At 74.1% G+C, this 57671-nt stretch carries 48 protein-coding genes (1 of these 48 running past the window's edge); 30 read left to right on the top strand and 18 right to left on the bottom strand.

The features are described from left to right. Positions 1-376, bottom strand: partial view of a pyridoxamine 5'-phosphate oxidase family protein gene (locus ABZ858_RS22345; RefSeq protein ID WP_361381216.1) — the 5' portion only. It extends 101 nt beyond the left edge of the window; 376 of the gene's 477 nt are visible here — the first part of the coding sequence; it begins with the start codon at positions 374-376; its stop codon lies off the left edge, out of view. Between the two features lie 201 nt (positions 377-577). Here ABZ858_RS22345 and ABZ858_RS22340 point away from each other — a divergent pair, with 201 nt between their 5' ends. From ABZ858_RS22340 to ABZ858_RS22330, 3 genes are all read left to right on the top strand, one after another. Continuing rightward, positions 578-1378, top strand: a complete 801-nt coding sequence (locus ABZ858_RS22340; protein ID WP_361381213.1) for a class II aldolase/adducin family protein — start codon at positions 578-580, stop codon at positions 1376-1378. Positions 1379-1553: 175 nt separating this feature from the next. Beyond that, positions 1554-2831: a hypothetical protein gene (locus tag ABZ858_RS22335; protein ID WP_361381210.1), complete on the top strand. Its 1278-nt coding sequence runs from the start codon at positions 1554-1556 to the stop codon at positions 2829-2831. A gap of 131 nt (positions 2832-2962) precedes the next feature. Further along, complete coding sequence (locus tag ABZ858_RS22330; protein ID WP_361381207.1) at positions 2963-3490, top strand: DoxX family protein; 528 nt, start codon at positions 2963-2965, stop codon at positions 3488-3490. Positions 3491-3615: 125 nt separating this feature from the next. Here the strand turns inward: ABZ858_RS22330 and ABZ858_RS22325 are convergent, their stop codons facing one another. Continuing rightward, on the bottom strand, positions 3616-3858 hold the full coding sequence (locus ABZ858_RS22325; protein WP_361381205.1) for a hypothetical protein: 243 nt from the start codon (positions 3856-3858) through the stop codon (positions 3616-3618). Further along, on the bottom strand, positions 3845-5458 hold the full coding sequence (locus ABZ858_RS22320) for a PspC domain-containing protein (protein WP_361381202.1): 1614 nt from the start codon (positions 5456-5458) through the stop codon (positions 3845-3847). The genes ABZ858_RS22325 and ABZ858_RS22320 overlap by 14 nt, the downstream gene beginning before the upstream one ends. A 302-nt stretch (positions 5459-5760) precedes the next feature. Between ABZ858_RS22320 and ABZ858_RS22315 the strand changes: the two genes are divergently transcribed. Then, the gene (locus ABZ858_RS22315) at positions 5761-7050 is read left to right on the top strand and encodes a PspC domain-containing protein (protein WP_361381199.1); all 1290 of its coding nucleotides are present in this window, start codon (positions 5761-5763) and stop codon (positions 7048-7050) included. Next, positions 7050-7775, top strand: a complete 726-nt coding sequence (locus ABZ858_RS22310; protein ID WP_361381196.1) for a response regulator transcription factor — start codon at positions 7050-7052, stop codon at positions 7773-7775. The genes ABZ858_RS22315 and ABZ858_RS22310 overlap by 1 nt, the downstream gene beginning before the upstream one ends. Before the next feature lie 40 nt (positions 7776-7815). On the opposite strand, the gene ABZ858_RS22305 is transcribed toward ABZ858_RS22310, so the two are convergent. After that, positions 7816-8877 (bottom strand): NlpC/P60 family protein, encoded by a 1062-nt coding sequence (locus ABZ858_RS22305; protein WP_361381535.1) that lies wholly within the window; start codon positions 8875-8877, stop codon positions 7816-7818. Between the two features lie 394 nt (positions 8878-9271). On the opposite strand from ABZ858_RS22305, the gene ABZ858_RS22300 reads away from it, so the two are divergent. Then, a complete protein-coding gene (locus ABZ858_RS22300) occupies positions 9272-9625 on the top strand; it encodes a hypothetical protein (RefSeq protein WP_361381193.1) in 354 nt (117 codons plus the stop codon). 77 nt (positions 9626-9702) lie between these two features. On the opposite strand, the gene ABZ858_RS22295 is transcribed toward ABZ858_RS22300, so the two are convergent. Next, a complete protein-coding gene (locus ABZ858_RS22295) occupies positions 9703-10677 on the bottom strand; it encodes a tellurite resistance/C4-dicarboxylate transporter family protein (protein WP_361381190.1) in 975 nt (324 codons plus the stop codon). 132 nt (positions 10678-10809) lie between these two features. Further along, complete coding sequence (locus tag ABZ858_RS22290; RefSeq protein WP_361381186.1) at positions 10810-11964, bottom strand: C40 family peptidase; 1155 nt, start codon at positions 11962-11964, stop codon at positions 10810-10812. 326 nt (positions 11965-12290) lie between these two features. Here ABZ858_RS22290 and pcrA point away from each other — a divergent pair, with 326 nt between their 5' ends. Further along, on the top strand, positions 12291-14786 hold the full coding sequence (gene pcrA / locus ABZ858_RS22285) for a DNA helicase PcrA (protein ID WP_361381183.1): 2496 nt from the start codon (positions 12291-12293) through the stop codon (positions 14784-14786). A gap of 79 nt (positions 14787-14865) precedes the next feature. Here pcrA and ABZ858_RS22280 read toward each other — a convergent pair whose 3' ends face one another. Next, complete coding sequence (locus tag ABZ858_RS22280) at positions 14866-16389, bottom strand: M23 family metallopeptidase (RefSeq protein WP_361381180.1); 1524 nt, start codon at positions 16387-16389, stop codon at positions 14866-14868. Between the two features lie 191 nt (positions 16390-16580). Continuing rightward, positions 16581-17447 carry an alpha/beta fold hydrolase gene (locus tag ABZ858_RS22275; protein ID WP_361381177.1) on the bottom strand — a complete coding sequence of 289 codons (867 nt, stop codon included), beginning with the start codon at positions 17445-17447 and terminating at the stop codon, positions 16581-16583. A gap of 557 nt (positions 17448-18004) precedes the next feature. Between ABZ858_RS22275 and ABZ858_RS22270 the strand changes: the two genes are divergently transcribed. After that, entirely contained in the window at positions 18005-18421 is a 417-nt protein-coding gene (locus ABZ858_RS22270) for a cobalamin B12-binding domain-containing protein (protein ID WP_361381532.1), read from the top strand. Positions 18422-19152: 731 nt separating this feature from the next. Here the strand turns inward: ABZ858_RS22270 and ABZ858_RS22265 are convergent. Together ABZ858_RS22265 and ABZ858_RS22260 are read right to left on the bottom strand one after the other, a co-directional pair. After that, positions 19153-20790, bottom strand: coding sequence for a DUF5691 domain-containing protein (locus tag ABZ858_RS22265; protein WP_361381174.1), 1638 nt, complete (start codon positions 20788-20790; stop codon positions 19153-19155). A 258-nt stretch (positions 20791-21048) separates the two neighbouring features. After that, positions 21049-22407 carry an SWIM zinc finger family protein gene (locus tag ABZ858_RS22260; protein WP_361381172.1) on the bottom strand — a complete coding sequence of 453 codons (1359 nt, stop codon included), beginning with the start codon at positions 22405-22407 and terminating at the stop codon, positions 21049-21051. 132 nt (positions 22408-22539) lie between these two features. On the opposite strand from ABZ858_RS22260, the gene ABZ858_RS22255 reads away from it, so the two are divergent. The 5 genes from ABZ858_RS22255 (at position 22540) to sucD (ending at position 31196) form a co-directional block, all read left to right on the top strand. Beyond that, on the top strand, positions 22540-23730 hold the full coding sequence (locus tag ABZ858_RS22255; protein WP_361381169.1) for an AAA family ATPase: 1191 nt from the start codon (positions 22540-22542) through the stop codon (positions 23728-23730). Positions 23731-23859: 129 nt separating this feature from the next. After that, positions 23860-26946, top strand: a complete 3087-nt coding sequence (locus tag ABZ858_RS22250; RefSeq protein ID WP_361381166.1) for a DUF5682 family protein — start codon at positions 23860-23862, stop codon at positions 26944-26946. After that, complete coding sequence (locus ABZ858_RS22245) at positions 26943-28133, top strand: VWA domain-containing protein (RefSeq protein ID WP_361381163.1); 1191 nt, start codon at positions 26943-26945, stop codon at positions 28131-28133. The genes ABZ858_RS22250 and ABZ858_RS22245 overlap by 4 nt, the downstream gene beginning before the upstream one ends. A gap of 935 nt (positions 28134-29068) precedes the next feature. Further along, complete coding sequence (gene sucC, locus ABZ858_RS22240; RefSeq protein WP_361381160.1) at positions 29069-30250, top strand: ADP-forming succinate--CoA ligase subunit beta; 1182 nt, start codon at positions 29069-29071, stop codon at positions 30248-30250. A gap of 28 nt (positions 30251-30278) precedes the next feature. Beyond that, on the top strand, positions 30279-31196 hold the full coding sequence (sucD, locus tag ABZ858_RS22235) for a succinate--CoA ligase subunit alpha (RefSeq protein ID WP_361381157.1): 918 nt from the start codon (positions 30279-30281) through the stop codon (positions 31194-31196). A gap of 123 nt (positions 31197-31319) precedes the next feature. Here the strand turns inward: sucD and ABZ858_RS22230 are convergent, their stop codons facing one another. Continuing rightward, positions 31320-32588 carry a sigma factor-like helix-turn-helix DNA-binding protein gene (locus tag ABZ858_RS22230; RefSeq protein ID WP_361381154.1) on the bottom strand — a complete coding sequence of 423 codons (1269 nt, stop codon included), beginning with the start codon at positions 32586-32588 and terminating at the stop codon, positions 31320-31322. A gap of 93 nt (positions 32589-32681) precedes the next feature. Between ABZ858_RS22230 and ABZ858_RS22225 the strand changes: the two genes are divergently transcribed. Beyond that, on the top strand, positions 32682-34412 hold the full coding sequence (locus ABZ858_RS22225; RefSeq protein WP_361381151.1) for a DUF6350 family protein: 1731 nt from the start codon (positions 32682-32684) through the stop codon (positions 34410-34412). Positions 34413-34455: 43 nt separating this feature from the next. On the opposite strand, the gene ABZ858_RS22220 is transcribed toward ABZ858_RS22225, so the two are convergent. Further along, complete coding sequence (locus ABZ858_RS22220; RefSeq protein ID WP_361381148.1) at positions 34456-35325, bottom strand: hypothetical protein; 870 nt, start codon at positions 35323-35325, stop codon at positions 34456-34458. A gap of 319 nt (positions 35326-35644) precedes the next feature. On the opposite strand from ABZ858_RS22220, the gene purN reads away from it, so the two are divergent. Together purN and purH are read left to right on the top strand one after the other, a co-directional pair. Continuing rightward, entirely contained in the window at positions 35645-36274 is a 630-nt protein-coding gene (gene purN / locus ABZ858_RS22215; protein ID WP_361381145.1) for a phosphoribosylglycinamide formyltransferase, read from the top strand. Next, the gene (purH, locus tag ABZ858_RS22210; protein WP_361381142.1) at positions 36271-37836 is read left to right on the top strand and encodes a bifunctional phosphoribosylaminoimidazolecarboxamide formyltransferase/IMP cyclohydrolase; all 1566 of its coding nucleotides are present in this window, start codon (positions 36271-36273) and stop codon (positions 37834-37836) included. Before purN ends, purH begins: the two co-directional genes overlap by 4 nt. A 3-nt stretch (positions 37837-37839) precedes the next feature. Here purH and ABZ858_RS22205 read toward each other — a convergent pair whose 3' ends face one another. After that, complete coding sequence (locus ABZ858_RS22205) at positions 37840-38223, bottom strand: ATP-binding protein (protein ID WP_361381139.1); 384 nt, start codon at positions 38221-38223, stop codon at positions 37840-37842. Then, the gene (locus tag ABZ858_RS22200; RefSeq protein WP_361381135.1) at positions 38220-38429 is read right to left on the bottom strand and encodes a hypothetical protein; all 210 of its coding nucleotides are present in this window, start codon (positions 38427-38429) and stop codon (positions 38220-38222) included. Before ABZ858_RS22200 ends, ABZ858_RS22205 begins: the two co-directional genes overlap by 4 nt. Before the next feature lie 120 nt (positions 38430-38549). Between ABZ858_RS22200 and ABZ858_RS22195 the strand changes: the two genes are divergently transcribed. After that, positions 38550-39404 (top strand): helix-turn-helix transcriptional regulator, encoded by an 855-nt coding sequence (locus ABZ858_RS22195; RefSeq protein WP_361381133.1) that lies wholly within the window; start codon positions 38550-38552, stop codon positions 39402-39404. Beyond that, complete coding sequence (locus ABZ858_RS22190) at positions 39382-39588, top strand: DUF397 domain-containing protein (RefSeq protein WP_361381130.1); 207 nt, start codon at positions 39382-39384, stop codon at positions 39586-39588. The genes ABZ858_RS22195 and ABZ858_RS22190 overlap by 23 nt, the downstream gene beginning before the upstream one ends. A gap of 69 nt (positions 39589-39657) precedes the next feature. On the opposite strand, the gene ABZ858_RS22185 is transcribed toward ABZ858_RS22190, so the two are convergent. Beyond that, on the bottom strand, positions 39658-40140 hold the full coding sequence (locus ABZ858_RS22185; RefSeq protein ID WP_361381128.1) for a hypothetical protein: 483 nt from the start codon (positions 40138-40140) through the stop codon (positions 39658-39660). Between the two features lie 161 nt (positions 40141-40301). On the opposite strand from ABZ858_RS22185, the gene ABZ858_RS22180 reads away from it, so the two are divergent. After that, positions 40302-40607, top strand: coding sequence for a DUF6087 family protein (locus ABZ858_RS22180; protein WP_361381126.1), 306 nt, complete (start codon positions 40302-40304; stop codon positions 40605-40607). 39 nt (positions 40608-40646) lie between these two features. On the opposite strand, the gene ABZ858_RS22175 is transcribed toward ABZ858_RS22180, so the two are convergent. The 3 genes from ABZ858_RS22175 to ABZ858_RS22165 form a co-directional block, all read right to left on the bottom strand. Then, a complete protein-coding gene (locus ABZ858_RS22175; protein WP_361381123.1) occupies positions 40647-42239 on the bottom strand; it encodes a protein kinase in 1593 nt (530 codons plus the stop codon). After that, positions 42236-43072 carry an FHA domain-containing protein gene (locus ABZ858_RS22170; protein WP_361381120.1) on the bottom strand — a complete coding sequence of 279 codons (837 nt, stop codon included), beginning with the start codon at positions 43070-43072 and terminating at the stop codon, positions 42236-42238. The genes ABZ858_RS22175 and ABZ858_RS22170 overlap by 4 nt, the downstream gene beginning before the upstream one ends. Before the next feature lie 177 nt (positions 43073-43249). After that, positions 43250-43810: a hypothetical protein gene (locus tag ABZ858_RS22165; RefSeq protein ID WP_361381117.1), complete on the bottom strand. Its 561-nt coding sequence runs from the start codon at positions 43808-43810 to the stop codon at positions 43250-43252. 274 nt (positions 43811-44084) lie between these two features. On the opposite strand from ABZ858_RS22165, the gene ABZ858_RS22160 reads away from it, so the two are divergent. The 11 genes from ABZ858_RS22160 to ABZ858_RS22110 all read left to right on the top strand — a co-directional run. Further along, a complete protein-coding gene (locus tag ABZ858_RS22160) occupies positions 44085-44939 on the top strand; it encodes a bifunctional methylenetetrahydrofolate dehydrogenase/methenyltetrahydrofolate cyclohydrolase (protein WP_361381114.1) in 855 nt (284 codons plus the stop codon). 106 nt (positions 44940-45045) lie between these two features. Then, positions 45046-45606 carry a DUF3017 domain-containing protein gene (locus tag ABZ858_RS22155; RefSeq protein ID WP_361381111.1) on the top strand — a complete coding sequence of 187 codons (561 nt, stop codon included), beginning with the start codon at positions 45046-45048 and terminating at the stop codon, positions 45604-45606. Positions 45607-45888: 282 nt separating this feature from the next. After that, on the top strand, positions 45889-46476 hold the full coding sequence (locus ABZ858_RS22150; RefSeq protein ID WP_361381108.1) for a helix-turn-helix transcriptional regulator: 588 nt from the start codon (positions 45889-45891) through the stop codon (positions 46474-46476). Between the two features lie 121 nt (positions 46477-46597). Then, a complete protein-coding gene (locus ABZ858_RS22145) occupies positions 46598-47929 on the top strand; it encodes a DUF2690 domain-containing protein (RefSeq protein ID WP_361381105.1) in 1332 nt (443 codons plus the stop codon). Between the two features lie 393 nt (positions 47930-48322). After that, a complete protein-coding gene (locus ABZ858_RS22140; protein ID WP_361381102.1) occupies positions 48323-49312 on the top strand; it encodes a malate dehydrogenase in 990 nt (329 codons plus the stop codon). Positions 49313-49542: 230 nt separating this feature from the next. Beyond that, a complete protein-coding gene (locus ABZ858_RS22135) occupies positions 49543-51486 on the top strand; it encodes a hypothetical protein (protein WP_361381099.1) in 1944 nt (647 codons plus the stop codon). Continuing rightward, on the top strand, positions 51470-51826 hold the full coding sequence (locus ABZ858_RS22130; protein WP_361381097.1) for a hypothetical protein: 357 nt from the start codon (positions 51470-51472) through the stop codon (positions 51824-51826). Before ABZ858_RS22135 ends, ABZ858_RS22130 begins: the two co-directional genes overlap by 17 nt. Before the next feature lie 93 nt (positions 51827-51919). Further along, positions 51920-52876, top strand: coding sequence for a hypothetical protein (locus ABZ858_RS22125; RefSeq protein ID WP_361381095.1), 957 nt, complete (start codon positions 51920-51922; stop codon positions 52874-52876). 197 nt (positions 52877-53073) lie between these two features. Beyond that, a complete protein-coding gene (locus tag ABZ858_RS22120) occupies positions 53074-54621 on the top strand; it encodes an aldehyde dehydrogenase family protein (protein WP_361381093.1) in 1548 nt (515 codons plus the stop codon). 97 nt (positions 54622-54718) lie between these two features. Beyond that, on the top strand, positions 54719-56260 hold the full coding sequence (locus ABZ858_RS22115; protein WP_361381090.1) for a GMC oxidoreductase: 1542 nt from the start codon (positions 54719-54721) through the stop codon (positions 56258-56260). Then, positions 56260-57671 (top strand): betaine/proline/choline family ABC transporter ATP-binding protein (locus ABZ858_RS22110; protein ID WP_361381087.1); only part of this gene is annotated, 1412 nt, incomplete at its 3' end. The genes ABZ858_RS22115 and ABZ858_RS22110, both read left to right, overlap by 1 nt.

Below are 57671 nucleotides of genomic sequence, written 5' to 3'. Positions count from 1 at the left end.
CGGTGCGGAAGAGGTGGAACGGCTGCGGCGGTTCCACCTCTTTCACGTACGCGCCCTTCGCCCGCGGGTCCGTCACCTCGACGGCCCGGCCGCCGACCCGTACGTCCCCGCCGCTCATCGAGGTGTCCGGGCCCGGGTTCGACTGGAGCACGAACCGCCCGTCGCGCCGCAGGTCCCGCGCCTTGAGCGAGTCCGGCATCATGCCGAACCACAGCTCCCCGTGCAGGAACCGCACCTCCATGCCGCTGGTGCGGGGCGAACCGTCCTTGCGCAGGGTGACCAGGACGTGGTGCGGGAAGGCACCGAAGCGTTCCTCCGCGAGGCCGGCCAGTTCGGGTTCGGTCGCGGCGAAAGCCGCCCAGTTCGTTGTCGCCATGCCGGTGAGTCTGACGCGGATACCGGACATCTTTTGTCGGGTATGAGGAAGGTCCGGCCTTGTCCGGCGCGGCCGGGCGCGGCCGGGTCGGCTGCTGGCTGCTGGGTGCCGGGTGCGCGGCATCTTCACGCACCCGTGCTGCCCTTCCCGGCCGTGGGCCGGTACGTTCCGCCCGTACACCGATCGACCGCCGGAGGACCCATGCACGGCCGCGGCCCCGTTCCGCCCCCGCCCCTGCCCACCGACAAGCTGCGGTTCGCCCTGCCGCCCATGCACGATTCGGTCGAGGACGAACGCCGGCACCGCAAGGAACGGCTCGCGGGCGCGCTGCGGATCTTCGGCCGCCACGGCTTCGAGGACGGCGTCTCGGGGCACATCACCGCCCGCGACCCCGAGTTCTCCGACTGCTTCTGGGTCAACCCCTTCGGGCTGCCGTTCCGGCACGTCACCGTGAACGACCTCGTCCTCGCCAACCAGGACGGGCAGGTCGTCGAGGGCCGCTACCACGTCAACCAGGCGGCGTTCACCGTGCACGCCCAGGTCCACGCCGCCCGCCCGGACGTGGTCGCCGTCGCGCACTGCCACTCCGTGCACGGCCGGGCCCTGGCCGCCCTCGGCGACCTGCTGGACCCCCTCACCCAGGAGAGCTGCGCCTTCTACGAGGACCACACCCTCTACGACGCCTACACCGGTGTCGTCGTCGACGCGGCGGAGGGCCGCCGGATCGCGGCCGCGCTGGACTCGCACAAGGCGCTGGTGCTGCGCAACCACGGGCTGCTGACGGTCGGCGACTCGGTGGACGCCGCCGCCTGGTGGTTCCTGTCCATGGAACGCTCCGCCCAGGTGCAGCTGACCGCCCGCGCCGCCGGCCGTCCCGTCCTGATCGACCACAAGGCGGCCGTGTCCACCCGCGAACAGCTCGGCACCGATCTGGTGGCGTGGATCAACTACCAGCCCCTGTGGCAGGACATCAGCCGCACCGAACCCGATCTCCTCGGCTAGCCGTCCCTTCCCGCCCTCGCCCCGCCTGCCCCGCGTCAACACGGTGTCCGCGCCTTCACCCGCCCTGACCAGAACGAGCGGACGCGGACGGGGCCGGGTAGGGCACAATGCGCAGTCGGCGTAGGGGTGTTGTCCGCGGGACTGCCGCGGGTTCCGGGGAAGGCGGGCGTCGGGCGTGGCGGTGCAGGAAGCGAGAGACGGCACGGGAACGGGCGGCCACACGGGCGGCTGCGCCTGCGGGGACTGTCCGCAGGGGGCGCGTACGGGGCACCGGCGGGCCGTGGCCGAATTCCTCCTCAAACGGGACGAGTTCGCCGCCGGGCAGGGGCTGCCGCCGGCCGTGGCCCACTCGGTGTCCGCCTCCCGGCAGTGGGTCTCGGAGGAACTGACCCAGTCCGCGGAACTCGTCGCCGAACGCCGCCGCGCCGAGGGCGGGGCCTGGCTGACCCGGCTGTGGCGCCGGACGGCGTACGGGGCCTGCGCCGCGGTGGTCGTACTCCTCCTGGTGCAGGCGCTGACGGCGATCGGCGCGGGCTGGAGCGCCGCGCGGACGGCGGGCCTGCTGGCCGCGGTGGCCGTGGCCGGTGTGCTGACGGCCGCCTCCTGGTTCCACCGGGCGCGCGGCGGCGCGCTGGCCCCGGTCATCGGCGAGGACAACAGGCTGTCCACCTCCCGTGCGGTGGCCGCGGCGTGGGTGCTGTTCGTGGTGTACGCGGTGCTGGTGCTGGTGGCCCGGCTCGCGGCGGCCTCGGACCACGCGGAGCGCGATGCCCTGATCTCCGGGCTGGGCCTGGCCCGCGGCGCCGGTGTGGTCACCGTGCTCGCGGTGGTGTGCGCGATCGCCGTGCTGGTGCGGCGGGTGGTCGGGCTGCGGGTCCTGGGCCAGCGGCTGCAGAAGGTACGCGCGGACCGGCCGCGCGCGGCCGACCTGCTGACCGACGACGCGGGCCGGGGCGCCTTCGCGGACATCCAGTACGTCGTGCTCGGCGCCGTCGCGCTGGTCTTCGCGGCGGTCCGGCTGGCCCGGCGCCCCGACCAGCTGCCCGATCTGCCGTGGGGGCTGGCGGTACTGATGCTCGTGTCCGCCGCGACCTACCTGGCCGGCAAGTACGCGGAGGGCGGGCGACCGGTGATCCTCTCGGTGGTCCGGGCCCGGGAGGCCGGCGACCTAGACGCGCCGATCCGCACCGGCGACGACATCGAGATCCGCGGGGCCGGGTTCGTCCCCGCGGGCGCGCAGGGCGCCGACCGGCTGGCCCGGATGGTGGTCCGCATCGGCGCGGTCCACGTCCACGTCCCGCTGGTGCCCGTCACCGGCGGTTTCAGCAACCCCACGGACGCGGCGCTGACCGTGCCGGTCCCGGCCGACGTGGAACCGGGCCGGGTCGAGGTGCAGCTGGTGACCGCGGCGGGCGTCGAGACCAACCGGTACGCGATCGAGGTGATGGAGTGAGGGCCAACCGGGCTCCAATCCGTACGAAAGTCAGAAAAACGGCCCGGTGTGGTTGAGTGGCTCCTTCCTTCTCTGCGTATCGTCTGGTGAGGGCGCAGCGCGGTGAGAGGTGAGAGAGGCGGCTGACAGCGATGACTCATGGCCTTCGTACGGGCACACAGACCTCGTACCTGGACCGGCGCGGCACCTGGCGGGACACCGCCGCCCGCTACTCCCTCCTCCCGCTGCGGGTCTTCCTCGGCGTCACCTTCGTCTACGCCGGCCTGGACAAGCTCACCGACAGCGCCTTCATGAAGGCCGCCGGTCCCGGATCGCTCGGTGACACCATGCGCGCGGTCCGTGGCTCCTCCGCCATCCCCGCCCTCGTCGACCTGGCCCTGAAGAACCCGGTCGGCTTCGGCTATGCCATCGCCCTCGGTGAACTCGCCGTCGGCATCGGCGTCCTGCTCGGTCTCTTCGGCCGCCTGGCCGCGCTGGGCGGCGCGCTGATCTCCCTCAGTCTGTGGCTGACGGTCAGCTGGGCCACCACCCCCTACTACTACGGCAACGACCTCGCCTACCTGATGGCCTGGCTCCCCCTCGTCCTCGCCGGCACCCCCTTGCTCTCCCTGGACTCCCTCCTGCGCACCCGGCGCCGGCGGCTGGGCAGCTACCGCTAGCGGACGCACACCCCAGGGCCCCGGCCGCACGGGCTCGTAGGACTCGGGCCCCGACCGCACGGGCTCGTTGGGCTCGGTCCCGCCCGGGCATCGGCCCCCGGCTCACGGGATTCGGGGCCCGGGTGTCAGGCCGTGCCGTTCGTGCGGGGCTCGGCGGGGCCGCCACGGCGGGCCGCCCGGCGGCGGCGTACGGCCCGGTCGGCCGCCGCCACCGCGCCCGCCAGGCACAGGCCGCCCAGCACCAGCGGGACGGCCGCGAACCACGGTGCCTGCCAGAGGCCGCCCGCGTCTCCGCCGTAGACGACGGCCGCTCCGACGAGGCAGGCACCGGCCACCAGCTTCCCGGGCCGGAACTCATGACGCAGCACGGCTCACCTCCACCTGTCCCGCACCGACGTGCAGATCGAGATCGACGGTCCCGGTGCCCTTGGTGTCCGCGGCCGGCGGCAGCGTCACCCGCTGGTGCCGGTCCGGGGCCACGTCCACGTCCTGCGAGCCGTCGCCCGGCAACTGGATGTCGCCGACGCCCACGTCGATCGTGGCCCGCACGGTCACCCCCGGCGGCACGATCACCCGCAGCCGTCCCACCCCGACCTGCGCCCGCGCGGACACCGTCTGGTCCGTGCCGAGGCGTATTCGGGTCAGGTCGAGGACGCCCTCACCGGTCCCGAGGTCGTACGTCCCGCGGACGTCCGCCGTCGCGGCCGGCTGCCACGTCGTGTGCGTCCAGCGGGTGCCGATGTCCTGGGGGAGCGCCGACGACGCGGCGAGCAGACCCGCCGTGATGATCGCCAGGAGCACCGAGCCCGCACCCGTCCGCCCCAGGAACGCGCTCACCGCTATGCCGAGCCCGAAGACGCCCAGCGCGCAGGCGAGGCCGGTCTGCAGGCTGATGCCGAGCGCGTGGCCGTCCCAGGTCAGCCCCGAGCCCAGGCCGCCGGCCAGCAGGGCGAGCAGGAACACCCAGCCGCCGATCCAGCGCGGGCCGCGCGGCCGGGGCGGCTCCGTGCGCGGGGCTCGCGCCTCCTCGTTGCCGTGGCGGCCCAGGCTGATGTTGACGGCCGCCGCGATGTCCCGGTCACGGGAGTCCTGCGGGCCCCACAGATAGCCCGTGCCGCCGACGTGGGTGCCGTCCTTGACGATCGGGTCGCGCCACCAGGACGGATAGGAGGCCGCGACCGGGGGCGCCTTGGCCTCCGGCGGGGCGTCGGCGGCGGCCTGGGCCGCCAGGGGGTCGGGGTCGGGCGCGCCCCGGTGCCGCGACCAGTACCCGGCGCCCGCGAGGAGCAGGGACAGGACGACGGCGAAGGTCAGCACGCTGCCGTTGGTCAGCATCGACAGGAACACACCGCAGCCGACCAGCGCGAACAGCACCGCGGCCAGCGCCTGGCCGTCCACCCGGCCGGTGAGGAGCTTGCGCACCTCGTTCTCGTCCTCGTCGTCGCAGGCCACGAAGAGCCAGGCGAAGCCGTAGAAGATGAGGCCTATGCCGCCGGTCGCGGCCAGCACGGCCAGGGTGACCCGGAAGATCACCGGGTCCATGTCGCACTGCCGGCCCAGCCCCGAGCAGACCCCGGCGATCAGCTTGTGCCGCCGGTCCCGCCGGAATCCCGCCGTGCCGCTCCCGGCGGCTTCCGGGCCTCCGGCAGCCGCGGCCCCTGCCGCACCGGTGCCTGCACCGGCCGCACCCGCCGCACCGGTCGCGGAACCCGCGTCGGTCTCCGCTCTCGTCCCCGGCCCCGTCCCCGGCCCCGGCCCCGTCTCCGCCTCCGTCCGGCCGGTCGCCTCCGCTGTCCCCGCCACCTTCGCCTCTCCGGTCCCGTCGCCGCCCGCGCTCGTCCGCTCGTGCGCCCGCGGTTCCTCACCCGCACCCGGGCCGGGCGCGGGGTCCGGCGGCTCCGCGCCCGGCACCGGGCGGGAGCCGTGACCGGGCTCCGGGCCCGTCGCGGCGTGCTGGTGATGTGTCATGCGTCCATGGTGACGGGCGCACCGCCGCGATGGCAGCCGGGGCGACCCTGGCAGAACCCTGATTCGCCCCTGACCCCGGTCCGGGGATGCGTTCGACGGACCCCGGAGCGTCCCCGCCGCCGAGCCCGGGGCGGCGGGGACGCGGACCCGCCCGGGGCCCTCAGCCCGACCCGTCCGGAGCCCGGGGGCGGCGCTCTTCGGTCCCGTGCGCCGCCTCTTTCCAGGGCTTCCCCCGAAGATCAGGGGAGTCTCCGGGGCGGACCCTGATGCCCCGCTCCGGAGGGCATGTGACCATCATTGGCATGCCGGAAGCCGCAGCACTGCCCCTCGACGACCCGCGGCCGCCGCGCAAGCTCTACCGCAGCAGCGACGGACGCTGGCTCGGCGGGGTGGCGCGGGGCCTCGCCGGGCATCTCGGGCTGCCCGTGATCTGGGTGCGGCTCGTCTTCGCCGGTCTGTTCCTGGCCGACGGCCTCGGCGCGCTGCTGTACGCGGCCTTCTGGTTCTTCGTGCCCCTCGGGGTCGGCGGGGTCGGCGGGCAGAAACCGCCGTCGCTCGTCGCCACCGAGACCTCGCCGGACGGCCGCCGCCGGATCGTCGCCCGCAGACCGGACAAGGGCCAGCTCGTCGCCCTGCTCCTGATGGTGGTCGTCGCGTCGGTCTTCGTCGGCAGTGTGAACCTGGGCGGCGGCGCCAAGGCGTACCTGCTGCCGGCCGTCCTCGTCGCCGCGGGCGTCGCCCTGGTCTGGCGGCAGGCGGACAACGCCCGCCGGGCCCGCTGGGTCGAGGTCGGCCGCCGTCGCCGTACGCTCACGCTGCTGCGCGCAGGCGCCGGCGTCCTGCTGGTCACGGCCGGTGTGTCGGCCATCTTCGTCCTCCAGGGGTCCGCCGCCCACCTCGGTTCGGTCCTCCAGGCGGGCCTCGCCGTCCTCGTCGGGATCACGCTGCTGGCGGGCCCGTATCTGGTGCGGATGACCCAGGACCTGTCCGAGGAACGCCTGATGCGCATCCGCGCCCAGGAGCGCGCCGAGGTCGCGGCCCACGTCCACGACTCGGTGCTGCACACCCTGACCCTGATCCAGCGCAACGCGGAGAACGCGGGCGAGGTGCGCCGCCTGGCCCGCGCCCAGGAGCGCGACCTGCGCGCCTGGCTCTACAAGCCGGAGGGCAACGGCAAGGACGAGGAGGACGAGCCGGCCACCCTCGCCGAGGCGGTCAAGCGCCACGCCGCCGAGGTCGAGGACAAGCACGGCGTCCCCATAGAGGTGGTCGTGGTCGGGGACTGCCCGCTCGACGAGCGGATCGGCGCACAGCTGCAGGCCGCGAGGGAAGCCATGGTGAACGCCGCCAAGTACGGTGGCGACGGCGGCCCCGTGCAGGTGTACGCCGAGGTCGAGGGCAAGGCGGTCTTCGTGTCCGTCCGGGACCGCGGGCCGGGCTTCGACCTCGACGCGATACCCGACGACCGGATGGGCGTCAGAGAATCGATCATCGGCCGCATGGAGCGCTACGGCGGCACGGCCCGGCTGCGCGCCGTGCCGGACGGCGGCACGGAGGTCGAGCTGGAGATGGAGAGGGCGGAGAACACGTGATGAGCGACCCGACCGAGGCGAACGGCACGGCGGAAGCGGCACAGGCGGCGGGGGCCGCGAACGGGCGGCACGTGCGCGTGGTCCTCGTCGACGACCACCGCATGTTCCGTACGGGGGTCCAGGCGGAGATAGGGCGGACCGAGCAGACCGGTGTGGAGGTCGTCGGCGAGGCCCCGGACGTCGACCAGGCGGTCACGGTCATCACCGCGACCCGCCCGGAGGTGGTCCTCCTCGACGTCCACCTCCCCGGGGGCGGCGGAGTCGAGGTGCTCCGGCGGTGCGCGGCCCTGATGACCGACGCCGAGCGGCCGGTGCGCTTCCTCGCGCTGTCCGTCTCGGACGCGGCGGAGGACGTGATCGGGGTGATCCGCGGCGGGGCGCGCGGGTACGTGACCAAGACGATCACCGGCGCCGACCTCATCGACTCGATCTTCCGCGTCCAGGAGGGCGACGCGGTGTTCTCGCCGCGCCTGGCCGGGTTCGTCCTGGACGCCTTCGCCTCCACCGACGCCCCGCCGGTCGACGAGGACCTCGACCGTCTCACCCAGCGCGAGCGCGAGGTGCTCAGGCTCATCGCCCGCGGCTACGCCTACAAGGAGATCGCCAAGCAGCTCTTCATCTCGGTGAAGACGGTCGAGTCCCATGTCTCGGCGGTCCTGCGCAAGCTCCAGCTGTCCAACCGCCACGAGCTGACCCGCTGGGCGACGGCGCGCCGGCTGGTGTGACCGGGCGCGGCCGGCGCCGGCGCGGCCGGCCCCGCTCACCTCACACGATCCGCGTCGCCCCCGCGAACGGCATCTGGTCGACGGGGGCGAGGCGGACCGGGGCCGACGGGTTCGGGGCGTGGATCATCTGGCCGCCGCCGACGTAGATGCCGACATGGCTGACCCCGGAGTAGAAGAACACCAGGTCACCGGGGCGCAGCTCGGACCGGGAGACGCGGTGGCCGGAGTTGATCTGCGCGTAGGTGGTGCGCGGGATGGAGATCCCGGCGGCGCGGTAGGCGGCCTGGGCCAGGCCCGAGCAGTCGAAGGCGTCGGGGCCGGTCGCGCCCCACACGTAGGGGCTGCCGAGCTTCCCGTAGGCGTAGGCGACGGCCGCCGCCGCGCGGGAGTCGGTGGCCGCGGCCGGTCCCGGGGCGCCGAGCGTGTCCCGGCCGCCGGTGGCGGCGCGGGAGGCGCGCGCGGAGTCCGCGCCCTGGCCGATCGCGGCGCGCTGCCGCGGGGAGAGCCGGGAGAGCAGCCGCCGAGCCTCGTCCAGTTTGGCGTTGACCGCCTTCTTCTGGCGCCGCAGCTCCGCCTGCTGTGCGGCGAGTGACGTCAGTTCGGTGCGTGCGGCCGTGCGTACCTGCTCGATCTTCCGCAGCTGCTGCCGGACGTCGGACACGGCGGCGGCCTGCTGGGCGCCCGCGCGTTCCGCCAGCTCGGCTCCTTCGAGGTAGCGCGCGGGATCGGAGGAGAGCATCAGCTGCACCGCGGGATCGATGGCGCCGGAGCGGTACTGCGCCGCGGCGACGGCGCCCAGCGCGTCCCGCGCGGTGTTGAGCCGGTCCTGTCTGCGGGCCGCCTCGTCGCTCAGCGTCCGCAGCCGCTCCCCGGCCGCGTCCGCCTTCTCCTTGGCTCCGTCGTACTTCTCGGTGGCGGTCTCCGCCTCCCGGTACAGCTGGTCCACCCGCGCGCCGACCTGCTCCGGCGTCAGCTGCGGCGCGGCCTGCCCGATGCCGTCGAAGCCGGTCGCCGACGCCACACCGGCCAGGGTGAGCGTGACGGCCGTGCGTGCCGTGGTGCCGCCGAGCGGGCGATGTCGGGGCTTGCGGTGCGAGGCCACGTGGACCGTCACGTCCCTTCGTCCGGCCGCCGGCGGACCCTCCGGCGGGGGTGCGCGGCTGCCGCTCCTGGCCGGAGCGGCGGTGGGGAGCCGGTCACCTGGGGATGGACGCTAGGTCCCGCCGTGTCGGACGGGTGACGCGATGTGCGGAACTGACAGGAGGGGAGCTGTCGGTGACCTCATGTGACCGAGGGGGCGGCGCGGCGGCGTCGGATTCACGCAGCGTGCTGACCGAAGCGGCGGTTCCCGGACGGACGGGACGGCAGGGTGCTATGGGGCGTATGGGCGAGCGTATGAGGGCATCGTCCGCGCCGGCGGGGACCGGGGGCGGGAGGCGCTCGTCGGGCGGCCCGGTGTCCGAGGGGGCGGAGGCCGGTGGCTAGGCTCCGGCCTCATGGACGTACTCATCCATCTCTTCGTCGGCCTGCACATCATCGGCATCGCCGCGCTGCTCGGCGGTTTCCTCACCCAGATGAAGGCGATGGGCCGGGGCACGGCCCGGTTCGTGCCCGGCATGCTGCACGGCGCGCTGACCATGCTGGTCACCGGCATCGTCCTGGTCGGTCTCAACCAAGCGCAGGACTACCCCGTCAACACCGTCAAGATCGGTGTGAAGCTGGCGCTGCTGATCGTGATCCTGGGCCTGGTCTACGTCAAGCGCGACGACGAGAAGGTGGACAAGGGCATGTTCGGCGTCGTCGGCCTGCTGACCATGGCGAACATCTTCATCGCGGTGCTGTGGACCTGAGCGGCCCCGGCAGCCGCCCCGGCAGCTGACCCCGCCGCCGGGACGCCGGATCAGCGCCGTCCTCGCTGTCCTCGCCGTCAGCGCGCGGCCCGCAGTTCGGCGCGCGCGTCCAGGACCGCGCCCACCGCGACCGCCAGCCATGCCGCCACCGCGATCCACAGCAGCACCTCGCCGACCCCGCTGAACGCCGGGAGGCCCAGCGCGGAGGCGCCGGACAGCGCCGCCGCGGCCGTCATGCCCATGGGGAACACGGTCGACCAGCGGCGCACGTCGTAGCCGGGCCGGGGGCGTACCAGCTCGGCGACGAGCAGGACGGCGTACCAGCACAGCGCGAGCACGAGCAGCCCGAGGGTCACGGTGTGCAGTACGCCGCTGTCGTCCTCGTTCCACAGATACCGCCCTGGAGCCGCGGCGGCGATCAGCCTCGCGCCGGCCACCGCGGAGATCGCCAGCGCCCCGCCCGCCACCCAGTGGTCCCCGCGCCCCTCGTGGACGTGCCGCAGGTCGAAACGGGACAGCGCGAAGAGGTAGAGCGCGAGGCCGAGCCAGAAGAACACCAGCGCCGTGTGCGCGAGCCAGGCCGTGCCCGGTGCCGCCGCCAGCGAGGCGCCGAGCAGGGCCAGGCCCTCGGTGGCCACGCAGCACAGGAAGACCGCGCCCGGCATCGGCCGCCGGGAGTTGCGCACCACCCGCACGAGCAGCCACGGCCACAGCACCACGGCCAGCGCGAGCAGCGCCTCGGCGAGGGTCCGCGCGCCCAGCGCCGAGAAGCGTGTGCCCAGCACGGTGGTGGCGGCGACCCCGGTGAGCGCGCCCGGCGTGCCCGCCTCGGACATCCAGCGCGCCCGCTCCCGCAGCAGCCGTACGACGAAGTCGGCGGCCAGCGCCAGCCAGGCGAGGCAGGCCACCGCGAGGACCGCGAGGGACAGCGGCTCGAAGCCCGTAAGGTGCAGCCCCACCGACACGATGCCGCTCGCCATCACGGCGCCCCCGGCTGCGGGCGGACGCTGCGCCAGCCAGGCGCGCAGGGGCAGGGGCGAGGTCACCGGCATGATCCGATGCTAGAGAGCGGCGCACGCCGAACGAGCGGGGCACGCACGCGGGCGCACGCGAAAAGTCGGCGCGCGCCACCCCGCCCCGCCCATCGCCCCGCCCGCCCCGCCCGCCGCGCCGCCTGGTGCCGTTCAGGCCGGGCGCACCACGCTGTGGATCGCCGCTCCGCCCGCGTGCAGGACCGGTTCCTCGCGGACGCGGGCGCCGGGCTCCGGGGCGTGGATCATGATGCCGTCACCGGCGTAGACACCGACGTGGCGCAGGTCGTCGTGGAAGAAGACGAGGTCACCGGGGAGGGCCTCGGCGAGCGGGAGCACGGTGCCCGCGCCCGCCTGGCCGCGCACGGAGCGCGGGAGCGTGACCCCGGCGGCCCGCCACGCGGCCCGGGTCAGCCCGGAGCAGTCGTACGAACCGGGGCCGGCCGCGCCCCAGACGTACGGTTTGCCGAGCTGCGCGCGGGCGAACGCGAGGGCCTGCTGCGCCTTGCTGAGGCGGGCCTCCTCCCCGCTCGCCCCGGGGGCCGGGCAGAGCAGCCCGCGGGCGTCGGCGAGCTTGCGCTGGACGGCCGCCTTGGCGGCCCTGATGTCGTGCGCGGGCTCGACGGGCGGGGCGGCGGGCGGGAGCGCGGGCGCCGCGGCTGCCGCGGGCGCCGTGGGAACGGCGGGCACCACCCGTGCCCGCTGTCCCGCGAGCGCCTCTGGTCCCGCGAGCGTCTCCGATCCCTCCGGCCGCGCTCGCTCGTCCGGCTGTGCCCGTCCCTCCGGCCGCGCCCGTTCGTCCGGCCGCGCCGGTCCCTGCGGCCGGGCCAGCTCCCGTGGCGCGGGCCGTAGGGCCGGGGCCCGCCGCGCGTACTCGTCGAACAGCTGCTTCTGCCGTGCGGTCAGCCGGCTCATCAGCTGGGCCTGGTCGAAGTACCCCGGCGGGGCGTCCGCGAGCAGGGGGGCGGCGGGGTCGGCGGAGGCGGCGGGCCCGGTACGGGACGGGATCGCGGCGAATGCCCTGACGTCGTCGAGGAGTGCGGCGACCCGCCCGCGCGGCCTCGCCGGGGCGGCCCGGCCCCCGGCGCCCCCGCCCTCCTCGGCGCCCGTAGTGCCTTTGCTGCCTTTGGTGTCCTTGGTGTCCTTGGTGTCCTTGGTGTCCTTGGTGGTGTCGGCGTTCCCGGGGCGGTCGGCGGCCCGGGTGTTCCCGGTCGCCGGATCGGTTCGCCGGTACAGTTCCTCGATCTTCCGTTCGACCTCTTCGGGGCTCGGCCCGACCATGCCGTCCAGGGGGTTGTGCGGCGCCAAGGGAGGCGACTCCTTCCGTCGTCCGCCTGCCGGGCCGGCGCCCGGGCACGGCGCGGGCCGCGCACACCGGCGGCCCCTGTCCGCACGGACGTACGGCGTGCGACGTACGGCACGCGGCGTACGGCACGCGGCGTGCGGCCCGGCGGCGTTGACCGGCACGGTAACCAACTCGTGTGGCTGGTGTGAAGACCGGGACGTGATATGTCCGATACGCATCCGTGACCTGGCACTCCTCGGCCGCCGCGGTCACACTCCGGCCGGCGGATGCGGCGATGTTCCCGGGGCGGACACGGGTTGTCAGTGCGGAGCCCTAGACTCGGAGAGCGATGAGCAGCCTCTTTGACGACAGCTTCCTGGCGGACCTCCATGCCCCGCGCGGCCACGAGGAGGAACCACCGCCACCGCCCGAGGACGAGCACGCTCCGGAGCCCGTTCCGGACGACCTGTTCGGCGGGAAGTTCGACGTGCCACCGGACCCGCACGCCCACGGCAGGGACGCCTACTACCGCGACGGCGCCCCCCGCCCGGTCATCGACGCGGCCGCCCTCCTGGACGGGCTCAACGAGAACCAGCGCGCGGCCGTCGTCCACTCCGGCTCCCCGCTGCTCATCGTGGCCGGCGCCGGCTCCGGCAAGACCCGCGTCCTCACGCACCGCATCGCCCACCTGCTGGCCGCGCGCGGCGCCCACCCCGGCCAGATCCTGGCGATCACCTTCACCAACAAGGCCGCCGGTGAGATGAAGGAGCGCGTCGAGCAGCTCGTCGGCCCGCGCGCGGGCGCGATGTGGGTGATGACGTTCCACAGCGCGTGCGTGCGCATCCTGCGCCGCGAGAGCAAGCGGCTCGGTTTCACGTCCTCGTTCTCGATCTACGACGCCGCCGACTCCAAGCGGCTGATGGCCCTGGTCTGCCGCGACCTGGACCTCGACCCCAAGCGCTACCCGCCGAAGTCCTTCAGCGCCAAGATCAGCAACCTGAAGAACGAGCTGATCGACGAGGAGGACTTCGCCGCCCAGGCCACCGACGGCTTCGAGAAGACCCTCGCCCAGGCGTACGCGCTCTACCAGTCGCGGCTGCGCGAGGCCAACGCCCTCGACTTCGACGACCTGATCATGACGACGGTCAACCTGCTGCGCGCCTTCCCGGACGTCGCCGAGCACTACCGCCGCCGCTTCCGGCACGTCATGGTCGACGAGTACCAGGACACCAACCACGCCCAGTACGCCCTCGTACGGGAACTCGTCGGCACCGCCGCGCGCCCCGAGGACGTCCCGCCGGGCGAGGCCGACGTGCCGCCCGCCGAGCTGTGCGTGGTGGGTGACGCCGACCAGTCGATCTACGCCTTCCGCGGCGCGACCATCCGCAACATCCTCCAGTTCGAGGAGGACTACCCGGACGCGACGACGATCCTGCTGGAGCAGAACTACCGCTCCACGCAGACCATCCTGACCGCCGCCAACGCCGTCATCGAGCGCAACGAGTCCCGCCGCCCGAAGAACCTGTGGACCAACGCCGGCGCCGGCGCCCGCATCACCGGGTACGTCGCGGACACCGAGCACGACGAGGCGCAGTTCGTCGCCGAGGAGATAGACCGCCTCACGGACGCGGGCGAGGCCAAGGCCGGCGACGTCGCCGTCTTCTACCGCACCAACGCCCAGTCCCGTGTCTTCGAAGAGATCTTCATCCGCGTCGGCCTGCCCTACAAGGTCGTCGGCGGAGTGCGCTTCTACGAGCGCAAGGAGGTCCGGGACGTCCTGGCCTATCTGCGGGTGCTCGCCAACCCCGAGGACGCCGTCCCGCTGCGCCGCATCCTCAACGTGCCCAAGCGCGGCATCGGCGAGCGCGCCGAGGCGATGATCGACGCCCTCGCCCAGCGCGAGAAGATCAGCTTCCCGCAGGCGCTGCGCCGCGTCGAGGAGGCGTACGGCATGGCCGCGCGCTCCACGAACGCCGTCAAGCGCTTCAACACGCTGATGGAGGAGCTGCGCACCATCGTCGAGTCGGGCGCCGGCCCGGCCACGGTCCTGGAGGCCGTCCTCGAACGCACCGGCTATCTGGCCGAGTTGCAGTCCTCCACCGACCCGCAGGACGAGACCCGCATCGAGAACCTCCAGGAACTCGCCGCCGTCGCCCTGGAGTTCGAGCAGGAGCGCGGGGAGGGCGAGTCGGTCGCCCTGTCCGACTTCCTGGAGCAGGTCGCCCTGGTCGCGGACTCCGACCAGATCCCCGACGAGGAGGACGGCGACGGCGTCATCACGCTGATGACCCTGCACACCGCCAAGGGCCTGGAGTTCCCGGTGGTCTTCCTCACCGGCATGGAGGACGGCGTCTTCCCGCACATGCGCGCCCTCGGCCAGGTCAAGGAGCTGGAGGAGGAGCGCCGCCTGGCCTACGTCGGCATCACGCGCGCGCGGGAGCGGCTGTACCTGACCCGCTCGACGATGCGCAGCGCGTGGGGGCAGCCGTCGTACAACCCGCCCTCCCGTTTCCTGGAGGAGATCCCGGCGGTGCACGTGGACTGGAAGCGGACGGGCGGCTCGGCGCCGGTGTCCTCCGGTCCGGCCTCCGGGGTGGCGGCCTCGCTGTCGTCGTCCCGGTCGCGTTCGTCGGCCGCGGGCGCCTCGGGGTTCGCCACGCGCCGCGCCGCGGACAAGCCGGTGGTGTCCCTCGCCGTGGGCGACCGGGTCACCCACGACCAGTTCGGTCTCGGCACGGTGGTCGCGGTCAAGGGCACCGGCGGCAACGCGGAGGCGACGATCGACTTCGGCGACACCAAGCCCAAGCGGCTGCTGCTGCGGTACGCGCCGGTCGAGAAGCTGTAGGCCCGCGGCGCGTCCGGGCCCTCGTCCAGGAGGCGGGGGCCCCTGGTGCGGTGGGAGACGAGCCGCGGCGGGACGTGGTCTACGTCGGGTCCAGGCCGTGGCTGCGCAGCCACGGCAGCGGGTCGATCGGCGCGCCGCCGGCGGGCCGGACCTCGAAGTGCAGGTGCGGGCCGGTGGAGTTGCCGGAGCTGCCGGAGTACGCGATCGGATCCCCGGCTTTGACGGTCGCGCCGTAGGGCACCCGGTACCTGGAGAGGTGGCAGTACCAGGTCTGCGTGCCGTCCTTCGCGGTGAGGATCAGCATGTTGCCGTAGGCGTTGTTCCACTGGGTGCGCACGGTGCCGTCGGTGGCGGCCATGACCGTCGTCCCGTACGAGACGGGGAAGTCGATGCCGGTGTGCACGGACATCCAGTTGACGCCGGCCTGGCCGAAGTAGGCGCTGAGCCCCTTCTGCGTGACCGGGAGCACGAACTTGGGGCGCAGCCGCTCCTTGCGCGCCGCCTCCTGCGCGGCCTTCTTCTTCTCCGCGTCCTGCTGCGCCTTGAGGTCGATGCGCTCCTGGGTGCGGCTGGCCCGGCCGGCGAAGTCGTTCGCCCCGGCGGACAGGCTCTGCAACTGGGAGTCGAGCTTGTTGTTGGCGGTGGAGGGGTGCACGGGGTGCGCGTCGGCGGCGGAGGCCGAGGTGTCCGTGCCGCCGTCGGTGAAGCCGCCCACCGTCGCGGCGGCGATCCCGGCGACCCCCATCACACAGGCCGAGGGCACCGCCACGGTCAGCAGCGCCGAGCGCTTGGCCGGGGAGCGGCGCCGGGAACGGCCCCCGGCTCGCGAGGCGGCACGCGGGGCCGGGACCGGGGTGGCCGCCTCCTCCTGCTCTTCCAGGAGACCGACCTCGTCGAGCGGACCGGTCTCGTCGAGCGGACCGGTCTCTTCCAGCGGGCCGATCCCGTCGAGGGGGCCGGTCTCGTCGAGCAGGCCGACGGCGGGCAGTTCACCGGTGGAGGCCGTGCCGTCCTGGAACGGCTGCGGCTGCGGCTGCGGCTGGGGCTGCGGCTGGGTCTGCTCGCCGCCGTCGGTGTTCCACTGCGTCGCGTCGTAGGCGCCGGTGTCGAAGGTCTGCGTGCCCCACTCCCACTGCTGGGTGTGCCCGTCCGCGGCGGCGGGGGCGCCGGTCGGGAGCCAGGCGGTCGTGTCCCACTGGCCGGTGGTCTCGACGGGCCCCGACTGCTGCGGCACGGCGGACAGTTGCTGGTACCCGTCGGCCCAGACGGTGGTGTCGTAGGCGCCGGTGTCGTAGGCGGCGTGGTGCTGGGCCGCGTACGCGTCGTAGTTCAGGGTCTGGTGGCTGCCCGTGGACCACTGGGTGGTGTCGTAGGCGCCGGTGTCCTGGACGGTCGCGGCCGGGAGGTCCCCGAAGAGCGGGTCGGCGGGGAAGACCGCCGTGCCGTGCGTGCCGGTGTGAAAACTGGTGGCGTCGTGGTCGCCGTACGTGGTGAGGTCGCCGTACGCGGCTTCCTGCCCGCCGTACGACGCGTAGGGCGCCGCGGCGGCATCGGAGGCCGGAGCCGGGGTACTCGCGGTCCCCGACGGATGACGGTCGTTCACCGACTTCTCTTTCGCCTCGACAACAGTGGCTGCCAGAGCAGTGCGGTGACTGTACCCGGCGGTACGCGGGCGCGACAATCTTCGGCAGGTTTCCGGCTCGCGGTCAGCGGGCATTCGGCCGGGTTTCGGGGCAGTGCGGACCCGGCTTTGGCACTGTGTTCGAGGCGAGTTCGGACCCTGATGGGTCAATGTCAGGCCACGGTGAGCCCGCCGCCGCGCGCCGCCACCGGGTCGGACGGCCGTACGGTGTCCAGCGCCTGGCGTATGCCGCTCGCGACGGCGGGGTGCACCGGCATGGCGAGATGGCCGATGCCGCTCACCCGGACGTTCTCCGCCTGGAGGTCGGGGTGGTCGACGCAGGCCGACTCCAGCGGGTCCATCAGGTGGTCGAGGTCGCTCCAGAAGCTGACGAAGTACGTACGGCAGCCCGGCGCCGGGCGGGACAGCTCCTCGATCAGCTCCGAACCGGGCCGCATCTGGCGCACGATCGGGTGCGCGTTGGCCAGCGGCGCGACGCGGGTGCCGGCGTGCGGGGTGCCCAGGGTGACCAGGGTGCGGATCCGGCGGTCACCGCCGAGCCGCTGCACGTAGTACCGGGCTATCAGCCCGCCGAGGCTGTGCCCGACGACGTCGACCCGCTCGCTGGCGGTGCGCTCGCAGATCTCCTCTATGTGCCGGCCGAGCAGCTCGGCCGCGGTGCGGATGTCGCAGGTCAGCGGCGAGTAGTTGAGGGACTCCACGCGCTGGCGGCCGTGCTGGGCGAGGTTGCGGCGCAGCAGGACGAAGACCGAGCGGTTGTCGATGAAGCCGTGCAGCAGCACCACCGGCGGCTTGGCCTCGGTGGGCAGTTGGGCGGCGGCGCCCGGCTCGGGGAGCGGGTCGGCGGCGGCCCGGCGCTCCTGGACGATTCCCGAGGGATACAGCAGGACGTGCCCGGCGAGGATCGCCAGTTCCAGGGCCGTCGCCTTCAGCAGGCCCAGGGACAGCCCCGCGACTCGGCCGGGGAGCAGGCGCTGACAGAGCGGAAGGATGGGGTCTGCGACGCTGGTGACCTTCATGGCCGACCTCCTGTCGGCACGCGGGAGGACGACTCTGTCCCCCGTGTGCGCTCGTGGGCGGTCGCGGCGGGGGCAGCCGGCCGGGCATGAGCGGGGTACGCGGGGCGGGTCGTCCGGTACGCGGCGCTCACCGCGCCGCGGCTGCGGCGGGCCTGCTCGCCGGTGGGGCGCCGCGTCCGGCGGCGGCCGTGCCGTACCTGCCCTGTGTGTCCTTCGTGCCCGCGCCGGTGCGCCGAACCACCGCGGCGCGTGGTCCGCGGTGTGGTGGTGCGACGGCCCTGCCGCGGCTCCCGTGACGCTTCTTCCCGCAGTCCTTCGCGCGCCTCGGCGGTGTGCGGCTCTGGAGCCGCGCCGGTGTCCCACGGTGCGCGGGCTGCGGATCCCCCGTGCCGCAAGGGCCTGGAGGAGTGTCCCACTGTGTGATTTCCCCCTCCCCGCGCACCGTGAAACCGCGGGTTGCGGGATGCTGGGGATAACGTTCGTTCACTTCCCCGGACGATGTGGTGCGGGGGGTCGGTCCCGTCGGGGACCCATGGAGTCGCTTCATGGAGGCAGTGATGGGTGTGGCAGCCGGTCCGATCCGCGTGGTGGTGGCCAAGCCGGGGCTCGACGGCCACGACCGCGGCGCCAAGGTGATCGCGCGGGCGCTGCGCGACGCCGGTATGGAGGTCATCTACACCGGGCTCCACCAGACTCCGGAGCAGATCGTCGACACCGCGATCCAGGAGGACGCCGACGCGATCGGGCTCTCCATCCTCTCCGGCGCGCACAACACGCTGTTCGCCGCCGTGATCGACCTGCTCAAGGAGCACGACGCCGCGGACATCGTCCTCTTCGGCGGCGGCATCATCCCCGAGGAGGACATCACGCCGCTCAAGGAGAAGGGCGTCGCCGAGATCTTCACGCCGGGCGCGACCACCCAGTCGATCGTGGACTGGGTCCGCGCGAACGTCCGCCAGCCGGCCCAGGCTTAACAGGTCCAGGTCCAGGTCCAGGTCCAGGTCCAGGCCCTGGCTCGGGCCCGTGCCTCGGCCCAGGTTCAGGTCCAGGCCCAACCCCCGGCCCAGGCCCAAGTGGCGGCCCAGTCGACCGGGCGACCGGCCGGCCCGCCGGACGGGCAGGCGGGCCGCCGAGCGGACAGCGGGCTGGGCAGGCGAGAGAACAGCGGGCCGGACAGCGGGCCAGGTGGGCGAGCCGACCGCCGGGCGGGCGGACAGGCGGGCAGGCAAGGCGACCGCCGGGCGGCCAGGCAAGACGGCAGTCGGCCGGGTGGGCAGCCGGGCAGGCGAGACGAACGCCGAGTGGGCAGGCGAGGCGGTAGCCAGGCGGCTCGACGGCCGGCCAGGCAAGACGGCAGTCGGCCGGGTGGGCAGCCGGGCAGGCGAGACGAACGCCGAGTGGGCAGGCGAGGCGGTAGCCAGGCGGCTCGGCGGCCGGGCAGGCAAGGGGTCCGCCGGCCGGGTGGGCAGCCGGGCAGGCGAGACGAACGCCGGGCGGGCAGGCGAGTTGACAGCCAGGCGGCTGGACAGGCGGGCAGGCGAGACGAACGTCGGCCAGGTGGGCAGCCAAGCAGGCAAGGCGACCGCCGGGCGAGCATCATGCTGGACGGCGGTCCGGTGCGTGGGCAGGCGGCGGGCAGGCGGGCGTACGGGCAGGGAACCGGACGGGGGTCCGGTGAGGCCGTCCGCCCGGCGGGGGGCGTGATTCAGCCGGTGCGGGCGACCGGTTCCGTCAGTTCCTCGGCCATCGCGGCGCGCAGCCGCAGCGTCGTCACCAGGCGCTGGAACGCCTCCGCCCAGTACCCGCCGGCCCCCGGCGACGCGTCCGCCGTCTCGTCCGGGACCGCCAGCAGCCCGTCGAACCGGCTCGCCTCCGCGGGGTCCAGACACCGCTCGGACAGTCCCATCACTCCACTGAAACTCCATGGGTAACTCCCTGCGTCCCGCGCGATGTTGAGCGCGTCGACCACCGCCCGGCCGAGCGGCGGCGCCCACGGCACCGCACACACCCCGAGCAGCTGAAACGCCTCGGACAGTCCATGGGCCGCGATGAACGCGGCGACCCAGTCGGCCCGCTCGGCGGCGCCCAGCGTGCCGAGCAGCTTGGCCCGCTCGGCCAGTGACACCGCGCCCGGCCCGCCGGCCTCGGGCGCCGCGGGGGCCCCGAGGAGCGCCCGCGCCCACTGTGCGTCCCGCTGCCGCACCGCCGCCCGGCACCAGGCGGCGTGCAGCTCGCCCTGCCAGTCGTCGGCCACCGGCAGGGCCACGATCTCCCGCGGTGCGCGCCCGCCCAGCCGCGCGGACCAGGTGCCCAGCGGGGCCGCCTCCAGCAGCTGCCCCAGCCACCAGGACCGCTCACCCCGCCCGGCCGGCGCCTTGGCGACGACGCCGTCACGCTCCATGGCCGCGTCGCACTCGTGCGGGGCCTCGACGGCGATCGACGGGGTGTCGCGGGTGTGGTCGACGGCCACGCAGGCCGCGGCCCGGTCCGCCATTCGCGCGGCCAGCGCCGAACCGGGCAGCGCCGACAGCAGCTCGGCGGCCGTGGCCCGTACGTTGCGGCTGCGGTCGGCGAGGGCCTGCTCCAGGAACGGTTCGTCGTCCGGGCCCAGGCCGGCCCGCAGTGAGTCGAGGAACATCAGCCGGTCCTCGGCCCGCTCGGCTGCCCAGGTGGTGGCGAGCAGGTCGCGCGCGGCCGAGGGCTCGCGCTCCCGTATCGCCGCCAGGAGCGCGACCCGCTCGGCGAACAGGCCCTCCTCCCACAGCTGCCGGGTCCGTTCGGTGTCCTCGGGGCCGGGCAGCGCGGTGTCTCCGCCGGGGGCCGTCCGCAGGACGAACCGCCAGTCCGGGTTGAGCCGGGCCAGCCACAGCGCGCGCGGGCCCGCGAAGGCCAGCGCGGCCGGGCGCAGGTCCGTGCGGCCCCGGGCCGCGTCCAGCAGGGCGGGCAGCGCCTCGGGCGGGGCGGCGTATCCGCGCGCGTTCGCCGTCTGGAGCCACTGGGGGAGCAGCTCCATGAGGTCGGGGGCGGTGCCCCGGCGTCCGCCGCCGGACGCGCCGGGCCGGTCGGTCAGCAGCAGGGTGAGCCGGCGGGCCGCCGCCGTCGGCAGCGCGGGGCGCGGGTCGGCGGCGGCCCGCTGCGGGCGCTCGGCCGCCGGGGCGGCGCACAGCCCGGCCCGCCGCCGTACGGTTTGCTCGGCCGCCGCGTCCAGCAGGGCCGCCGGAGCACGGTGGCCCGGGACGGTGCCCGGAGGCGTACGGCGGTCCGTGCCGAGCAGGGCGGTGGTGACCAACTCCTCCCAGACGCCCGCTGCGGGCGCCTCCACCGGGACGGAGGTCCTGATCATGAGCTTCCTTTCCGTTGCCGGCTGCCTGACGGGCGGGGTCGGAGGGTCACCCGGGCCGGGTTTCCCCTGGGACGGAAGAAAATCGTGAATCCGGTGACAAAGCCCGGACGGAGGAGCGGTGGCCGGGGCCGGTGTGCGCCTTTCGGGTGAGGCTTCCCGCTCCGCCGCCGACGCCCCGCCATTCGCCGCCACGTCACTCCAATGCCGGACGGACGGGGGCCGCCGCGGCGGCCGATGTGGCGCTGTGCATCTCTCTGTTCAACACAGCGTCACCGGCGCTCCGTCGCCCTGCGGCCAGGCCGTCAGGGGCGTGAAACCGCGGTGGCCGCACTCGCCGAAGACCGTGACGGGCGCGCCGCCCGACAGGGCGACCAGCCGCCACAGCCCCGGACGGCTGCGGGCCGCGGCGGTGAGGGGCAGCGCGGTGCCGGCCCGGGCGTCGGCCAGCTGCCAGGAGTCGCCGGCCGGGACCGGTATCACCTCCGCGAGCGTCACCGGGACGGACTCCAGCCACGGGTCCTCCCGCAGCGCCTCGCCGTAGCGCGCCGCTGCCCGCGCCGTCGTCACACCGGGCGGGCGGGCCCGGACGGGCGCCGGGGGCGCGAACTGTTCACCGAGGGCCGCGCGCGGCTGCCCGGCGCCCGGATACGGGGTGACCTCCGCGTCCAGGGCCAGACCCACCGGCAGCGCCGGCTCCGGGGCGCGGCCGGCCGCGCCGTAGGACAGCAGCAGGGCCGTACGGCCGGAGCCGATGCCGTGCAGCCAGATCCGGCGGGTGGTCAGCTTCGCGTCCGCCGTGTCGTACTGGGCGAGGACGAGCCAGCGGTCGCGCACCGGCGGCCCGTCCGGGGAACCGGGCAGGCCGACGCGGGAACGCACCGTCGCCGCCAGTGGCTCCGGCAGCCGCTCGCGCCGCAGCCAGCCCTGGTCCAGCAGGTGCAGCAGCGCGCACTCCTCCAGCAGCCGCACCGGCCAGCCCGGCCCGGAGGCGGGTATCGCACCCAGTTCCCGCACCCGCGCCGCCAGCCCCGGGGCCTGCGCGTCGACCATGCGGGCGGCGGTCTCCTCCCACAGCCCGTACCCCTCCTGCTCCGCGCCGGCCAGGCCGCCGCGCAGCAGGTCGGTCAGGCGCTGCTCCAGCTCCGTCGCCCCCGCGGTGATCCGCTCGGCCCGGCGCTCGGCGCGGCGCCGCGCCGCCTCCGGATCAGCGGCACCGGTCTCGCCGGCCGCCCGCGCCGCCGTCTTCTCCACCGCCCGCCTGCGCCGGCCGGCCAGCCACTGCCCGGCCCAGTCCGGCACCTGCCCGGCCCACACCGTGCCGACCGCGGCGTCCTCGGCCGCCCACAGCAGGAGCAGCCCGAGGGCGTGCTTGCACGGGAACTTCCGGCTGGGACAACTGCACTTGTACGCCGGTCCCGCCGCGTCGGCGATGTCCACCACCGTCTGGTACGGCTTGCTGCCGCTGCCCTTGCACAGTCCCCACACCCCCTCGTCCGAACTCCCCGCCTGCGACCACGGCCCGGCCGTGCCGAGTTTGCTTCCCGCTTTGCGTGACGCGACGTCAGGTGCCAGTGCCAGCACCTGGTCCGCACTCCAGCGCACCCCCTGCTGAGTCATGCCATCGAAGGTAGATCCCCCCACTGACAATCGGCCCGGAGAGAGCGTTTGCGCAGGTCACAACGCATTGTCAGTGGCGTGGTGCACGGTGGAACCAGATCCGAACCGGCCGAGCTGGAGGGGGCCTCAGCCATGTCTGTGTCCGTCGAACCGACATCCGTCGAACCGACATCTGTCGAACCGACACCCGTCGAACCGAGCCAGCACCACTCCGCGCCCGTGAACGCGGTGGGCGACGGGGGCGGTGAGGCGCTGCGACCGCACGCCGAGAACGCCTTCGCCGCCGAACTGGCCGCGCTGGCCGCGCAGGACGACCGCCCGCGACCGGAGCGCTGGAAGCTGTCGCCGTGGGCGGTGGCGACCTACCTCCTCGGCGGCACGCTCCCGGACGGCACGGTGATCACACCGAAGTACGTCGGCCCGCGCCGCATCGTCGAGGTCGCCGTGACCACCCTCGCCACCGACCGGGCCCTGCTGCTGCTCGGGGTGCCGGGCACGGCGAAGACCTGGGTGTCCGAGCATCTCGCCGCCGCGGTCAGCGGTGATTCCACGCTGCTGGTGCAGGGCACCGCGGGCACTCCGGAGGAGGCGATCCGCTACGGCTGGAACTACGCGCGGCTGCTGGCGCACGGCCCGAGCCGCGACGCCCTCGTGCCCAGCCCCGTCATGCGGGCCATGGCACAGGGGATGACCGCCCGCGTCGAGGAGCTGACCCGTATCCCCGCCGACGTCCAGGACTCGCTGATCACGATCCTGTCGGAGAAGACCCTGCCGATACCGGAGCTGGGCGAGGAGGTGCAGGCGGTCCGCGGGTTCAACCTGATCGCCACCGCCAACGACCGCGACCGCGGTGTCAACGACCTCTCCAGCGCCCTGCGGCGCCGGTTCAACACGGTGGTGCTGCCGCTGCCGGAGAGTCCCGACGCCGAGGTGGACATCGTCACCCGCCGCGTCGAGCAGATCGGCCGCTCCCTCGACCTGCCGGCCGTGCCGGACGGCATCGACGAGATCCGCCGGGTCGTGACCGTCTTCCGGGAGCTGCGCGACGGCGTGACCACGGACGGCCGGACGAAGCTGAAGTCGCCCAGCGGCACGCTGTCGACGGCCGAGGCGATCTCGGTGGTCACCAACGGGCTCGCCCTGGCCGCCCACTTCGGCGACGGCGTGCTGCGGGCCGGTGACGTCGCCGCGGGCATCCTCGGCGCGGTCGTCCGCGATCCGGCCGCCGACCGTGTCGTCTGGCAGGAGTACCTGGAGGCGGTGGTCCGCGAGCGCGACGGCTGGAAGGACTTCTACCGGGCCTGCCGGGAGGTGAGCGCGTGAGCCGGGACATGAGGGCGAGCCGGGCGGGGGCGCCGGCCGGCGGTGCGGCGCGGGTGCGGGCCCGCACGGAGGACGAGCCCAGCTGGACGGGCGGGCGGGGCGGCCGGCGACGTGCACGAGGGGGACGGTGTGAGCGGAGTTGAGGGGACGGGGGGCCGCGGGCCCGGTGCCGGGCCGCTGCTGCTGGGGGTGCGGCACCACGGGCCCGGTTCCGCGCGGGCGGTCCGGGCGGCGCTGGAGGCCGCCCGGCCGCGGGTGGTGCTGATCGAGGGCCCGCCGGAGGCCGACGCGCTGATCCCGCTCGCCGCGGACGAGGACATGCGGCCCCCGGTCGCCCTCCTCGCCCACGCCGTGGACGAGCCCGGCCGCTCGGCGTTCTGGCCCCTGGCCGGGTTCTCCCCGGAGTGGGTCGCGATCCGCTGGGCCCTGGAGCACCGTGTCCCGGCCCGCTTCATCGACCTGCCGGCCACGCATACCCTGGCGTGGGACCGGGACGGCACGGGCACCCCCATGGACGACGGCGACTCCCCGGCGCGAACGGGGGACGCCGGGGGCCCGGCCGGCACGGACGGCCGGGCGCGCGACGGGCGTTCCGCGGAGGAGGGGACCGCGGAACGCCCGGGCGGCGTATCTCCGTCCGGCGGAGGTCTGTCCGACGGCGGTCCGGCCGATGACCGTCCGGCCGATGACCGTCCGTCCGGCGGCCGTTCGTCCGGCGGGCTGCCGGAGGCGGCAGGCAGGTCCGGCAGGTCCGGTACGTCCGGCGCGGCCGGTCCGGCTGCTTCGGACGGTCCGGCCGCCCCCGGCGACCCGGAGGGGGCTGCCTCCGGTGGCTCGCAGGCTGCGGCTCCAGGCGGCCTGGGGGACGCAGTGCCTGCCGACCCGGAGGACGCGGCCTCGGGCGGCCTGGGGGACGCAGTGCCTGGCGGCTCGGAGGACGCGGCCTCGGGCGGCCTGGGGGACGCAGTGCCTGGTGGCTCGGAGGACGTGGCCCCGGGCGGCCTGGGGGACGCAGTGCCTGGTGGCTCGGAGGACGCGGCCTCGGGCGGCCTGGGGGACGCAGTGCCTGGTGGCTCGGAGGACGCGGCCTCGGGCGGCCTGGGGGACGCAGTGCCTGCCGGCCCGGAGGACGCGGCCTTGGGCGGCCCGGAGGACGTGGCTCCAGGCGGCTCGGAGGTGGCCGCCTCCGGTGGCTCTCGGGATGTGGCCTCCGACGACCCGCAGGACGCCACCCTCGGGGGCCAGGAGGACGCGGCCCCTGGTGGGGACGTCCGCGTCGATCCGCTCGCCGCGCTCGCCGGTGCCGCCGGGTATGACGATCCCGAGCGGTGGTGGGAGGACGTGGTCGAGCACCGGGGGGTGGGGGAGAAGGACGTGTTCGCTCCCTTCCTGGTGCTGGAGGAGGCCATGGGGGCGCTGCGCGAGGCGTACCCCGGCGACGAGCGGGACCTCGTGCGCGAGGCCCATATGCGGCTCCAGGTGCGGGCGGCGCAGCGTGAGTTCGGGGACGGCGTGGCCGTGGTGTGCGGCGCCTGGCACGTGCCCGCGCTGCGCCGGAAGGCCACCGTCGCGGCCGACCGGGCGCTGTTGAAGGGCCTGCCCAAGGTCAAGGCGGACATGACCTGGGTGCCGTGGACGCACCGCCGGCTGTCCCGGGGCAGCGGCTACGGCGCGGGCATCGACGCGCCCGGCTGGTACGCCCATCTGTTCGACGTACCGGACCGGCCCGTGGAGCGGTGGCTGACCAAGGTCGCGGGGCTGCTGCGGGCGGAGGACCGGATCGTGTCCTCCGCGCACGTCATCGAGGCGGTGCGGCTGGCCGGGACGCTCGCGGCGATGCGCGGCCGCCCGCTGCCTGGTCTGGGCGAGACCACCGACGCCGTGCGGGCGGTGATGTGCGACGGCTCGGACGTCCCCCTGGCCCTGGTGCACGACCGGCTCGTGGTCGGGGACGTCCTGGGCGAGGTCCCCGAGGCGGCGCCCGCCGTGCCGTTGCAGCGGGACCTCACCCGCCTCCAGCGCCGGCTGCGCCTCAAGCCGGAGGCGCTGGAACGGGAGCTGGAGCTGGACCTGCGCAAGGAGACCGACGCGGCTCGCAGCAGGCTGCTGCACCGGCTGCGGCTGCTCGGCGTCTGCTGGGGCGAGCCCGCGGCCTCCCGGGGCAGCACCGGCACCTTCCGGGAGACCTGGCGGCTGCGCTGGGAGCCTGAGCTGTCGGTGCGGGTCGCCGAGGCCGGGGTGTGGGGGACCACCGTGCTCGCCGCCGCGACCGCCAGGGCGGAGGCCGACGCCACCGCGGCGCAGGCCCTCGCCGAGGTGACCGCGCTCGCCGAGCGCTGCCTGCTCGCGGAGCTGCCAGGCGCCCTGCCCGTGGTGATGCGCGTGCTCGCGGACCGGGCGGCGCTCGACACCGACGTCGGGCACCTCGCCCAGGCCCTGCCGTCCCTGGTGCGTTCGCTGCGCTACGGCGATGTGCGCGGCACCGGCACCGGGGCCCTGGCCGAGGTGGCCGCCGGGCTGGCCGAGCGGGTCTTCGTCGGACTGCCCCCGGCCTGCGCCGCCCTGGACGCGGAGGCGGCCGAGCAGATGCGGCGCCACGTGGACGCGGCGCACACGGCCGTGGGCCTGCTCGGTGACACCCTCACGGCCGGTCACGGTGATCTGCGCGACCGCTGGCACGGCGTGCTCCGGGTCCTGTCGGGGCGGGACACGGTGCCCGGCGTCCTGCGCGGGCGCGCGGTGCGGCTGCTGCTCGACGACGGCCGGATCGAGCCGGACCGGGCAGCCCGGCTCATGGGGCTCGCGCTGTCCCCGGGCACGCCGCCGCCGGACGCGGCCGCGTGGATCGAGGGCTTCGTCGGCGGCGGGGGCGGGATGCTGCTCGTGCACGACGAGCGGCTGCTCGCCTTGGTGGACACCTGGCTGACCGGGGTGCCGGCGGAGGCGTTCACGGACGTACTGCCGCTGCTGCGGCGCACGTTCTCGGCGTACGAGCAGGGGGTGCGCAGGACGCTCGGTGAGCTGGTGCGGCGCGGTCCCGGGCAGGGCGGTGGTCCGGCGGGGGCGGCGGTGGCGGGCGCCCCCGGGTTCGGTGCCGCCCTCGACGAGGAGCGGGCGGACGCCGTGCTGCCGGTGGTGCGGCTGCTGCTGGGAGTGGACGAGGCCGGGGTGCCGGGCACTCCGGCCGGGGACGAACTGGCGGGAGTGGCGGGATGACGGTGACGGAGGGGTACGGCGTGGACGGTACGGAACCGGGGCGGGAGCGGCTGCGGCGCTGGCGGCTCGTGCTCGGCGGGGACGCGGCCGACGGCACCGGGTGCGCGCTGTCCGGGCGGGACGCGGCGATGGACGGCGCGCTCGCCGCGCTCTACGGCCAGGGCGACAAGCCGCAGGCCGGGCGGACGGGGCGGGACCGTTCGGCGGGACTCGGGGCCTCGGCGCCCTCGGTGGCGCGGTGGCTCGGGGACATCCGCACGTACTTCCCCTCCTCCGTCGTGCAGGTCATGCAGCGGGACGCCATCGACCGGCTCGGACTGGCCACGCTGCTGCTGGAGCCGGAGATGCTGGAGGCGGTGGAGGCGGACGTGCACCTCGTCGGCACGCTGCTCTCGCTCAACAAGGCGATGCCACAGACGACGAAGGAGACGGCGCGCGCGGTGGTGCGCAAGGTCGTCGAGGACCTGGAGAAGCGGCTCGCCACCCGCACCCGGGCCACCCTCACCGGCGCGCTCGACCGCAGCGCCCGCATCAGCCGGCCTCGCCACCACGACATCGACTGGAACCGCACCATCGCGGCCAACCTCAAGCACTACCTGCCCGAGTACCGGACGGTCGTGCCGGAACGGCTGATCGGTTACGGGCGGGCGTCCCGGTCGGTGAAGAAGGAGGTCATCCTCTGCATCGACCAGTCCGGGTCGATGGCCGCGTCGGTGGTGTACGCGTCGGTGTTCGGGGCGGTGCTGGCGTCGATGCGGTCGATCAGCACCCGGCTGGTCGTCTTCGACACGGCGGTGGCCGACCTCACCGACCAGCTGGAGGACCCGGTCGACGTGCTCTTCGGCACCCAGCTCGGCGGCGGCACGGACATCAACCGGGCGCTGGCGTACTGCCAGGCGCAGATCACCCGGCCCGCGGAGACGGTGGTCGTGCTGATCAGCGACCTGTACGAGGGAGGGATACGGAACGAGATGCTGAAGCGGGTGGCGGCGATGAAGGCGTCCGGAGTGCAGTTCGTGACGCTGCTCGCGCTCTCGGACGAGGGCACGCCCGCCTACGACCGGGAGCACGCGGCGGCACTCGCGGAGCTGGGCGCACCGGCGTTCGCCTGCACGCCCGACCTGTTCCCGGAGGTGATGGCGGCGGCGATCGAGAAGCGGCCGCTGCCGATACCCGAGGCGGTGTGATCCACGTACCGAGGCGGTGTGATCCACGTATCCGAGCCGGTGTGATCCACGGCGGGCGGACGGGTGTGACTGCGGCGGGCGGGACGGGTGTGACTGCGGCGGGCGGGACGGGTGTGACTACCCGGCGGTAACAGGGGCTTGCGCGGCGGGGAGAGGCCCGTGCAGGATCGGTCCCCCGTCGTCAGCGGATCGGTACCGCGCCTGGCGCACGGCATCCGACACGCGGCACGCCGCACCCGGCGCTCGGCGCGCGCCACGGGCCGCGCGTCCCCCGACGCCCGACCGGACCCGTCGAACCACCGGAACCGCCGGCCCGCTGGCCCCGTCGAACCACTGGCCCCGCCGGCCCACCGGAACCGCCGGCCCACCGGCTCCGTCGGACCACTGGCCCCGTCGGACCACTGAACCCGCCAGGGCCCCCGGCTCGCGTCGGGGTCGCCGGACCGGGTCGGACCGGGCCGGACCGGACCGCGTCGGACCGGGCCGGACCGCGTCGGACCCCGCAGGGCCCGCAGCCCCGGATGGCCGAGAGCCGTCGGTTTGTCCGGTCGGCTGGTCGGAACCCTGCGGAAGGGCCGGCTGGTCCCCATTGGGGTGGGGATCATCCGCCCGGAGCCCTCCGGGGCTGCGCAAGGGGCCTCACCGGGTCCACCCCAGCCCGGTGAGGCCCACCCGCGCGGCACGCCGCCCCAGCCCGGTGAGGCGTCGCGCGGCACGCCGTGCCAGGTAAAGCGGCATCATGTGACAGGTATCACCGCTCAGGTGCGACCCTCGATTTATGGCGCCCCCGCAAGCGGCGATAACCTGCGAGATGGACATGCCGCGCGCTCGGACACCGTGTGCGCCCCCCTAGTGACAAGCGGACGTCACGTTGCCCTTCGCGGCACGCCCACGCATCCAACGAACCGCGAGATCACTGATAGGGACGGAAGCGCGTGGACCTGTTCGAGTACCAGGCGAGGGACCTCTTCGCCAAGCACGATGTACCGGTGCTGGCCGGTGAAGTCATCGACACGCCTGAGGCGGCGCGCGAGATCACCGAGCGGCTGGGCGGCAAGTCCGTCGTCAAGGCGCAGGTGAAGGTCGGTGGTCGTGGCAAGGCCGGTGGCGTGAAGCTCGCCGCCACCCCGGACGAGGCCGTCGCCCGTTCGACGGACATCCTCGGCATGGACATCAAGGGCCACACGGTCCACAAGGTGATGATCGCCGAGACGGCTCCGGAAATCGTCGAGGAGTACTACGTCTCCTTCCTCCTCGACCGTGCCAACCGCACCTTCCTCTCCATCGCCTCCGTCGAGGGCGGCATGGAGATCGAGGAGGTGGCGGCCACCCGTCCGGAGGCCGTCGCCCAGACCCCGATCGACGCGATCGACGGTGTGACCCCCGAGAAGGCCCGCGAGATCGTCGCGGCCGCCAAGTTCCCGGCCGAGGTCGCCGACAAGATCGCGAACGTCCTGGTCAAGCTGTGGGACACCTTCATCAAGGAGGACGCCCTCCTGGTCGAGGTCAACCCGCTGGCCAAGGTCGCCTCCGGCGAGGTCATCGCCCTCGACGGCAAGGTGTCGCTGGACGACAACGCCGAGTTCCGCCACCCCGACTTCGAGGAGCTCCACGACAAGGCCGCGGCCAACCCGCTCGAGGCCGCTGCCAAGGAGAAGAACCTCAACTACGTCAAGCTGGACGGCGAGGTCGGCATCATCGGCAACGGCGCGGGTCTCGTCATGAGCACCCTGGACGTCGTCGCGTACGCCGGTGAGAAGCACGGCAACGTCAAGCCCGCCAACTTCCTGGACATCGGCGGTGGCGCCTCCGCCCAGGTCATGGCGAACGGCCTGGAGATCATCCTCGGCGACCCGGACGTCCGGTCCGTCTTCGTCAACGTCTTCGGCGGCATCACCGCCTGCGACGAGGTCGCCAACGGCATCGTGCAGGCCCTGAAGCTCCTGGAGGACCGCGGCGAGAAGGTCGAGAAGCCGCTCGTCGTCCGCCTCGACGGCAACAACGCCGAGCTGGGCCGGAAGATCCTCACCGACGCCAACCACCCGCTGGTCCAGCGCGTCGACACCATGGACGGCGCGGCCGACAAGGCCGCCGAGCTGGCCCACGCCGCCAAGTAAGCACTCAGGACGAGGACACCAACACACCATGGCTATCTGGCTCAACAAGGACAGCAAGGTCATCGTCCAGGGCATGACCGGCGCCACCGGCATGAAGCACACCAAGCTCATGCTCGGCGATGGCACCAACGTCGTGGGCGGCGTGAACCCGCGCAAGGCGGGTCAGTCCGTGGACTTCGACGTCCCCCAAGGCCCGAAGGGCCAGGGAGGGGCCCCCATCGAGGTACCCGTCTTCGGCACCGTCAAGGAAGCCATCGAGAAGACCGGCGCCGACGTCTCCGTCATCTTCGTGCCGGAGAAGTTCACCAAGGCCGCGGTCGACGAGGCCATCGACGCCGAGATCCCGCTGGCCGTCGTGATCACCGAGGGCATCGCCGTGCACGACTCGGCGTCCTTCTGGGCGTACGCCGGCAAGAAGGGCAACAAGACCCGGATCATCGGCCCGAACTGCCCCGGCATCATCACCCCGGGCCAGTCGAACGTCGGCATCATCCCGGGCGACATCACCAAGCCGGGCCGCATCGGCCTGGTCTCGAAGTCCGGCACGCTGACGTACCAGATGATGTACGAGCTGCGCGACATCGGCTTCTCGACCGCCGTCGGCATCGGTGGTGACCCGATCATCGGCACCACCCACATCGACGCGCTCGCCGCGTTCCAGGCCGACCCCGACACCGACCTGATCGTCATGATCGGTGAGATCGGCGGCGACGCCGAGGAGCGGGCCGCGGCCTTCATCAAGGAGAACGTGACCAAGCCGGTCGTCGGCTACGTCGCGGGCTTCACCGCGCCCGAGGGCAAGACCATGGGCCACGCCGGTGCCATCGTCTCCGGTTCGTCCGGCACCGCCCAGGCGAAGAAGGAGGCCCTGGAGGCCGCGGGCGTCAAGGTCGGCAAGACGCCGACCGAGACGGCCAAGCTGGCCCGGGAGATCCTGGCCGGCTGAACCGGCTGAACCGGCTGAACCGGCTGAACCGGCTGAACCGGTCGGGATTCCGCACGGACGCCGGTGGGCCCGTTCCCTCACGAGGGAACGGGCCCACCGGCGTTTCCGGGGCGATCGCGAGCCTTACCCCGCCTCCGGGGACAGCCGCTCCGGTCCGGCCGCCCTCTCCTTCCTCAGCTCGGCGCGCAACTTCTGCTCCCGCTGCGACAGGGGGCCGAGCGCGCCCCGCGCCGGAAGCCCCTGGACCGCGTGACCGGGGGAGACGGGCGCGAGGTAGTGGGTCGGCGCGGTGCGCAGCGTGAGCGCCGTGGCGCCGATGATGGTGACCGTGAACACCACGGCCGACCGTGTCCAGAAGCGCGTGCTGCGCTCCCCGGCGGTCCGCACGGCCGACGCGGCGGCGGGCGCGGTGGGCGCGGTGGGCGCAGCGGGCGGGGCCGCGGCCGGCGCGGGCACACCGGCCCCCGCGCCCGCGCCTCCGGCAGCGCCTCCCGCGCCTCCGGCAGCGCCTCCCGCGCCTCCGGCAGCGCCTCCCGCCCCCCCGGCGCCTCCCGCCCCTCCGGCGCCAGCGGCGCCAGCGGCCCCTCCGGCGCCCTCCGCCGTGACCGCCCCCACCGTGGCGCCCTCTGCCGTCCCCGTCGTTCCCGTCGTCCCCGTCGAGGTCAGGGCCGCCGCCGTGCCCAGCCGGGCCAGCCGCCGGTGCAGTTCCGCCGGGTCCGCCAGTTCCGGCACCTGGGTGGCGACGGCCTCGCGGGCGTGCATCAGCCGGTTCGCCGCCGCCGGGGTGCTGGCCTCCGTCTCGGCCGCCGTCTCCGGCAGGTCGAGGCCGACGCCGTCGTAGAGGACGAGCGTGCGGCGGTACGACGACGGCAGCCGCAGCAGCGCGTGCTGGAGCGCGCGGTCGGCGGGGTCGGTGGGCGGGTCGGGGAGGCGGTAGCGCGGGATGAAGCGGTACCAGGGGGACAGCGCGCACTCGTACGCCGTCGCCCGCACCCAGCCCGCCGGGTCGCGGTCGTGGGCCACCTGGGGCCAGTGCTGCCAGGCCAGTTGGAAGGCCCGCTCCACGGCGTCGCGCGCCCGGTCGCGGCGGCCGGTGAGCAGATAGGCCTGCCGGACGAGGGCGGGCGCGCAGAAGGCGTAGAGCGCGTCGAAGGACTGAGCGGGCGTCAGAGGCTCCGCCGGTTCCCCCTGCTTCCCGGGTTCCCCCTGCTTCCCGGGTTCCCCCTGCTTCCCCGGTTCCCCCTGCTTCCCCGGTTCTCCCTGCTTCTCGGACTTCCCCAGTTCCCCCTGCTTCCCCAGCCTCCCAGGATTCCGCGACTCCCCCGGCTCCCCCGGCTCCGTGCCGGTCGTACGGGCGGTCTGGCCCCCCGTCAGTTGACTGCTCGTCACCATGCGTCCCTCCGCGTGAATAGGCACATAAACGTATATTGAGCGACACAGCGGAGGTTCGCCTGTTGCGCCGGTAACGCGTGTGACGTTGGGAGCATGGCGGGCGTGATCCAGACGAACCGTCAGCGTCCGCCGCTGCCCCGCCTGCGCACTCGTGTCCGGGACCGTTCGCCCGGCCTGGGCGCCGGACTGCTCGGCGGGGTGGTCGCGGCGGGCCTCGGGCTCGGCTCGTTCGCCGTGCTCGTCATCGCGCTGTGGATCAGCTCGCCGTACCCGGACAGCGGCCCGAGCGGCGCGCTGCACGTCGCCGCCGCGCTGTGGCTGCTGGCGCACGGCGCCGAACTGGTCCGCACCGACACGCTCACCGGGGTGCCCGCACCCGTCGGGGTGACGCCGCTGCTGCTGCTCGTGCTGCCCGCGCTGCTGGTGCACCGGGCGGCCCGGGACGCCACCGACGCCGGGGACGGCGGACCGCTCGTCCCCCCGCGCACCGCCTGGGCGGGCGTCCTCATCGGCTACCTCTCCGTCGCCTGCGCCGCCACGGTGTACACGGCGGGCGGGGTGCTGCGCCCCGCGTGGTTCTGGACGGTCGTGTGGGTGCCGTTCGTCGCCGCGATGGCGGCGGGCAGCGGGGTATGGGCGGCGTACGGCTGCCCGCGCGCGCCTCTGGACCGGGCGCTGCGCAAGCTGCCGCCGGGTGTGCGGTGGCTGCTGCTCGGTTCGGCGCCGCGGGCGCGGCTCGGCGCCTCGGCCCGGGCGGGCGGGGCGGGCGCGGTGGTGTTCGTCGGGGGCGGGGCGCTGGTGCTCGGGGTGTCGCTGGTGGGGCACGCCGGGGCCGCGCAGGGCGCCTTCCTGCGGCTGACCGAGGGCTGGTCCGGGCGGTTCGCCGTGCTGCTGCTGTGCCTGGCGCTGCTGCCGAACGCGGTGCTGTGGGCGGCGGCGTACGCCCTCGGGCCGGGCTTTCTGCTCGGCGCCGGGCACTGGGTCGATCCGTTCGTCTCGACGCCGGCGCCGCTGCTTCCGCCGTTCCCGCTGCTGGCGGCGGTGCCGGACGCGGGTCCGGGCACCTCGCTGCACCTGGTCTCCCTGGCGGTGCCGCTGGCGGCGGGGCTCACCATCGGCTGGTTCGTCGCGGGCGCGTCGGTGAGCGTGTCGGGGGGCGCGTCGGCGGGGGAGGGGCGCGCACCGGACGGGGCGGGCGCCGGGGTGCGGGCCTGGCCGTGGCGGCGCACGGCGGGCGGGGCCGCGCTGGCGTGTCTGGTGTGCGCGCTGGGGCTCGGAGTGTTCGCGCAGTTCGCGGGCGGCCCGCTGGGCAACGCCGCGCTCGACCGGTTCGGCCCGGTGGGCTGGCAGGTGGCCGGGGCCGCGCTGCTGTGGACCTCGGTCGCGGCCGTGCCGACGGCGGTGGTCGTACGGGGCTGGCGGTGCTGGACCAGCGGGGCGACCGTCGAGCGGGAGACGGCGCACCGGATCGGGAAGCCCAGGGAGGGCGCCAGGGAAGGCGGGGGCGCGGCGGGCGCGGGACGGCCGCGGCTGCCGGACACCGGCGCCGGCGTGCCCGTACGGTACGACGCCGATGCCGCGCTGGAGTCCTACGACGTCCTGCCCCTCGATCCGCCCGCGTCCGGGGCGGCCTCCTGGGAGAGCGACGACGAGGCCCGCCGGGCCCGCTGGACCGCACTCACCGAGGCGGCGAAACCGGCGAAGCCCACGGAACCGGCGAAGCCGGCAGAAGCCCCGGCCACCGAGGCCACCGAGGACGCAAGGGACTCCGCGGCTCCCGAGCCTGGACCCGAGCCCGGCGCCACGAAACCTCCGCCGTCCTGACGCCCCGGCCCGCCCCGTCCCGCCCCGGTCCGCCCGCCCCCGCTCAGCCCTCCGTGCCCAGCATCCCCCGCAGTTCCCGCGGCAGGTGCTGGTCGCAGGACTGCTTGGCCTGGTTGGTCAGGGAGTCGTTCAGGCAGCTGTAGTAGTCGCGGTAGACGAACTGCGCGGCGAAGCCCGCCGCGACCAGGACGAGGGCGAGCGAGCCGGTGACCAGGCCGGTGACCGCCGCCGTCACCTGCGGGCGGCTGTCGGGCGCCGGGGCGGCGTTCGGTCCGGATGTGCCCGGCTTGGCGCGCAGGGCGCTGATGCTCCAGTACAGGGCGAGCGCGCCGAGCAGCAGGGCCACCGGCGACCAGCCGAACAGGACGAAGAAGAAGGCCCACATGCCGGAGAGCAGGGCAAACCGGGCGCGGCGCTGGGCGGGGTCCGCGGGGTCCCAGCGCATGCCGGAACCGGGCTTGCCGGGACCGCCCGCCGGTCCCTCGGGGCCGCCCGGACCGCCGGGCCCGGGCCGCTGCCGCGGACGCTCACCGAAGCCGCCGGAGGAGCGGCCCGGCTGACGGTCGCTCCACTGGCTGCCCCAGGGCGCACGCCCCTGTCCCTGCCCCTGCCCCGGACCCTGCCCCGGCGCCTGTCCTTGCCCCTGTCCCTGCCCCTGTCCTTGGCCCTGCCCGTCCCCGCCCGAGGGGTGCCGGGGCTGCCAGGGGCGGTCGGGGCTGCCCTCCGGCGGCGGTGCGAAGGGATTGTCGTCCGAGACGCCGCCCCCCTCGCCCCCTCGCCCCTGGCCCTTCCCGTCGCCCGAGGGCGCGTCCGGCGATGAGGTGGGGCGCTCCCGCAGCAGCACTGCGCCGCGCTCCCCTCCCTGCGCCGTCTGCGGAGGAAGCGTGAGGAGTCGCAGGCTGCGGTCCGGCATCAAGTGAGCGTCGTCCCTCGGTGAGTCAGGTGAGTCAAGTGGGTCACAACTGGTCCGGAGGCTGGTCCGGAGGAGCCTTCGAAAGGACCCCTGCCCCCTCCAACGCACAGCACGCGGAGCACGTTCCCCGAGCATCCCGGCGCCTCCCCGTACCAGCCCGGTGCAGACGCTACCTTCCGGCCACGCACCCGTCCCATGGGGGCCGTCCGGAGTGCCGGTATCGTTGCTGGCGGTCGGCCGCTTCGTAGGCTTCCCCGTATCCGGGGGCGCGAAGCATTCGTACGACCGTACAAACGCTTCCCCGAGAAAGGGCCCCGCCGTGGCCGCCAAGCCCGTGGCCAAGCGCCTCGTCGTGCTGGTCTCCGGATCAGGCACCAATCTGCAGGCGCTGCTCGACGCGATCGCCGAGACCGGAGCCGAGTCGTACGGCGCCGAGATCGTCGCCGTGGGCGCCGACCGCGAGGGCGTCGAGGGGCTGGCCCGCGCCGAGCGCGCCGGGCTGCCGACCTTCGTGTGCAAGGTCAGGGACCACGGCTCGCGCGACGACTGGGACGCGGCGCTCACCGAGGCGGTCGCCGCCCACGAGCCCGACCTCGTGGTCTCCGCCGGGTTCATGAAGATCGTGGGGAAGCGGTTCCTCGCCCGGTTCGGCGGGCGGTTCGTGAACACGCACCCCGCGCTGCTGCCCAGTTTTCCCGGCGCCCACGGCGTCCGTGACGCGCTCGCGTACGGCGCCAAGGTCACCGGCTGCACCGTCCACTTCGTCGACGACGGCGTCGACACCGGCCCGATCATCGCCCAGGGCGTGGTCGAGATCCGGGACGAGGACGACGAGAGCGCGCTGCACGAGCGCATCAAGGAAGTCGAGCGAAGGCTGCTCGTCGAGGTCGTGAGCCGGCTCGCCCGCCACGGCCATCGCATCGAGGGACGAAAGGTAGTAATCCTGTGACCGCCGAGAGCAACAAGCGGCCCATCCGGCGCGCGCTCGTCAGCGTCTACGACAAGACCGGCCTGGAGGAGCTGGCGCGCGGGCTGCACGAGGCCGGGGTGGAGCTGGTCTCCACCGGGTCCACGGCCGGCCGGATCGCCGCCGCCGGCGTCCCCGTCACCAAGGTCGAGGAGCTGACCGGCTTCCCCGAGTGCCTGGACGGCCGGGTCAAGACCCTGCACCCCAAGGTGCACGCGGGCATCCTCGCCGACCTGCGCCTGGAGGACCACCGGCGGCAGCTCGCGGAGCTGGGCGTGGAGCCGTTCGACCTCGTCGTGGTCAACCTCTACCCGTTCCGCGAGACCGTCGCCTCGGGTGCCTCGCCCGACGAATGCGTGGAGCAGATCGACATCGGCGGCCCCTCCATGGTCCGCGCCGCCGCCAAGAACCACCCCTCGGTCGCGGTCGTCACCAGCCCCGGGCGGTACGCCGACGTGCTGGCCGCCGTGCGCGACGGCGGCTTCGACCTGACCGCGCGCAAGCGGCTGGCCGCCGAGGCGTTCCAGCACACGGCGTCCTACGACATCGCGGTGGCCGGCTGGTTCGCCGCCTCCTACGCGCCCGTGGACGACTCGGCCTTCCCCGACTTCCTCGGCGCCACCCTGGAGCGCAAGAGCACCCTGCGCTACGGCGAGAACCCGCACCAGCCCGCCGCGCTCTACGTCGACGGCACCGGCACCGGCCTCGCCGAGGCCGAGCAGCTGCACGGCAAGGAGATGTCGTACAACAACTACACGGACACGGACGCCGCCCGCCGTGCCGCGTACGACCACGACGAGCCGTGCGTGGCGATCATCAAGCACGCCAATCCGTGCGGCATCGCCACCGGCGCGGACGTCGCCGAGGCGCACCGCAAGGCGCACGCCTGCGACCCGGTCTCCGCCTACGGCGGTGTGATCGCCGTGAACCGGCCGGTCAGCAAGGAGCTGGCCGAGCAGGTCGCGGACATCTTCACCGAGGTCATCGTCGCCCCGGACTACGAGGAGGGGGCGCTCGAAGCCCTCGCCCGGAAGAAGAACATCCGGGTGCTGAAGGCCCCGGCCGCGCCCTCCCACCCGGCCGAGGTCAAGCCGATCGACGGCGGCGCGCTGCTCCAGGTCACCGACCGGCTCCAGGCCGACGGCGACGACCCGGCGAACTGGACCCTGGCCAGCGGCGAGGCGCTGTCCGCCAGTGAGCTGGCCGAACTCGCCTTCGCCTGGAAGGCGTGCCGGGCCGTGAAGTCCAACGCGATCCTGCTCGCCAAGGGCGGCGCCTCGGTCGGCGTCGGCATGGGCCAGGTCAACCGCGTCGACTCCTGCAAGCTCGCGGTCGAGCGGGCCGGCGAGGAGCGGGCGCGCGGTTCCTACGCCGCCTCCGACGCGTTCTTCCCCTTCCCGGACGGCCCCGAGATCCTCATCGCGGCCGGGGTGAAGGCGATCGTGCAGCCGGGCGGCTCCATCCGTGACGAGCAGGTCGTGGAGGCGGCGAAGGAGGCGGGCGTGACCATGTACTTCACGGGCACGCGCCACTTCTTCCACTGACCGTCACCCGCTCCCCGCGCTGAGGGGAACGTCGCACCAGACGGTCTTCCCGTCCGTCTCCTGCCGTACGCCCCAGCGCAGCGCGACCGAGTCGAGGAGGAGGAGTCCCCGCCCGGACTCCTCCTCCGCGCCCGCGTGCCGCACCACCAGCCACGCGTGCGGCTCCCGGTCGGTGACCTCCACCCGGGCCCGGCCGCCGCCCGTGCCGTGCACCCGCAGCGACACCGGGGTGCCCTCCCCGACGTGCCGGATCACATTGGCCAGCAGCTCGCTCACACACAGCTGCACGTCCGGGCACGGCACCCCGAGGTACGCGCGCACCGCCCGCCGCGCCTCCGGCACGGCCTTGGGCAGCGCGGCCAGCTCCAGCGCCAGCGGCGCCCTCACCCCGCCGCCCCCTCACGCAGCGCCGCGGCCAGCGCCCGCGCGGTGTCCAGGTTGCAGTTCCCGAGTGCGATGAGCGGGGCCGCGTACGCCCCGGTGAGCGAGGGCAGTTCGAGCGCGAGCGAGGGGAGGGTGATGCCGTGCGCGGCGAGTGCGGCGCGCAGTGCCTCCAGGCGGGCTTCGGCTTCCTGGATGTGGGGATGCGGCACGGGCGTACGCCTTTCTGTGTGCGATGCGTGACGAAGCACTCACACAGTGGCGTGAACCGGCGTACCGTGAAAGGGGTTTGAATTGCACACGGTTAAGTTACAAAACGGTGGTGATGGGTTGTGCCCGTTCGCAAGGACCCCGACGCGTCGGCCAGTGTCCCTTCCTTCTACGGCGCGGAGCTGCGCTTCAAGAGGGAATCGGCGGGCCTGACCCTGGAGCAGTTGGCCGAGGGCAGCTTCCGGGGGATCTCGTTCCTGAGCCAGATCGAGCGGGGTGAGCGGCGGATGCCGCTGGACTTCGCCCGGCATGTGGATCAGAAGCTGGGCACGGACGGGTTTTTCGAGCGGCGGTGTGAAGACGTCGCCAAGTCGAGGAACGCCGGGTATCCGCTGTACTACGCCGATGTGCCGGACCTGGAGAAGCAGGCGGTGACGCTTGAGGAGTGGGCGCCCAGCGTCTTTCCCGGCCTTCTTCAGACTGAGCCGTACATGCGGGTGCTCATGCGGAACGGGAAGCCGTCGCTGTCCCCGGACGTAGTCGAGGAGCGCGTCCGCACGCGCATCAAGCGCTCGGAGCTGTGGCAGCGGCCCGACCGGCCCATTTACTGGGGAATCCTCCGGGAAGCGCTCATTCGCAACCCACTGGTTGCGCCTGCTGCGATGGCCGGGCAGTTGGAGCACATTGCCGACCTGGTCCGTTCCACAGAGAGCATTTTGCAGATCGTCCCGGCAACGACCCGGGCGCACCCTCTCATGCTTGGCATGGCCAAGATCATGACCTTCACCGACGCCCCTCCACTGGTGTGGACGGAGAACGACTTCACCGGGCAGATCACGGATTATCCGGCCCTCGTGAACGACTATCGGAGGGCGTACGATCTGCTCAGGGCCGTCGCATTACCACCTGACGAGTCCCTGGCCTTGGTCGAAGATGCAGCGAGGGACTACCGAAATGAAGCACAGCAGGCAGATTGACCTGAGTGCCGTCGCCTGGCGCAAGAGCAGTTACAGCAACGGCGATGGCGCGGACTGCGTAGAGGTAGCCGACGCCCTGCCCGCCCTCGTCCCCGTCCGCGACTCCAAGAACCCCACAGGACCCGTCCTCCTCTTCCCGTCGCGCGCCTGGGCGCCCTTCCTCTTCTCACTCAAGAACCAGTGAACGTACGGCGGTGGCCTCCGGCCCTCCCCCAGGAGGGGCCGGAGGCCACCGCTGTCACGCGGGCCCCGTTCAGCAGGGGCGCAGCGACCAGATCGGGTCCCAGGTGGCCGTACCGGCCTGGTACGCCGTGGAGGTCCAGCGGACGCTGCCGTCCTTGTTGAAGAACTTGGCGACCGTGCCGGGCGTCTGGTTGTTGGTGAAGGGACCGTTGCCGGTCCAGTTGGTCAGGTTCCACGTCTGGCACTTGTAGAAGTCGAACTTCTGGCCGTTGACGATCATGCAGAGGTGGCCGTACGCGCAGTCCAGGTCCTTCAGGGCGGCCTGGTTCTTGGGCGCGGCGGTGACGGTGAGACCGTCGTACCGGACGGCGTCGGCGGAGGCGTGCAGGACCTTCGGGTGCCCGGCGAGGACCTGCTCGGCCCTCTGCTGGAGACTGGTCACCCGGGTGCCGGCCGGATCGGCGGCGGAGGCCGCGACCGAGGTACCGGCGATCAGTGCGGCGGCTGCGGCGAGCAGCGCGGCGGGCTTCTTCACGTTCACAGGTTCCCCCATGTGACGAAGGTGGTCGTACCGCCGAAGCGGAGTGGTACCACCATGCCGACGCCCGCGCCGGGCCGGTACCTCGGAAGTCTCAGGGTCGCGCGGTCCACCCGCCCCTGGGACCACGACTCGTCTTCCTCCTCGCCTCGGTCGCGGCCTGAGAACATCGGGTCATGGGCAAGCACTCCCGACCCGGACCGCCGAACCAGCCCTCCCGCGCGGTGCCGCGCGTCGACGCCGGTGATCCGCTCGCGGCGTACCGGAAGCGGCGCCGGCCGCCGCTCGACATCTACCGCAGGCACCGTCCGCTGCACGGCGGTGGCGGTCACCTTCACCCGTGCGAGCCCCGGGCGCTGGAGGCGTGGAACGGCTTCCGCTACGAACTCGCGGGCACGGCACCTGATCTCATGACCGCCCAGAAATGGGTCGACGAGGCGGGTCCCGGCAGTGGCGTCGCTTCCGCCGAGCCGCCCTGCTGATCCATCCCGCGCCGTACCGGTACCTCGGAAGTCTCAGGGTCACCAGCGGCCCGGGGGCGTGTACTCCTTGAGGTAGTGGGCGACGCGGGCGCAGTAGTCGCGGTACTTCGGGGGGACTCCGCCCGCGCCGTTCACCTTTCGGAACGAGGTGCGGTAGGCGGCGGCGACCAGGACGCGGCGGTCGCCGGGGAGGCCCGGGTTCAGGTTCGGGGCGATGAAGCACAGGTAGCGGCCCATCGCCGGGATGGAGACGGCGGCGGTGAACGGGGGGCGGGGGATGGTGGCCGCCGGGCTGCCGTCCGGGCGGATCCACCAGCGCAGCACGCGCGGGGTCCAGCGGGCGATGCCGTACTCGTCGTGGGCGGGGTCGGACAGGTTGGGGTCGAAGTCGCTCTCCGCCTTCAGCATGGCGGCGATGAGGGCGGGTGTGACGTCGGCGTTCGGGCAGGCGTGCGCGGCGTCGACCATGAGGGGCCGGTAGGACGGGGGGACGCCCTGGTCGGTGCGGAGTTCGGCGGAGCCGTAGGTGGCGGGGGCGAGGGAGCCGGGCAGGGCGGCGGTGGCGCCCGGCAGGGACGCCGTGGCCTCGGTGCGGGGCGGCGGGTCGTGCGCGAGGGCGCCGATGCCGTAGCCGAGGGCGGCCAGCGCGGTCGCGGCGATCGCGCCGCCGGCCAGCAGCCGGGCGCGGGGGGCGTGCGGTGCGGTGCGGCGGGGCAGTCGTAGCGCGCGCGGCGGGCGGGCCGTGCCCGCCGCCGTCGCCACCCGCCGCAGCAGCGCCTGCGTGCCGACGCGGTCGGTGTGCGTGCGGGTCAGGCAGTCCTGGAGGATCTCCCGCCAGCAGGGCTCCAGTCCTGCGGCCAGGCACAGGCCGTCCGTGCCGCGCGCGTAGGCGACGGCCGCGTCCCGGCGGGCGGTGGGCGTGCCGCCGGGCAGCGGGTAGGCGCCGGTCAGGGTGAGGTGGGCGAGGACGCCGAACGCCCAGACGTCGGCGGACGGGCGGATCTGGCGGCCGCGCTCGCCGATCTCGGACCACAGCAGCTCGGGCGGGGTGTAGTCGGGCGTGGAGAAAGCGGGGGAGTAGGCGTGGGTGCCCTCCAGTTCGGCGGCCATGTTGAAGTCGGCCAGCCGGGCCGAACCGTCCCGCATCAGCAGCACGTTGGCCGGTTTCAGGTCACCGTGCACCCAGCCCGCCCGGTGCAGCTGGGCCAGGCCCTCGCAGATCTGCGCCAGCAGCACGGGACCGGCGGCGGGCGGTGCCTCGGCGGCGAGCAGCGCGGCCAGTGAGCCCTCGGCCTTCTCCAGGACGAGCACGGTGGCGCCGTCCAGGGCCGGGTGGTCCGGGTCGTCCACGGTGAGCGTCTCGTACATCCGGATCAGCCGGGGGCGGTGCAGCCTGCGGTGCAACGTCACCTCCCGCTCGACCAGTTCACGCAGATGGGCGAGGCGGCGCGGGGTGCCGGTGCCGGTCGGCAGGAACTTCAGCGCGGCCGTCTCCGGCAGGGCGCCGCCCCGGGGGCCGGTGCGCCGGGCCTCGTACACGCTGCCGAACGCGCCCGTCGCCAGCGGCCTGCGCACCTCCCAGCCGCCGACCCGGTAGCCGCGCGGCACCGGGACGGCGTACGCCTCGCTCACCGGACCGACCGGGCCGACCGCGTTGCCTGTGAGGCTTGCGCTGCCTGCGCTGCCTGCGCTGCCTGCGCTGCCTGCGCTGCCTGCGCTGCCTGCGCTGCCTGCGGCGGCTGTGCGGCCAGGACGGGCAGGTCGTCCTCCCGTACCAGGTCGAAGCGGAGGGCGAGCGAGACCAGCGACTCCTTCTTGCCGTTGAGGCGCGGGCCGGTGTCGGCGGTGTCCGGGCCGGGCTTGAGACGCAGCTTCACGGCCAGGTAGTCGATGTTCCACTGCACCGAGGTGCGCGAGGCGGCCGGCCAGGCGGGGCGCAGCCGCTCGACGACCTGGTCCACGGTGGGCAGCGGGGCGTGCGGGTCGCCGCGCAGCCGTGGCTCGCACAGCGCGGCCAGCACCGCGAAGTAGCGCTTGGCGCGGTCCACGGAGAAGGCGGGCGCGGTGGTCTGCCCGTCGGCGCCGCCCGCGCCGGCCAGGTAGTCGTGGCGCGGCGCCCACACCTCGACCGGCAGCAGGTCCCCGGCCGCGGGCAGCACGATCCGGGAGAACTCGAAGGGGACCGGCGCGTCCAGCCGCCCCGGCCCGACCTTCATGTGCTCGCCCGCGCCCTCCGGGTTCTCCACCACGTAGGTGTGGCGGGCGGAGAGGTTGCTCAGTATCCAGAACGCGCCGTGCGCGGTGATCACACCGGCCCGGCGGGAGACCCCGTCGTGCGGGATCACGAGGTCGTTGTCCGGGGCGGAGCGCCCGAAGGCGAGGCGGTCGCCGGGCGCCAGCCGGAGCTGGGTGCCTGCTCGTTCGTCCTCCGTGGTCGGCGGAGGTACCACGATGATGCTGTACAAGGTGCGTCTCCCCGTGCCTGACGGCTACGGCTCCCAGACTAGGGCGACGCACCAGGGCCGTGTCCCCCCTTGCGCGGGGAGAGACACGGCCCTGGGAGTGAATGGCGCGAATGCGGCGTGAACCGCTCAGTCGGATCGTCGGCCCGTCGGATGATCGGGCCCGGCGTCCTCCGGCGGTCAGTAACGCGGGCGGTTGAACCACGCCTTGCCCTTGGAACCGCCCACGAAGCAGGCGATCAGGACGCCGAGCACCAGATGGACGAGGCCGACGACGACGAACGGGTACAGGCCGAGGACCGCCGTGATGATGGCGAAGACCATCAGGGTGACCCGGACGCCGTTGCCGCCGGAGGTGAACTTCGTGGCCAGCACGGCCGCGAACACGCCCCACGCGATGGCGAAGACCACCACCGCCCACAGCAGGCCGGTCGAGTAGTCGGCGAACTGGTGGAAGGCGGAGTCGTCCTTGAGCCTGTCGTCGTTCTTCATGGTGTTCAGGCGGACCACGGCGAGGGCGAACAGCACCGCGCCGATCAGCTGGAGACCGACGATCACCCACAGCATCACCCGGGCGCCGCTGACGCTGCCCGGCATCGTCTGCGGTACGCCGCCGCCGTACGGCTGCTGGACCGGCGGGGCCTGCGGGTAGCCGTAACCGGGGGCCTGGCCCTGCTGCGGGGCGTCGTAGCCCGGCTGCTGCTGGGCGCCGTAGGGGTTGTTCGGGTCGCCGTAACTCATGGCGGTGGTTCCTCCGTCGATCAAGTGCGGGGACGGCGCGCGGCACCTTACGGAGGAATGGTCAACAGAAGTGCGGTCCGTCCCCCCGATGAGCTGCCCGCGGCACTGTGCCCTCAGCATTCTTGACCGAATGCATACTTGTCCAGTCGGATTGCGACAGCGTTGTGCAAGTGCAACCTCGCTGATCATGGAGGTGCGCGGGGCGCGGCGGCGCGGGCGGCGGCCGGGGCACCCGGAGTGGAACCGGGGGCCGGTCATCCGCGAGGATGGGAGCATGACCGCCCAGATTCTCGATGGCAAGGCCACCGCAGCCGCGATCAAGTCCGATCTGACCGTCCGCGTGGCGGCGCTGAAGGAGAAGGGCGTCACGCCCGGCCTCGGCACGATCCTGGTCGGTGACGACCCCGGCAGCCGCAAGTACGTCGCGGGCAAGCACCGCGACTGCGCCGAGGTCGGCATCGCCTCCATCCAGCGCGAGCTGCCCGCCACCGCGTCCCAGGAGGAGATCGAGGCGGTCGTCCGCGAGCTGAACGAGGACCCGTCCTGCACCGGTTACATCGTCCAGCTCCCCCTGCCCAAGGGCATCGACGAGAACCGCGTGCTCGAACTGATGGACCCGGACAAGGACGCCGACGGCCTGCACCCGATGAACCTCGGCCGGCTCGTCCTCAACGAACCGGCCCCGCTGCCCTGCACCCCCAACGGCGTGCTGACCCTGCTGCGCCGGCACGGCGTGGAGATCAAGGGCGCGGAGGTGGTGGTCGTCGGCCGCGGGGTGACCATCGGCCGCCCGATGCCGCTGCTGCTGACCCGGCGCAGCGAGAACGCCACGGTCACCCAGTGCCACACCGGCACCCGCGACCTGTCCGCCCACCTCAAGCGGGCCGACATCATCGTGGCCGCGGCCGGCTCGCCGCACCTGATCCGCGCGGAGGACGTCAAGCCCGGCGCGGCCGTCCTCGACGTCGGTGTCTCCCGCAACGCGGAGGGCAAGATCGTCGGTGACGTCCACCCGGACGTCGCCGAGGTGGCCGGCTGGCTCTCCCCGAACCCGGGCGGCGTCGGCCCGATGACCCGGGCCGAACTGCTGGTCAACGTGGTCGAGGCGGCGGAGCGCAGTGCCGACTGAGGCGGGGGACGCGAGGCGCGGGGCCGGGGCGGCGGAGGCCAAGGCCAGGAAGGACGCCGGCGCCGAGACCGACTCCGATGCCCGCAGCACGGCTTCGGTTCCGGGTGTGGCGGAGACCGGCCGCGGGGCCGACCGTACGGCAGCGGCAGCGGCAGCGGCAGCGGCAGCGGCAGCGGCAGCGGGCGAGGCGCGTGAGCCGCGTGAGGCGGGCGCCGGAGCCGTTGTCGCCGCGCGGCTGCGGCGGGCCGTACGGCGGCTTCCCCTGGGGGGCGCCAAGGGGCTGCCGCCCAGCAGGCACAGCACCCGGGACACCGCGCGCCCGGAGGGCGGCGGCCGGGCGGCACCCGGGGCCGCTCCCGCGCCCGCCCGGCAGTGGCCGCTGCTCAGCGTGCTGATCGTGGCCGGCCTGGGCCTGCTGGTGATCGCCTTCGACGCGTTCCGGGTCGGGCTGCTGCTGATCGGCGTGGCCCTGCTGGGCGGCGCCGCGCTGCGCTGGCTGCTGCCCCGCGTCGGCATGCTCGCCGTCCGCTCCCGCTTCACGGACATCATCACGTACGGCGTCCTCGGCGTCGCCATCGTGCTGCTGGCGCTGATGGCGCAGCCCAAGCCGTGGCTGGAGATCCCGTTCCTGGACGACGCGCTGCACTTCACGGTCCGCAACAGCTGACGCCGTACGGCCGGTTCACGCCGCCCCTACAGCGCCGGGACTACGGTGACGACGGCCCATCCTCTCCCCCGAGTGAGGACGGGCCGCCGCCGGAACCAACCCTGATGCACGGGGAACGGCCTGATCAACGCCTGTCCACGCGCTGTGGCACGGAAGTGACCGTTCCGCTACGGTGTCCGCGCTTCGCCACAGCCCCGTCCCCGCCCGGCGCGGGAACCGATCACCCCGCGTCCGTCGTCACTCGCTGCGCGGGGGCAAGGTGAGGGACGCCGGGAGGTGACGATGGGGGCCTGGCAGCCGTTGCCGGACGACCTGCCGCCGGAGGTGCGGCACTTCGTGGAGCAACTGCGGCTCCTCAAGGACGGGACAGGTCTCAGCCTGGTCGCGCTGGGGGCGCGCACCGCGTACAGCAAGTCGTCCTGGCAGCGCTATCTGAACGCCACCCAGCCCCCGCCCCGGCAGGCCGTCGCGGCGCTGTGCCGGGTCGCGGGCCTGGTCGGCGCGGAGGCCGAACGCCACACCGTGCGCTGGGAGATGGCCGTCAAGGCGTGGCCCCGACCGGCGACGGTGCCGGAGCGGACCGCCGGTGCGGCGGAGGGGCCCGGCGGGGGAGGCGGTGAGCGGCCCGGTGACGTCCGCCCCGCCCACCCCGTTCACCCCGCCCACCCTGAGAGGCAGCGGAACCCCGGGGCGCGCGAGATCCCCGAGGCGTACGAAGAGGTGCCCACCGTCCCCTGGTGGGACCTGCCCGAGGAGCGGCCGCCGGCACCGGCGCACGCCCCGGGCGGGCAGCGCCTGCTGCTCTACGCCGTCACCCTGCTCGTCGCGCTGCTGCTGACCGCGGTCGTGGGCGTCGTCGCCCTCGGGTGAGGGCCCGCGCCGGAGCGGCCGGGGCGAAGTCGCCCGGCGACCCGCGCAGGGCCTAACGTGGACAATCGGCGCAACGGGGTCCCGACGCGCGGCGGCAGGGGGGAAGAGGGGGGAAGCGGCGATGCCTCGTTGGAAGGTCTTGCCCGAGGAACTCGATCCGCAGGTCAAGGAGTTCGCGAGCCAGCTGCGGCGGCTCGTGGACCGGGGCGGTCTGAGCGTGGCCACGCTCGCCGACCGCACGGGCTACAGCCGGACGTCCTGGGAGCGTTACCTCAACGGCCGGCTGCTCGCCCCGAAGGGCGCCGTGCTCGCCCTCGCGGAGGTCACCGGCACCAATCCGGTGCACCTCACCACGATGTGGGAGCTGGCCGAACGGGCCTGGAGCCGCGCCGAACTGCGCCACGACCGGACCATGGAGGCCATCCGGGTCGCCCGGGCCCGCGCCGCCCTCGGCGAGCCGGACGCGCGGGCGCCCCGGCCGGGCATCGCCGGTCCGGCGGGTGTCTCCCCGGTGGTGCCGCCCCGGGCCGAGCCCTCGGGCGAGGACGGCGCCGAGTCCGGCGGCGGGAGCGAGGACAGCGCCTCCGAGGACGAGACCCCCGAGGACGAGACCTCCGAGGACGAGACCCCCGAGGGCAAGGCCCCCGAGGCCGAGGGGAGTTCCGGCTCGACCGCCGTCCCCCGCCAGAACTCCTGGGGGCTGGCCGGGTACCGGGGGCCGTCCCCCGTGGGCGGCAAGCGCGCCCCCGCGGGCGAAGCCGCCCGCACGCCGGGCAACGGCACCCCGGCCCCGTACCCTTCCGGCACCGGCACCCCGATCCCGTACCCCCCGGGCACCGACACCCCAGCCCCGTACCCCCCGGTCACCAGCACCCCCGCACCCCCCGGCGAACCACCGCAGCCCCAAGGCGGACCGATCGTCACCGGCGGCAACGGCAACGGCAACGGCGTGTTCCGGCGGCAGTTGACGATGTTCCTCGCGGGTCTGGTCGGGGTGCTGGTGGTGATCGGGGTCGTCTTCGCGGTCACCGGGGGCGGCGGGGGCAGGAAGGGGGCGGACGGCGCCGCCGGATCACCGTCGGCCACCGCGGGTACCGGCAGCGCCGCCGCCCTGCCGCCCGGAGTGAAGTGCGCCGGGGCGGGCTGCACCGGCAAGGACGCCGAGGCCATGGGGTGCAGCGGCGAGCGGGTGGCCACGGCCCGCAGTGTCACGGTCGGCACCGCCCTCGTCGAGGTCCGCTACAGCCGGACCTGCGGCGCCGCCTGGGGCCGGGTCACCCGGGCGGCCCAGGGCGCCCGGATCGAGGTCACCGTCGGCACGCGCGAGGAGAGCGACACGGTCGGCCCGGCCGGCGACACCATCGCGTACACCCCGATGCTGGCCGTGCGCGACGCGGACCAGGCACGGGCGTGCGTGACGCTGGTGTCGGGGCGGCGGGGCTGCACGGGGTGAGGGATGAGCCGGAGGGCCACGGGAAGAAAGTGGCGCCCGGCGCGCATGGGTTGTGCCGATCGGGGCACGCGCACCTCACCCCCACGGGAGTCCGGCCGTCCGGTACCCCCCTCCGGCGGCCACCCGTCCCTCCTCTCCCGGACGGGCGGCCGCCGCCCCAGGTACGGAGGGTCCCTCGTCCGGCCACTCTGTGGGCCGGGCCACAGGGACCCGGCCGCCCGGGGCCCCGGATGCGCGATAGATTGACCGCTGGATCTCTCTTGACGCCAAGAGATCGATCATCCGTACGCGTGATCGATCATTGCGGCGAGCGTACGGTCACCCGCCGGACGCGGGGATCCCGCACCCCCGGGGCAGGGACGCCCCGACCGCCAGCTGTCTACGGAGAACGCCATGACCCGCACTCCCGTGAACGTCACCGTCACCGGCGCGGCCGGCCAGATCGGTTACGCCCTGCTCTTCCGCATCGCCTCCGGCCAGCTGCTCGGCGCGGACGTGCCGGTCAAGCTGCGCCTCCTGGAGATCACGCCGGCCCTCAAGGCCGCCGAGGGCACGGCCATGGAGCTGGACGACTGCGCGTTCCCGCTGCTCCAGGGCATCGACATCAGCGACGACCCGAACGTGGCCTTCGACGGCACCAACGTCGCCCTCCTGGTCGGCGCCCGCCCCCGCACCAAGGGCATGGAGCGCGGTGACCTCCTGGAGGCCAACGGCGGCATCTTCAAGCCGCAGGGCAAGGCCATCAACGACCACGCCGCGGACGACATCAAGGTCCTCGTCGTCGGCAACCCGGCCAACACCAACGCGCTGATCGCCCAGGCCGCCGCCCCGGACGTACCGGCCGAGCGGTTCACCGCGATGACCCGCCTGGACCACAACCGCGCGCTGACCCAGCTCGCGAAGAAGACGGGCACCACGGTCGCCGACATCAAGCGCCTGACCATCTGGGGCAACCACTCGGCCACCCAGTACCCGGACATCTTCCACGCCACGGTCGCCGGCAAGAACGCCGCCGAGACCGTGAACGACGAGAAGTGGCTGGCCGAGGACTTCATCCCGACCGTCGCCAAGCGCGGCGCCGCCATCATCGAGGCCCGTGGCGCGTCCTCCGCCGCCTCCGCCGCCAACGCCGCCATCGACCACGTGCACACCTGGGTCAACGGCACCGCCGAGGGCGACTGGACCTCCATGGGCATCCCGTCGGACGGCTCCTACGGCGTCCCGGAGGGCCTGATCTCCTCCTTCCCGGTCACCACCAAGAACGGCACGTACGAGATCGTCCAGGGCCTGGAGATCAACGAGTTCTCCCGCGCCCGTATCGACGCCTCCGTGCAGGAGCTGACGGAGGAGCGCGAGGCGGTCCGCGGCCTCGGCCTCATCTGAGCCACCGCGCCCCCGCGCAGGCCCCGTTCCGGTACGACCGGAGCGGGGCCTGCGCGCGTTCGCCGTCCGCCCCTGCGGGCGCCCTGACCTGGCCGGACGGAACAGTGGCCGGAGTGTGTCTCCCGTCACCGCCCTGCGCTCTTGACAATTCACTTCCCTCTGAGCTTTCCGCGCCCCTATGCTGATGGCTCATCAGGTTCGCCGTGCGTCGGACACCTCGGGGGAGTCGCGTGAGCACCGCATCCTTGCCGCCGCAACCGCCATCGCCACCGCAGCCCCGGCCGACGCCGCCCGACCCGCCCCCGCCCGTGCCGCCGCACGCCAGCGAGGCCACCCGGCTGCTGTGCGCCGGCACCTACCTGGACCCCGTCTACCGGGACCGGGTCATCGAGCAACTGGACCTCAACGAACAGCGGATCGTGGCCCCCTCACTGGGCTTCGACGCGGCCCGCGTGCTGGCCCACGCCCTGCGCGCCCGCCGCGTGGAAGTGAGCTGGGCGGGCGCGGTCGTGGGGCTGTGGGCGGTGGGATGGCCGCTCACCGGCCGGGCGATGCTGGTCTACCTGCTGCCCGGACTGCTGCTGGCGGTGGGCGTGGCCACCCGCGGCGAGGACCCGCACGCGCCGATGAGCCGCAAGGCGGCGGCGTTCGCCATGCGCTGGCTGGGACGGCTGGTGTTCGCCCTCTTCCTGGTCGCCACGGTGACCGCGGCCTTCTCCGACCAGGAGGACGTCTACACGGCCGGCGGCTTCCGCGGCTTCCTGCTGACCCTGATGCCCTCCCTGGCCCGGCTGGCCGGCGGGAACGGCACGGTCAGCGCGTTGCAGGCCTGGCTCGCGCTCGTCCTGTTCCTGGCCGTCGCCCTGTGCGCGGGCGTGCAGCGCAGCCAGTTCGCCCGCGCGCTCGGCGGCGAACTGGCCCCGGACCGCTTCCCGGACGCCGCCGCCGACCCGGCCGAGCGCGCCGAGAGCCCGCGCTTCCAGCGGCTCAAGGACCGCATCCGGCTGGAGCAGCACGCCCCGCTGATCATGTACCGCGAGACCAGCCCGTTCCGCGGCGCGGGCCACGCCTACGACACCTGGGTGCTCGCCACCGAGATGCGCCCCGCGGAGGGCAGGACACCGCGCCCGCTGAGCAACCGCACGGTCCTGGACACCGTACGGCCGCTGCTGGAGGGCCTGCGGCTGCCGCCGCAGTACACCGGGCACACCGTGCGCGACCGGCTGCGCTGGCTGGAGATCGACGAGTGCGTGTTCCTGCCCGCCGAGGGGCTGGCCCGCCGCGAGGACGCCCCGTACAGCCAGGCGGACTTCGAGGCGCACCGCGACCGCGCGGTGGAGGAGGGCGGCGAGAAGCGGCGGCACTTCCTGCGGGTGCGGGTGGGCGGCTGGGAGGAGGAACTGGTCGTCACCGTCTACGTGCGCATCCACACCCAGGGGCGGATGCTGATGCTGGAGGTCGCCCCGCATGTGCTGATGCCGGTCCGGGCCGACTTCAAGGACGCCGACCGGCTGGCCCACCAGTTCAGCAACAACAGCGCCTTCGGCAAGGCGACCTGGGCCGTGGGGCAGGTGCCCGCCTCCGCGTTCCGCTCCCTGCTGACCCTGTTCCTGGCCGCCGGCAACGCCTGGCAGCTGCTCACCGGCGGCTACCGCAACGCGCTGCCCGACGGGCCCGAGCTGTCCGTGCGGGAGCTGGGCGAGGCCGGTGCCGGTTCGCTGTTCCAGCAGATGGACGTCGACCGGTATCTGCGCAGCGTCCAGGACCGTATCGCGCACGGCGTCCGCACCGCCCTGAACGCCCACGGGTACCAGACGGGCGAGTTCGTGCAGAAGGTCGTCAACATCAGCAACGGCGGGGTGCACATCGACTCCGTCGCGGGCAGCACCTTCGCGATCGGCACGCACGCCCGCGCGAGCGGCACGACGACCGGCGGCGCACCCGCCCCGGCCGCCGCCACCCGGACCACCCCTTCACCGACGGCCGGCACCTCCTCGCGGGCCGGCACTGCCTCACCGACCGGCACCACTTCACCGATCAGCACGTGGACCACCCGCTCCCCGGGCGGCGCCGCCTCCGCGGCCTCCCCGGGGAGCACCTGGTCCCCCTCCTCCCCGTCCACCGGCGGTCTCGGACCGCAGAAGGGAACCGGCGACGATGACCACGGCGGATGAACCGGGCGTCAGCATCGGCGACGTCTCGCAGAGCACCTTCGCCATCGGCAGCCACGCGCGTGCCGTGAGCCACCGGCACGCGGCCCCGCGGGGCGCGTCCGACGAGGAACTCCTGGCCGCGGTGCGCGAGTTGCGGGCCGACCTGCGGCGGGCCAGGAGCACCGCCCAGATCAGGGACCTGGACGCCACGCTGGCCGACACCGAGGACGAGATCACCCGTACCGGCACCGCCGGGGCGACCAGGCGGCAGCGGCTGCGGGAACTGCTCACCGACGCCCAGTCCGTGCTGGCGCTGTTCGCGTCGGCCGAGGCGGTGGCCGGGCTGCTCGGGATCGGCTGACCCCGCCCGGCCCGATCCGGACGGGTGGGCCGCCCTGGGCCCGATCATTCCCGCCGGGCCCGCTGCGCCCGGCACCTGCGAGGGGAGAACACCGTGGCGCACGGGGGCGGGCGGTACTGGAACGACGAGACCCAGCGCTGGGAGGACGGCACGCGGGACACCGCTCGCGCGACCCCGCCGCCGCCCGCCCGGCCCGCCCGGCCCACCGCGCCCCCCGCGGTGCCGCCCGGCCCGGTCCACGACCCCGACGCGCCCACCCGCCGGTGGCCGGCCGCGCCCGGACCGCCGGAACCGCCGGGGCGCCCGGTGCCGCCCCCGCGCGGCTACGGCGGCTACAGCCGCCGTACCGTGTGGACGGTGGTGGGCGCGGCGGCGGGGGCCGGGGTCGTCGTGAGCCTGGTGGTGACGCTGGGCTTCGGGGGCGGGGGCGATGACGACAAGGGCGCCCCGGACGCGCGTACGTCCATGGCGTCCGAGGTGTCCGCGGGCACGCCCTCGGTGGACGCCGCAGGGGAGCCCACCGCCGAGGACACCCCGGCCGGGAGCCCCGGCGCCGCCGGGCCGCCGTCCGGCTACCGCCTCCGGGACGACCCGGAGGGCTTCCGGATCGCCGTGCCGGACGGCTGGCAGCGCTCCACGGTGGCGTCCCAGTTCGGGATGGACGTCGTCAACTACCGCGGCGGCGGGGGCGACCGGCGGGTCCAGGTGTATCAGGTGGCGGAGGGCTCGCCGGACGAGTCCTTCCGGCTGTATCTCTCCGATCAGGTCCCCAAGCCGCCGGGCTTCCGGGAGCTGGCCCTGGACCATGTCACCGCCGGGGGCGTCGCCGGCACCCGCATGGAGTACACGGCCGACTCTCTCAGGGGCGAGCCCGCCATCGGCACCTGGCACGTCTACGACGAACGCTTCGAGGCCGCCGACGGCAAGCTCTACGCGATCGCCTCCTACGGCCCCGACGCCGACGGCGGCGACGGCGAACTCCAGACCCTCACCACGGCACTGGCCTGGTTCTGCCCGGCGGGCGGCGACTGCCCCGCCCCCACGGGCTGACCCGGCCCGCCCGTCTCGCTACGAGCCTTCAATTCTGTCCCTTTTGCCCATCCATGCCCCCAATTTCTGTGACGCGGACCACTGTTCGCCTTGGATTGCGCATGCAATCCAGGGGGAGGGGCAGGCGCTGACGGTCCCTGTGGGTGACACCCGCGTCACCCAGGGCAACCGGTCAGGAACGGAAGGCAGTACCGATCATGGCGGACAGCACGCAGCGCACGGCGCACGCACCCCGGCGCACGGCGCACGGCACCATCCACGCGGGAGGGGAGTGGCTGGAGGCGGCCTCCGGTGCCACGCGCGACATCCTCGACCCGGCGGACGCGACGCCGTTCGCCCAGGTCGCCGAGGGGGACGAGAAGGACGCGGACCGGGCCGTGGAGGCGGCCCGGCGCGCCTTCGACGGCGGCGCGGGCGCCTGGCCGCGCACCCCGGTGGCCGAACGCGCCGCCCTGCTGCGCCGGGTCGCCGGCCTCCTGGTACGCGACCGCGAGGAGATCGGCCTGCTGGAGAGCCGGGACGCGGGCAAGACCCTGGAGGAGGGCCGCGTCGACGTCGACTGCGTCGCCGACGCCTTCCGCTACTTCGCCGATCTGGTCGCCGCCGAGGCGCCCGGCCGGGTCGTGGACGCGGGCACCCCCGACGTGCACAGCGTCGTCGTGCACGAACCGGTCGGCGTCTGCGCGCTCATCACCCCGTGGAACTACCCGCTGCTCCAGGCCAGCTGGAAGATCGCCCCGGCGCTCGCGGCCGGCAACACCTTCGTGATCAAGCCGAGCGAGATCACCCCGCTCACCACGGTCGCGCTCGTCGCCCTCCTGGCGGAGGCCGGCCTGCCCGCCGGTGTCGCCAACCTCGTCACCGGCCCCGGCCACACCGTCGGCGCGCGCCTGGCCGAACACCCCGACGTGGACCTCGTCTCCTTCACCGGAGGACTGGCCAGCGGCACCAAGGTCGCCCAGGCCGCCGCGCCCGGCGTCAAGAAGGTCGCCCTCGAACTCGGCGGCAAGAACCCCAACGTCGTCTTCGCCGACGCCTGCGCCACCGACGAGGGCTTCGACACCGCCGTCGACCAGGCCCTCAACGCCGCGTTCACGCACAGCGGCCAGGTCTGCTCCGCGGGCTCCCGGCTCATCGTCGAGGAGAGCGTCCGGGACCGGTTCGTCACCGAACTCGCCCGCCGCGCCCAGCAGATCCGCCTCGGCCGGGGCACCGGGACCGGCGTCGAGTGCGGCCCGCTCGTCTCCGAGCAGCAGCGCGCCAAGACCGAGGCGTACGTCGCCTCCGCGCTCGCCGAGGGCGCCGCCCTGCGCTGCGGCGGCAAGCGGCCCGAACCCTCCCCCGAGCGGCCCGCGACCGGCTACTTCTACGAGCCGACCGTCCTGGACGGCTGCCACCGCGAGATGAAGGTCGTCCGCGAGGAGGTCTTCGGACCGGTCCTGACCGTCGAGACCTTCCGCACCGAGGACGAGGCCGTCGCGCTCGCCAACGACACCGAGTACGGCCTCGCCGGTGCCGTCTGGACCGCCGACGCGGGCCGCGCCCGCCGGGTCGCGGGCCGGCTGCGGCACGGCACGGTCTGGATCAACGACTTCCACCCCTACCTCCCGCAGGCGGAGTGGGGCGGCTTCGGCAAGAGCGGCACCGGCCGCGAACTGGGCCCCGCCGGACTGGCCGAGTACCGCGAGTCCAAGCACGTCTACCAGAACCTCGCGCCGCGGCCGGTGCGCTGGTTCGCGGGCTGACGGGCCGGCCCGCCCGCCGCGACCACCCCGCGACACCACCCCGGCCGCCCGCCCCTTCCCTTCCGTCCTCCCCGTCCCCACCTGGAGTACCACCCCGATGGCCGATCACACCCACGAGTACGCGCACGAATACGACTACGTCGTCATAGGCGGCGGCACCGCCGGCTCCGTCATCGCCTCCCGCCTCACCGAGAACCCGGACGTCACCGTCGCCGTCATCGAGGGCGGCCCCAGCGACGCCGGCCGCGAGGACGTGCTCACCCTGCGCCGCTGGATGGGCCTGCTGGGCGGCGAGCTGGACTACGACTACCCGACCACCGAACAGCCGCGCGGCAACTCGCACATCCGGCACAGCCGCGCCCGCGTCCTGGGCGGCTGCTCCTCCCACAACACCCTGATCGCCTTCAAGCCGCTGCCCTCCGACTTCGACGAGTGGGAGGCGGCCGGCGCCAAGGGCTGGGGCGCGGTCCCGATGGAGGCGTACTACGCCCGGCTGAAGAACAACATCGTCCCGGTGGACGAGAAGGACCGCAACGCCATCGCCCGCGACTTCGTCGACGCGGCCCAGCAGGCCGTGGGCGTACCGCGGGTGGAGGGCTTCAACAAGAAGCCGTTCCACGACGGCGTCGGCTTCTTCGACCTCGCCTACCACCCCGAGGACAACAAGCGCTCCTCGGCCTCCGTGGCGTATCTGCACCCGGTGATGGACGAGCGCCCCAACCTGACCCTCTGGCTGGAGACCTGGGCGTACCGGCTGGAACTCGACGGCACCCGCGCCGAGGGCGTGCACGTGCGCACCAAGGACGGCGAGGAAGTCCTCGTACGGGCCCGCCGCGAGGTGCTGCTGTGCGCCGGCGCGGTCGACTCGCCGCGGCTGCTGCTGCACTCCGGCATCGGTCCCCGCGCCGACCTGGAGGCGCTGGGCATCCCGGTGGCGCACGACCTGCCCGGCGTCGGCGAGAACCTGCTCGACCACCCCGAGTCGGTGATCGTCTGGGAGACGCACGGCCCGATACCGGAGAACTCCGCGATGGACTCCGACGCCGGCCTGTTCGTCCGCCGCGACCCCGCGCACGCGGGCCCGGACCTGATGTTCCACTTCTACCAGATCCCGTTCACCGACAACCCCGAGCGGCTCGGCTACGAACGCCCCGCCCACGGCGTGTCGATGACCCCGAACATCCCCAAGCCCAAGAGCCGCGGCCGGCTGTACCTGACCAGCGCCGACCCGTCCGTCAAGCCGGCCCTGGACTTCCGCTACTTCACCGACGAGGACGACCACGACGGCCGCACCCTCGTCGACGGCATCCGCATCGCCCGCGAGATCGCCCGCACCGAGCCGCTGGCCGGCTGGCTCAAGCGCGAGGTGTGCCCCGGCCCGGACCTCACCGGCGACGAGGAGCTGAGCGAGTACGCCCGCAAGGTCGCCCACACCGTCTACCACCCGGCCGGCACCTGCCGGATGGGTGCCGCCGACGACGAACTCGCCGTCGTCGATCCCGAGTTGCGCATCCGGGGCCTGGACGGCATCCGGATCGCCGACGCCTCGGTCTTCCCCACCATGCCCGCAGTGAACCCGATGATCGGAGTGCTCATGGTCGGGGAGCGGGCCGTCGACCTGATCGGAGGTGAGAGCTGATGGCTCTCACGGTCCCCACCCGCAAGCCGCCCACCGCCGCGACCCCGGACGCCGCCCCTGACACCACCCCGGTCTTCTCCGTCGACGGCCTGTGGAAGGTCTTCGGCCCCAAGGCCGCCCGGGTCCCCGCCGACCCGGAACTGAGCGCGCTGAGCGCCGCCGACCTGCGCGCCCGCACCGGCTGCACCGCCGCCGTCCGCGATGTCTCCTTCGACGTGCGCAAGGGCGAGGTCTTCGTCGTCATGGGCCTGTCCGGCTCCGGCAAGTCCACCCTCGTGCGGTGCCTGACCCGGCTGATCGAACCGACCGCGGGCACCATCGCCATCGACGGCGAGGACGTACGCGCCATGGACCGCACCCGGCTGCGCGCCCTGCGCCGGCACCGGGCCGCGATGGTCTTCCAGCACTTCGGGCTGCTCCCGCACCGCACCGTCCTCGACAACGTCGCCTACGGCCTGGAGATCCAGGGCATGGGCCGCGCCGAGCGCCGCGAGAAGGCCGCCGAGGTGGTCGCCAAGGTCGGCCTGGAGGGCATGGAGCAGCGCCGCCCGGGCCAGCTGTCCGGCGGCCAGCGCCAGCGCGTCGGCCTGGCCCGCGCGCTGGCCGCCGACCCCGAGGTGCTGCTGTTCGACGAGCCGTTCAGCGCGCTGGACCCGCTCATCCGGCGGGACATGCAGGAGGAGGTGATCCGCCTGCACGAGGAGGAGGGCCGCACGATGGTCTTCATCACCCACGACCTGACCGAGGCCCTCCGGCTCGGCGACCGCATCGCGCTGATGCGCGACGGCCGGATCGTGCAGCTCGGCACCCCCGAGGAGATCGTCGGCTCCCCGGCCGACGACTACGTCCGCGAGTTCGTCCGCGACGTCCCGCGCGAACAGGTCATGACGGTCCGCCGCGCCATGCGCCCGGCCACCGCCGAGGAGGCCGGCAGCGGCCCGGCCGTCGCCCCGGAGGCGACGGTCGCCGAGGCGATCGAGGCGGTGGCCCGCGCGGGCGCCCCGGCCCGCGTGGTGGACGACGGCCGCTGCGTCGGCCTGGTCGACTCGGACGCGCTGCTGGGCGTGGTCGCGGGAGTGAGCGGCACGGACGACGTCGGGGCGGGGAGCGGCGGTGAGGGCGCCACGGGGACCGGCGGTGCGACACCCGCCGGCACGGGCCCTGGCGGTGCGACCTCCGCCGACACAGCCCCCGCCGACACAGTCCCCGCCGGCACAGCGCCCGTCGGCACAGTCCCCGCCGTCGCGGACACCGCCGGTACAGCGCCCGTCGTCGCGGACGCCGCCGGTACAGCCCCCGCTGTCACGGGCCCTGGCGGTACAGCGCCCGTCGTCGCGGACGCCGCCGGTACAGCCCCCGCTGTCACGGGCCCTGGCGGTACAGCGCCCGTCGTCGCGGACGCCGCCGGTAC

The organism is Streptomyces sp. NPDC047017, assembly GCF_040644175.1.
In the GTDB taxonomy this organism is placed as follows: Bacteria; Actinomycetota; Actinomycetes; order Streptomycetales; family Streptomycetaceae; genus Streptomyces.
This window is presented reverse-complemented; position numbering and strand designations above follow the sequence as displayed.

What these genes read in the sequence shown, in the direction of transcription:
- ABZ858_RS22300 (WP_361381193.1), top strand. Translation starts at nt 9,272, where the DNA reads ATGGACGTACTCATCCATCTCTTCGTCGGCCTGCACATCATCGGCATC.
- ABZ858_RS22340 (WP_361381213.1), top strand. Translation starts at nt 578, where the DNA reads ATGCACGGCCGCGGCCCCGTTCCGCCCCCGCCCCTGCCCACCGACAAG.
- pcrA (WP_361381183.1), top strand. Translation starts at nt 12,291, where the DNA reads ATGAGCAGCCTCTTTGACGACAGCTTCCTGGCGGACCTCCATGCCCCG.
- ABZ858_RS22245 (WP_361381163.1), top strand. Translation starts at nt 26,943, where the DNA reads ATGACGGTGACGGAGGGGTACGGCGTGGACGGTACGGAACCGGGGCGG.
- ABZ858_RS22185 (WP_361381128.1), bottom strand. Translation starts at nt 40,140, where the DNA reads ATGGGGGAACCTGTGAACGTGAAGAAGCCCGCCGCGCTGCTCGCCGCA.
- ABZ858_RS22255 (WP_361381169.1), top strand. Translation starts at nt 22,540, where the DNA reads ATGTCTGTGTCCGTCGAACCGACATCCGTCGAACCGACATCTGTCGAA.
- ABZ858_RS22275 (WP_361381177.1), bottom strand. Translation starts at nt 17,447, where the DNA reads ATGAAGGTCACCAGCGTCGCAGACCCCATCCTTCCGCTCTGTCAGCGC.
- ABZ858_RS22320 (WP_361381202.1), bottom strand. Translation starts at nt 5,458, where the DNA reads ATGACACATCACCAGCACGCCGCGACGGGCCCGGAGCCCGGTCACGGC.
- ABZ858_RS22315 (WP_361381199.1), top strand. Translation starts at nt 5,761, where the DNA reads ATGCCGGAAGCCGCAGCACTGCCCCTCGACGACCCGCGGCCGCCGCGC.
- sucD (WP_361381157.1), top strand. Translation starts at nt 30,279, where the DNA reads ATGGCTATCTGGCTCAACAAGGACAGCAAGGTCATCGTCCAGGGCATG.
- ABZ858_RS22145 (WP_361381105.1), top strand. Translation starts at nt 46,598, where the DNA reads ATGCCTCGTTGGAAGGTCTTGCCCGAGGAACTCGATCCGCAGGTCAAG.
- ABZ858_RS22295 (WP_361381190.1), bottom strand. Translation starts at nt 10,677, where the DNA reads ATGCCGGTGACCTCGCCCCTGCCCCTGCGCGCCTGGCTGGCGCAGCGT.
- ABZ858_RS22190 (WP_361381130.1), top strand. Translation starts at nt 39,382, where the DNA reads ATGAAGCACAGCAGGCAGATTGACCTGAGTGCCGTCGCCTGGCGCAAG.
- ABZ858_RS22140 (WP_361381102.1), top strand. Translation starts at nt 48,323, where the DNA reads ATGACCCGCACTCCCGTGAACGTCACCGTCACCGGCGCGGCCGGCCAG.
- ABZ858_RS22180 (WP_361381126.1), top strand. Translation starts at nt 40,302, where the DNA reads ATGGGCAAGCACTCCCGACCCGGACCGCCGAACCAGCCCTCCCGCGCG.
- ABZ858_RS22160 (WP_361381114.1), top strand. Translation starts at nt 44,085, where the DNA reads ATGACCGCCCAGATTCTCGATGGCAAGGCCACCGCAGCCGCGATCAAG.
- ABZ858_RS22310 (WP_361381196.1), top strand. Translation starts at nt 7,050, where the DNA reads ATGAGCGACCCGACCGAGGCGAACGGCACGGCGGAAGCGGCACAGGCG.
- ABZ858_RS22220 (WP_361381148.1), bottom strand. Translation starts at nt 35,325, where the DNA reads ATGCCGGACCGCAGCCTGCGACTCCTCACGCTTCCTCCGCAGACGGCG.
- ABZ858_RS22330 (WP_361381207.1), top strand. Translation starts at nt 2,963, where the DNA reads ATGACTCATGGCCTTCGTACGGGCACACAGACCTCGTACCTGGACCGG.
- ABZ858_RS22165 (WP_361381117.1), bottom strand. Translation starts at nt 43,810, where the DNA reads ATGAGTTACGGCGACCCGAACAACCCCTACGGCGCCCAGCAGCAGCCG.
- ABZ858_RS22225 (WP_361381151.1), top strand. Translation starts at nt 32,682, where the DNA reads ATGGCGGGCGTGATCCAGACGAACCGTCAGCGTCCGCCGCTGCCCCGC.
- ABZ858_RS22265 (WP_361381174.1), bottom strand. Translation starts at nt 20,790, where the DNA reads ATGATCAGGACCTCCGTCCCGGTGGAGGCGCCCGCAGCGGGCGTCTGG.
- ABZ858_RS22270 (WP_361381532.1), top strand. Translation starts at nt 18,005, where the DNA reads ATGGGTGTGGCAGCCGGTCCGATCCGCGTGGTGGTGGCCAAGCCGGGG.
- ABZ858_RS22150 (WP_361381108.1), top strand. Translation starts at nt 45,889, where the DNA reads ATGGGGGCCTGGCAGCCGTTGCCGGACGACCTGCCGCCGGAGGTGCGG.
- ABZ858_RS22260 (WP_361381172.1), bottom strand. Translation starts at nt 22,407, where the DNA reads ATGACTCAGCAGGGGGTGCGCTGGAGTGCGGACCAGGTGCTGGCACTG.
- ABZ858_RS22115 (WP_361381090.1), top strand. Translation starts at nt 54,719, where the DNA reads ATGGCCGATCACACCCACGAGTACGCGCACGAATACGACTACGTCGTC.
- ABZ858_RS22130 (WP_361381097.1), top strand. Translation starts at nt 51,470, where the DNA reads ATGACCACGGCGGATGAACCGGGCGTCAGCATCGGCGACGTCTCGCAG.
- ABZ858_RS22230 (WP_361381154.1), bottom strand. Translation starts at nt 32,588, where the DNA reads ATGGTGACGAGCAGTCAACTGACGGGGGGCCAGACCGCCCGTACGACC.
- ABZ858_RS22120 (WP_361381093.1), top strand. Translation starts at nt 53,074, where the DNA reads ATGGCGGACAGCACGCAGCGCACGGCGCACGCACCCCGGCGCACGGCG.